This window comes from Pseudomonas huaxiensis (assembly GCF_003231275.1).
In the GTDB taxonomy this organism is placed as follows: domain Bacteria; phylum Pseudomonadota; class Gammaproteobacteria; order Pseudomonadales; family Pseudomonadaceae; genus Aquipseudomonas; species Aquipseudomonas huaxiensis.
Map to the genome: position 1 here is coordinate 1 of NZ_QKVL01000016.1, position 57671 is coordinate 57671.

A 57671-nucleotide genomic window follows, 5' to 3' on the forward strand; every position below is an offset into this window, starting at 1 on the left:
CCAAGACAAAATGGACCCGCCGTAGAGGCGGAAGGGGCCGGCAGCCTCGCCAAATCGAATGGATAAGCTCACAGCACCAAAGCCCAAGCCCAAGCCCAAAGATCATCACCCCCACCATTCCGTGAAGAACCGAAAAAAGCCCCGGCAACATTGCCGGGGCTTTCCTGAAGACCTCAAACCGGAGAAATCGTCCCCAACGCGCCGATCACGATCGCCAGCACCAGAAACCCGAACAGAAAAATCGCCATCTTGCCCATCACTGCCTCCGATTACCTGAACAACGGTTCAGACGGGAGCAACGGAACAGCCGCTGCCAACCACGCCTTTACGGGGCTTATTGTCGGCAAGCAGCTGTTTGCATAACAGATGCAGAAAGCACTGAAAAATACGGATCAGATGCGTCCGCACAACACACCTCAGAAGCGGAAATGCCCAACCATCCCATGCAGTCGGTTGCTCAGGTGTTTGAGCTCGGTGCTCGCCGCGGAAATTTCTGCGCTGGCAGTAGCAGATTCCTCGGCAGTTTCCCGCACGCGGGTCACGCTCTGGTTGATTTCCTCGGTCACCGCCGCCTGTTCTTCCGCTGCGGTGGCGATCAGTTCGCTCATCTGCTGGATATTCGACACCTGACGAGTGATGTGCTCCAGGGCCATGCCGGTATCGCGCACGCCGGTAACCGAGGCGCTGGTCTGCTGCAGGTTGGTCTTCATCATCCCGGTGCTTTCGTCGGCGATGTGTTGAAGGGTGATGATCAGTTGCTCGATCTCGCTGGACGACGCCTGAGTCCGTTGTGCCAGGTTGCGCACTTCGTCCGCGACCACGGCAAAACCACGCCCGGCCTCGCCGGCCCGCGCCGCTTCGATGGCGGCGTTGAGCGCCAGCAGGTTGGTCTGTTCGGCCACGGCCTTGATCACGTCGAGGATCGCGCCGATGCGCCCGCACTCTTGCTGCAAGCGCCCCAGGGATTCGGCCGAGGTGCCGACGCCGCTGGCCATTTCTTCGATCTGGCGGATCGCCTGTTGCGACATCGCCAGCACACTGCTGACCTCCTGATCCGCGCCCTTGGCCGCACTCGCCGCTTCTTCCGAGTTTTTCGCGACTTCCTGCACGGTCATGGCGATCTCGTTCATCGCGGTGGCGACCATATCGGTCTCGTTGCGCTGGCTGTCGATGCCTTCCTGGGTGGTGCTGGTGATCGCCGCCAGTTGCGAGGCCGACGCCGCCAGTTGCTGTGAACCGCAGCCGATCTGCGAAATCACTTCGCGCAGGCTGGCGTTCATGGTGTTCAGGGCACCCAGCAGCACGCCCAGTTCGTCACTGCGCTCGACCTTGATATCGGCGGTCAGGTCGCCGCCGGCAATACGCTGAGCGGCCTGCACCGCCTGGCGCAGCGGGTAGACGATCTGCCGGCTGATCAGCAGCGCGACGGCAATGCCGCAGAGGATCGCCACCAGCGTCACGATGGCCAGGCGCATATGCGTGCTGTTCACCTGCTCGGAGGCACGTGCCTCTTCGGCGTAATACAGTTCGTTGACGCCGGCCTGCAGCCGCGACAGCAACTGGTTGGCCGCAGTCAGTTCGGCCACCGAGCGGGCCTGGTCGCGGGCTTTGGAGTAGGTGTCCAGGTCAGCGCGCAGCTTCTGTGCGGCACCCAGGTCCTGGGCCGGCCAGCGGCCCTCGCGGGCATCCAGCACCAACTGGTCGAAGCCTTCCTTGAGCTTGGCGTGGTGTTCCTGGTGCAGGGCCTGATGCTGGGCATCGCTGCTCAGGGCGAAGTTGTAGTTGGCTTCCCGGGTGAAGACGATTTCGTCGAACAGGCTGCTGATGAAGCTGATGCGCTGCAGCGATGCACTGCTGTTTTGCAGCCCGAAGCCCCCCAGCAGCGACAACAGCAAGGCAAACGACAACAGCAGGCCGAAACCCAGGCCGAGTTTGCGGGTAACGCTGAGGTTCTTCAGCGTGAATGCCTGTGACATACCTTTCTCCAACCTGTGAATTCATCCTCGCCGGTCCGCAGGTAACGGTAATCGGCAAGCCCAAAAAACCGGGAGTAATGTCATGACGCTGAAGCCGTGGGGGATCAGGTCGTGTACGAAAAGCCCGTACAGACCCAGGTGCGCAGAGGTGTTCCGGAGGGATTCACACTGGCATCCATGCAGTTCCCCGCGAGTGGGAACCGGGTGTATCCGGGCATCCGTTGCCCTGTTTTTGCCCATACTTTAAGTAAGGGGATAGTAACATTCGCAAACGATTGATCTCAATATGACACTAATGTCTGTTTGCCGCTATTGGTCCCCCTGCCCTGAGCCGAATGCAGTTGCGCCCAGCGTCTTGAAGACCGGCCCGCACAACCTTCGGAACTGTATGCCGGCGGTGCACGAACAGCACTCACGAAAGAGGCAAAAGACCTTATTGATCATGGCTTTATCGATACACGTAAACACGCGAAACGAGCTGTTTCCAGTGCCCTTGAATGGAATGCCCCGCTGCTCGTCCATAGTGGATGGATCGCAGAAACAAGTGCTCCAAACAACGGCGTAAGTCTGGGAATTTCCAGTGAGCTCGGAAAAGAGTTGCAACAATTACCCAGCTCAGATGACCACGCAGTTGCTCAGATGCCGCAGAAACACGTCGGCCCACTGGGGATCAGCGAGCATCCGCTGCAGCAGACCACTGTGGAGCGCACCCGGGACTACCCATAGCGAGCGCCATTCGGCATTCACCGCCGCATCATGCAGCCGTTGCGGAATCTCCAGCGGCACCACCTCGTCGTCGCCTGCGGCGATCACCAACAGGCGGCCACGAAAGCGCGAAAGCGTCGACCAGGCATCGCTGTCGGCCCAACTGCGTGGCTGGCGGATCAGCTCCGAAAACGCCGGGCCGAATGGCACGTCGTAGGCTTCGGGACAATAAACGCCGGGGACTACCAGCACCAGGGCGCGCAGGTCGAAGATTTCACTGAGACGGATGGCGTTATAGGCACCCATGCTGGCGCCGATGATTGCCGTCGGGATCTGTGTCGCCTCGATCACTGCCTGCGCCTGGACGGTGCGGTCCTGTAACGAGGTGCCGAGCTTGTCGCCCGCGGTCCGGCCATGGCCGATGCAATCGAACGCGGTGGAACCCACGCCGTGCCGCGCCAGCTCCGCGCGCACACCGTCATAAATCCCCGAATGCGCGGCGCCGCCGCCGTGAATTGCCAGCAGATGGGCGGAGCCGGCGCCGGGACGATGATCGGCGAACAGCCGGGCAGGACCGTAACTGACCTGGAGCGCGACGGGGGACTGTGTGGACATGGCGATAGATTTTCTACTGGGTTGGCGATGGAAAACTGACTCTCTGGGCGGACGCGTGCCTGCTAGCCTTGGTCAGCTTAAACCTCGAACCACGGGAGCACGATCAATGACGGTAGAAAAAGTGGCGATCATCACCGCCGGTGGCAGCGGCATGGGCGCAGCGGCAGCACGACGGCTGGCGGCGGACGGCTTCAAGGTCGGCATCCTCTCCTCCTCCGGTAAGGGCCAGGCGCTGGCCGAGGAACTGGGCGGCATCGGCGTGACCGGCTCCAACCAGTCCAACGACGACCTGAAACAACTGGTGGAGCAGGTGCAGGCGCGCTGGGGCCGCATCGACGTGCTGGTCAACAGCGCCGGTCACGGCCCGCGAGCACCGATCCTGGAAATCAGCGACGAAGACTGGCACCGCGGCCTCGACACCTACCTGCTCAACGTGATCCGCCCGACCCGCCTGGTGACGCCCATCATGCAGCGCCAGCGCGACGGCGTGATCATCAATATTTCCACTGCCTGGGCGTTCGAGCCGAGCGAGATGTTCCCCACCTCCGCGGTGTTCCGCGCTGGCCTCGCTTCGTTCAGCAAGATCTTTGCCGACACCTACGCCCGCGACAACCTGCGCATGAACAACGTCCTGCCCGGCTGGATCGACAGCCTGCCGGCCACCGAAGAACGCCGCGCGAGCGTACCGTTGCAACGCTACGGCAGCAGCGAGGAAATCGCGGCTACCGTAGCCTTCCTCGCCTCGCCGGGCGCCGCCTATATCACTGGCCAGAACATTCGGGTCGACGGCGGGATTACCCGCTCGGTGTAAGCCCAGCCGGTCCCGCAGCGGGGCCGGCGCGCTTCAATACACCACGCCCACCGGGTAGACGAAGGCGTTGACGTCATAGAACGGCGTGCGCTGATAGAACCAGCTCAAGCGCGCCTGCGGATCGGCGGCGAACGCCGGGTCGGCCTTCAGCGCCTGTTCGAACTCGGCCTTCAGCGCCGGACTCTCTTCCAGCATTTTCCGCGCCATCGGTTCCATCACGTATTCCTCGGGCTCTTCCGCTACCACCAGGGTCGAGTTGAAGAAGCCCCAGGCCCAGAACGAGTCGGGGCTTTCCGGGTACAGCAGGTTGACCGCCAGCACACCGAGCGGCTGATCGAGGTTGATCACCATCGAGCCCGCCGGGAAGGTCTGCAAGCGTTCGAAGGGTTTCGCCACGCCGCTGACCAGCAGATGCCCTTCGTAGCCGGGAATTTCGTTGGACTTGGCCCGGTCCGGCTCGAAGCCGCCCGCCACTTTCACCTCGTCCATACGGAACAGGGTCACGGCCACGGCAGTGGGTTTGTCCAGCGTGCGCATGTCGATGCCATGGGCCTTGAGCCGGGCGATCACCTCGCGCCACTGGGCCGGCACGATGTACTGCTTCGGCCGCTTGGTGATCAGGTCCGGCTCGGTGTTGCCGGTGACCGGCACGTCGAGGCTCTTCGGCTGGTTGCTCCAGACGATGGTCCTGGCCCCGGTGATCGGCGAGGTGTCGTAGCGGTAGTCGCCCACGGTGAACGGCACGGTTTCAGCCTTGCCCGCCTTCCAGGTCAGGATCACGTCTTTCTGCGCCGCCAGACGCGCGCGGTCCTTGGCGATGGCGGCGCGCAGCGAGGCCGACTGCTCGCCGATCACCTGGAACATGCTCTTGAGCATCACGTAGTTGCCCAGCACCTGGGTCTTGTACGGATGCAAGGCGTGCTGTTCGATCAGGATCGACGGCACGTTGCGGATATCACCGTACTGGTTGGAGAACCGCGCCAGGTCGGTGCGGTACGGGTAGTAACCCTGGGTCGGGTCCTGGTTGTCGTTGAAGCTGATGCACTCGTGAACCACATGACCTGCGTCCTGCAACGCGCGGTACACCGGTGCCCGCATCACCTCGTCCATCCACGCGCTGCTGGCGGGCGACCAGCCGTTGCCGTTGTGGCAGTACGAACTGTCGTAGGGGTACATGGCGCCGTCGGTGGAATGGGTGTCGGCGAAGAAGCTCAGTTCATAGGTGTTGAACACCCAGGCGACGTTGCGGATCTCGGCGCTGTCGAGCTTGGTGAAGTCGCGGTTGAGGTTGTAGTTCAGGCCATTGACCCGCCAGCCGCTGACATCGGGGCCGTTCTGGTTGATGCGGCCGTAGGGGCTGCGGCGCACGTCGCCGTCGATATTGACGGTGGGAATGAACAGGATATTGACCCGTTCCAGCAGCCCGGCCAGCGCTTTGTCGCCACTGGTCATGTCGCGCAGCAGCATGAACATGGCGTCCTTGCCGTTGGACTCGCCGGGGTGGATCTCGGCTTCAACGAAGATCGTCGGCTTGCCGGATTTTTTCAGCCCGGCGGGCGACTTGTCGGCGCTGGTGGAGGCGACCGCCAGCAGCATCGGGTAACCTTCGGCGCTCTTTTCCGGCAGGTCGGTAAGTACCACCCGGCCACCGGAGGCAGCGGCCAGCTTTTTCAGCCAGGCGCGGGTTTGTTCATAGGTGCTGGTCTGGCGGAAATCGCTGGATTCGGCCACCGTGATCAGCGGATTGTCGGCCTTGGCGATGTACTGCGTGCTGGTGATCTGCTGTTCGAACATCGCCGGCAGGATGCGTTGCTTCGCCGCTTGCAGGTAACCGCTGTCATCAATGTAGGCCGGCGCGCCGGGCAAGGCGGCCTGGACCGGCAGACTGGCACCGAGCGACAGCGCGGCGAAAAGCAGGTGCGGGTGCTTCATCATGAGTTCCTTCTCTCACAGGGACTGGCAACCTTAGAACACATTGCAAGACGATACGAGGGCGCTTTTACCTTGATAGTTGCAGCGTTCTGTAGATCGAGCGCCGCCCGCGCGGCGCATCGCGAGCAAGCTCGCTCCTACATAGGTTGCAACGTACCTATGTCTGTTAGGCCATGGTTGACCGCCTTGTTTGCACGACGTGTTATCGAGTCGACCTCAACAGCCTCCCCGCGATCCATCGCCAAACGCCAAGGGCTGGCAACCCAAATCTTACAGGCCATGGCACGTTGCAACCAATGTAGGAGCGAGCTTGCTCGCGATGCGCCGCGCGGGCGGCGCTCGATCTCAAGAGCGCTAGAAAATCCCAGACGTGCGCCTAGTGGCCATTACTAGGTCCTTTGACAAGCGACCTCCGGCCATCACATGACCGAAATATGTGTAGATACCCATGCGCATCGATCTCAACTGCCACTACCCCGCCTTCGCCGCATCCAGCATGCCCCGATCGACAATGAAGTCGATCAGCGTCTGCAAGCCATGCCCGGTCTTGAGGTTGGTGAATGCCCACGGCCGCTCCGGGCGCATGCGCTGGGTGTCGCGCTCCATCACTTCCAGCGACGCACCGACATACGGCGCGAGGTCGATCTTGTTGATCACTAGGAAGTCCGACTTGGTAATCCCCGGCCCGCCCTTGCGCGGGATCTTCTCGCCTTCGGCGACGTCGATCACGTAGACCGTGAGGTCCGCCAGTTCCGGGCTGAAGGTGGCGCTGAGGTTGTCGCCGCCGCTTTCGACAAAGATCACGTCGAGGTTGCCGAAGGTGCGCGCCAGTTCTTCCACCGCCGCCAGGTTCATCGAAGCGTCTTCACGGATCGCGGTGTGCGGGCAGCCACCGGTTTCCACGCCAACGATGCGCTCCGGTGCCAATGCGCCGGCTTCGGTGAGGATGCGCTGGTCTTCCTTGGTGTAGATGTCGTTGGTCACCACGGCGATTTCATAATGGTCGCGCATGGCCTTGCACAGCGCTTCGAGCAGCGCGGTCTTGCCGGACCCGACCGGGCCACCGACGCCGACACGCAGGGGTTGCTTGTAACTTTGCATAGGGGATTCCTCAGGATCGGAACAATCGGGTGTATTGGGTTTCGTGCCGGGACGAGGCAATCGCCAGCAGCGGCAGGCCGCCGCCGAGCTGGTCGTCAGGCACGGCCAGGGCCTTTTCCAGGACGGCGGGCAGCTCTTCAGACAGATCACGCAGCAGCGTCTGCGCCGCCTGCTGGCCGAACGGCACCAGCTTGACCCCGGCCATCACCGCGCCTTCCAGCCAGATGAAGCCATGCCCCAGGGCCAGGTCGCGCAGCGGAATCTGCCAGTGCACCGCGAGCCACGCCATGCCGCCGAGCTGGCTCAGCTCCAGGCTGGCGCGCCACGCAGGGTCCTGGCCCAATTGCCAGCCATCCAGCAGGCGCATCAGGGCCTTGCCGCGCTGGCGTTCTTCGGTGCGTAGCTCGGCGGTTTCGCGGTTGCTCAGCAGAAATTGGCTCCACTGCGTGAACGCGGCGACATCGCCGGTCTCGCAGGCGCGATACAAGCGCGCCAACAACGGCCAGTCGAGGTAGCCGAGGGTGTCGTGCAACTGCTGGCGCTGCCAGTCGGCAAAGCCCGCAGCACCGTGCACCCAGCCGGCCTCCACCGCCCATTCCAGCCCCTGCGAGTAGGTGAAACCACCCACCGGCAGGTTCGGGCTGGCCAGTTGCAGCAGGCGCAGCAGCTTCAGGTCGGCGCTCATCAGCCCGCCAACATCACAGCGGCGCCGGCCAGCAGACCGCCGCCGAAGGCTTGTTGCAGGCGGGTGTGGCGACGCAACAGGCAACCCACGCCGAAGCCGGCCAGCAACAGCAGGCCGCTGACGGTGACAAAGCCCGCGCTGAACACCCAGAACGCACCCGGGCTGGATTCAACGCCGTGGGCCCAGCCGTGGAACAGCGCAAACACCGGCATGACCAGCGACAGCAGCACCTGGCGGCGCGGCAGCAACAACGCGGCGCCCGCAACCAGCAGCGAGCCGAGGATCATGGCTTCCATGCCGATCACGCCGCCGAACAGATGACCCAGCACCGCGCCGCTGAACATCGCGCACAAGGTCAGCAGCGGCAGGGTCAGGCGGCTGCGGGTCAGCGCGGCGAGCACGCCGGTACCGATCAGCATCAGCAAGTGATCAAGACCGGTCAGCGGGTGCAGCAGGCCGTCCTGCAGCGGGTTGGCGTCGTGGCCGGGGTGAGCCAGGGCGGGTACGGCGACCAGCAGCAAAGCCAGGGCGAGGTATTTCTTCATGGGGTGCTCCTTGTTGGAATCAGTGGGCCTGGGCAGGCAGGCGAATGAATGGATGGTCCTGAACCTGACCATGACTATGTGCATGGCTGTGCGGCGCACTCTGGTAGGCGCCGGCCTCGGGCTCGAACGGCGCCTGCTCCAGCGTCACTTCCAGGCCGAAACCGCGAACCATGTCGTCCAACACATAGTCATGCTGGTAGCGCACGAAACCGGCCTCGATCTGCAGCGGCACATGGCGGTTGCCCAGGTGGTAGGCGGCGCGGGCCAGCAGTAGCGCGTCGTCGCAGCGCACCGTCGAGACGTCCTCGGCGGCGGCGATGATCCGCACCACCTCCCTGCCCTCGCCATCGGCGAGCAATTCACCGCCGCGAATCAACTGACCGCGCTCCAGCAGCAAGCCGGCGTCGCGGCCGTCATCGAGGGTGATGCGCACCCGGCTCTTGATCCGCGTGTCCAGGTTCAGGGTCGCCGTGGCGGTCGTCACGGCATCGGTTTCGGTCACCCGGCGGGTCAACAGAATCATGGGTTCTCCTTGGGGTTAGAACAGGAAGTAGCGCTGGGCCATGGGCAGCACGCTGGCCGGCTCGCATACCAGCAGCTCGCCGTCGGCGCGCACTTCATAGGTCTGCGAATCCACCTCGATGTTGGGCATCAGGCCGTTATGCACCATGTCGCCCTTGCGCACCGTGCGGCAGCCGTGGGCCAGGCCGATCAGGCTGCGCAGCCCCAGTTGCTGGTGGATGCCGCCATCGAGGGCGGCCTTCGACAGGAAAGTCATCCGGGTGGCATGCCGCGCCGCGCCGAGGGCGCCGAACATCGGCCGGTAATGTACCGGCTGCGGCGTAGGGATCGAGCCGTTGATATCGCCCATCGGCGCGGTGGCGATCATCCCGCCCTTGATCACCAGCGCCGGCTTGACGCCAAAGAAGGCCGGCGCCCAGAGCACCAGGTCGGCCAGCTTGCCGGCTTCCAGCGAGCCCACTTCATGGGCGATACCGTGGGTCAGCGCTGGGTTGATGGTGTATTTGGCGATGTAGCGCTTGACCCGGGTGTTGTCGCTGTACGACGAATCCCCCGCCAGCGGCCCGCGACGCAGTTTCATCTGGTGCGCCACCTGCCAGGTGCGCAGCACCACTTCGCCGACCCGGCCCATGGCCTGGGAGTCCGACGAGGTCATGGAGAAGGCGCCGAGATCATGCAGGATGTCCTCGGCGGCGATGGTCTCGCGACGGATCCGCGATTCGGCGAACGCCACGTCCTCGGCGATGCTGGTGTCCAGGTGGTGACAGACCATCAGCATGTCGAGGTGCTCGTCCACCGTGTTGACGGTGTACGGCAGGGTCGGGTTGGTGGACGACGGCAGCACGTTGGCGAAGCTCGCCGCGCGAATGATGTCCGGCGCGTGACCACCACCAGCACCCTCGGTGTGGAAGGTGTGGATGGTGCGGTCGCCGATGGCGGCCAGGGTGTCTTCGATGCAGCCGGACTCGTTGAGGGTGTCGGTGTGGATCGCCACCTGCACGTCCATCTCCTCGGCCACACCCAGACAGCAGTCGATGGCCGCGGGGGTCGAACCCCAGTCCTCGTGCAGCTTCAGGCCCACGGCGCCCGCGGCGATCTGCTCGCGCAGGGCCTCCGGTCGCGACGCATTGCCCTTGCCCAGCAGGCCGATATTGATCGGCAGCTCATCCGCCGCCTGGAGCATCCGCGCCAGGTACCACGGCCCTGGTGTGCAGGTGGTGGCGTTGGTGCCGGTGGCCGGCCCGGTACCGCCGCCAATGAAAGTGGTGATGCCGGAGGTCAGCGCCTCTTCCACCTGCTGCGGGCAGATGAAGTGAATGTGTGAGTCGATGCCACCCGCAGTGACGATCTTGCCTTCGGCGGCGATCACCTCGGTGCCCGGCCCCACCGGCAGGGTCACGCCGGGTTGCACATCAGGGTTGCCGGCCTTGCCGATGCCGAAGATGCGGCCGTTCTTCACGCCGATATCGGCCTTGACGATACCCCAGTGGTCAATGATCAGCGCGTTGGTCAGCACCAGGTCCATGGCTTCGGCGGCGAGCATCTGACCCTGGCCCATGCCGTCGCGGATCACCTTGCCGCCGCCAAATTTGACCTCTTCGCCATAAATCGTGAAGTCCTTCTCGACCTCGACCCACAACTCGGTATCGGCCAAACGCACGCGGTCGCCCACGGTGGGGCCGAACATGTCGGCGTAGGCCCGACGGGAAATCCGACTCATGCCTGCACCTCCAGCTTGCCCATGACCTTGCCCTGGAAGCCGTAGACTTCGCGCTTGCCGGCGTAAGGCACCAGCGTGACGCTGCGCGACTGCCCCGGTTCGAAGCGCACTGCGGTGCCGGCAGGAATATCCAGGCGATAGCCGCGGGTAGCCTCGCGCTCGAACACCAGGGTGTCGTTGACTTCAAAGAAGTGATAGTGCGAGCCGACCTGCACCGGCCGGTCGCCGTGGTTGGCCACGCTGACGCTGACTGTCTCGCGTCCGGCGTTGAGCTCGATGTCGCCAGCGGCGACCTGTATTTCTCCGGGAATCATCCTGCTCTCCTGTTGCACCGCTCAGACGATCGGGTCATGGACGGTGACCAGCTTGGTCCCGTCGGGAAAGGTGGCTTCCACCTGGACGTCATGGATCATCTCGGGCACGCCCTCCATCACCTGCTCACGGGTCAGCACCTCGCGACCCATGTTCATCAGTTCGGCGACGGTGCGCCCGTCGCGGGCGCCTTCCATCACCGCCGCGCTGATCAGCGCCACCGCTTCCGGGTAATTGAGTTTCAGGCCACGGTCACGGCGGCGCTCGGCGAGCAGCGCGGCGGTGAACAGCAGCAGTTTGTCTTTCTCTCTCGGGGTCAGCTCCATGGTCGCTCTCTCAGGTGGCCCAGATACGCGGCGGGCACGGCGCCAGGCCGGTGATGGCCGGACGCAGCGCGTGCCAGAGCCGCGCCAGTGTGGATTGAAGACGCTGGTTGTCGTGGTCCAGCAGGCGGACCACCAGCAAGTGGCCGAGCAGGGTCGCCCCGGCCGGTACAGTGAGTTCGTCAAGCAACGCTCGCGCCTGCTCCAGCAGCTCGGCAGTGGCGGGCGCGGCACAGAACGTGGCTTGCAGCGGATACCCGGCGAGCTTGTGCAACTGCCCGCCGTCGATGCGCAGGCGTTCGTGCAGGCCGGGATCGTCCGGCATGTCGATGAGCAGACGGCTGTCCAATGTGCCGCGGTTGAAACGCTCGCCCATCACCGGACGGCCCAGGCACAGGGTTTCCCATGCCAGCAGGCGCGCGCCGGGCGCCAGGCTGAAGCGGCTTTCCAGGCTGAGCCGGGCGCCGTCGAAGCAGATATTGCCTTGAGGCAGCCACTCCAGGGTGCTGCCTTCGGCCAGGTGAAAATGCTGCTTGAGCACCGAAACGGGGCCGGCGCTGCGGTAAAACTTGGTGGCGCCGGGCATGGTCAACAGCGCGTGGCTGCCGGACTCCAGGTGCACGTCGAGGGTCAGGCGATCACCGCCCACCACACCGCCGGGCGGGTGCAGCACATAAACGTGGCACGGCGCGCCCTCGGGGTAGAACGGCCGCTGCACCAAAAGAGGTCCGAAATGACGTCGCGCACCAATACAGGTCTTACCGCCTCGTTCAACGAAGCGCAGCATCAACTCGGCGCTCCAGCCCGCAGTGGAATTCGCGGGCGGAAGCTGTTCGGGTAGGGACATTCCAGCGGTTCCGGCAAACACCGCGTTTATTGGGACTGACGGGCAGTCCCTGGCACACGCGGCGGTTAAAGAACGTCTGCGCGGGCACGGGTTAAGGGCCGTCGCGCAGACCTGATCGATCGATCAGTAATCGATGGAAGATGTAAGTGCACATTGCGGGCCAGAATGGCGCATGTAGGGCGATTCGTGCAGTTTTGTGCACTGATTTTGGATCTTGCTCACGGGGCACAGGAGTCGCCTTCGGCCTCATCATGTCCCGAGGCCCGGCAAGACCGGCGCCCACAGGTTTGAGGGCGATGGCTTGTCGGGGCGCCGAACCGCAGCGATGAGGCCCGCCAGAACAACGGTATTTCGCCCTCTCAGGAAGCCACCACCCCCAACACCTCCAGCAGCCGCTTCTTCTGCACCTTCCCATAATGCGAACGCGGCAGTTCCTCGATGAACCACAGCCGCCGCGGCACCTTGTAGCGGGACAGCAATTCGCGACAATGCTCGACCAACAGTTCCACCGACGCCGACACCCCGCCCTCCAGCACTACTGCGGCACACACTTGCTCGCCCCACTCCACATCCGCCAGGCCGAACACATGGGCCTCGCGCACGGCGGCATGGCTGAGCAGCGCCTGTTCGACCTCGCCAGGCTGCACCGATTTGCCGCCGCTGCGGATGATGTCCTTGCAGCGGCCCAGTACTTCAAGCTGGCCGTCTGCGCGCAAGCGGCCCAAGTCGCCGCTGCGCAGCCAACCGTCCGCCAACACGTCGCCGGTCAGGCCAGGCTGCTGCCAATAGCCCGCCATCAGTTGCGGACCCGCCAGAAGAATTTCGCCAATACCGTTGGCATCGGCGCGGTCGATGCGCAAGGCAGCGGCGAACAATGGTCGGCCCACCACGCCCTCGGCGCTTTCGCCGGAATGACGCAACGCTTTCATCTGCGCCGCCGCCAGATAGCAGCTCCACGGTGCTTCGGTCATGCCATAGAGCACGGCGATGCGCCCGTCGAACAGGCTGAAGGCGCCGTCCAGTACCTCGCCGGTCAGCGCCGCCGCACCGATGTCCAGGCTCTTGAACAGCGGCAGGTGCGCCGGCGCGCTGCCGCTCTCGCGCAGCAGGCGCAGCAATTGGGTGGGCACCAGCGAACTGAAGGCCACTCGCTGCTGCGCCAGTTGATCGATAAAGGTCTTGCTGTCGAAGCGCCCACCCAGCACCACGTGACCACCGCTGAGCAGATGGGCGAGCACCGCCACCGCGGCGATCGGCCAGAGCGGACGGACATTGAGCAGCACGTCCCCCGGCACTGCGCCGCGGGCCATGACGATGTTCTGCAACACCGCGCACAGGCTGGCATGGCGGTGCATCACCGCCTTGGGCACGCCAGTGGTGCCGCCGGTGTAGTTCAGCGAAGCCAGCGACTGCGGCGGTCGCGCCGGGCGGTCGGGCAAATCCACGTCCGCAGCCACGGTCAGCTCTTCCAGCGCGCAGCAGCGAATACCTTCGCCACGCAGACCATCGGCGACATCGGCGTACTGCGGAGAGAACAGCAACAGCGCCGCACCGGCATCACGCAACTGGGCCAGCAGTTCGACCGGGGACAAGGTCGGGTCCAGCGGCACCCGCACCCGGCCGTTGGCCATGCAGCCGTAGTCGGCGATCAGGTAGTCGAGGCCGGCATCGGCCAGCAGCGCGACCCGCTCGCCTTCGCCCACGTCGAGCCGCTCCAGCGCCTGGCCGAACGCGGTCAGCGCCTGATCCAGTTGCCGGAACGTCAGGTGGCGATCCCGCGCAGGCTCGCTGAGGGCCGCGGCTTGCGGCCATTTGCTGGCGGCCTGGGCCAGCAGGGTACTGATGTCCATGCTTACCACCCGCTCAGGACGATACGTCCGCTGACCTGGCGCGATTCCAGCAGCGCATGGGCCTCGGCCACCCGAGGGAACGGCAGCACGCGGTCGATCAATGGCCGCACCTGCCCGCCATGAATCAGCGCCAATGCGGTGCGCAGTTGCTCAAGCGTGGCACTGCCCGAGCCCTGGACCTTGAGCCGACGACCGATCAGCAGGCCCGGATTCACCGCCACGGCGCCCGGCTGCACATTGCCCAGCACCACGACGCGACCGCCGAGGGTCATGCTGCGCAAGGTGTCTTCGAGGGTGTGGCCAAGGTTTTCCATCGCCACGTCGACGCCGCGCTTGCCGGTGAGTTTCCACACCTCGGCGCTGTAGCCGGCGCTCGCCACCACCACATCGTGGGCGCCCAGTTGCTGGAGGAATTCGCGCTTGTCCGCACTGCCGGTGACCGCAATCACCCGCGCGCCCAGCGCCCGGGCCAACTGGATCTGGTGCGCGCCCAGGCCACCACTGGCGCCGTTGATCAAGACCGTCTCGCCGGGCTGCAAGCCGGCCTCGCCGTACAGCGCACGCACGCTGGTGGCAATCGGGCAGGACGCCAGCGCCGCCAGGGTGTAGTCCAGGCCGTCGGGCAGCTCCACCGCCGAGATCGCCGGGATTCGCAGGTATTCAGCGTAGGCGCCCTCGGTGTCCACCGATGGCAGGCCCAGTGCCCGGCACAGGTCCTGGCGACCGCGCAGGCAGTCGCGGCACTGACCGCAGAAACGCCGCTGATAGACCACCACCCGCGCGCCGACCTTCAGTTGCAACACGCCCGCGCCCACTTCGACCACTTCGCCAGCCACTTCATGGCCCAGCACGACCCCGGTATGCGCACCCGGCAAATGGCCGGCGCGGTGCAACAGATCGTGATGGCAAACGCCCGCGGCGTGCACGCGAACCAGTACTTCACCCGGACCGGCCGTCGGCGTAGGGACCTCTTCCACCTGCAATTGCTCCGGCCCGCCGAAGGCTTTTAGTACTATCGCTTTCATTTTTTATAACCATTTTCTAATTGCTAAGAAGATGTTCATATAACAAACATGTTGTTTGCATTGTGAACATCAATTAAGTTTTCCCCACTTTGACGCCGACCTGCAAGAGGCAAAGCGTCTTTCTTTCACTCTTAGCGAAAACGAAGTCATGACAGTCGAGTATCAACACCTGGGTGACGGGGTTCTGCAGGTCACGCTGAACCGCCCCGAGCGCCTGAATGCGCTGGATGGCCAGGCCAAGCGCGAGCTGGCCGAGGCCTGGGCCCATGCCGCAGAAGACGACGCGGTGCGCGCCATTGTCCTGCGCGGTGCTGGCGAACGCGCCTTCTGCGCCGGCTCCGACCTCAAGGAAATCGAAGCCACTGGCGAAGCCGTGCCCAGCGACCTGCTGGCCCGTGCCCTGCCCGGCGTCGGCCTTGAACTGAACAAGCCGGTGGTCGCCGCCTTGCACGGCCACACCCTCGGGTTGGGCATCAGCCTGGCGATCCACTGTGATTTCCGCATCGCCCGTCCCGACACTCGCTTCAGCTTCCCGGAAGTGCGCCACGGCATGCTCTCCGGTTTCAGCGCGATCACCCTGCCGACGCTGATTGGCGAGGCGGCCGCGCTGGACATCATGCTCAGCGCCCGCAGCTTCGATGCCGAAGAAGCGCTGCGCCTCGGCCTGATCAACCGCATCGCCGAAGACCCGCACGCAGCGGCGCTGGAGCTGGCGGCGCAACTGGCCGCACATTCGGCCAAGGCCATGGAATGGACCAAGGCCCTGCTCCTGGCGCAACGCAAGCGCCATTTGACACACCACATGGCTCTGGTCGACCAGGCCCGCCAGGACGTCATGCGTTACCGATAACCAGAAACTGCCAACACAACATCGCCTCGCCAGTACTGTCAGGAACACCCACCACCAGGAATGGAAAGCGGCACCTCACCGGAGCCTCACCATGTCTCGCCCCAACACTTTCCATCCCAGGCTCAACCTGCTGACCGCGGGCATCCTCGGACTGTGCGTCACCCCGCTGGCCTTGGCCGCCGAAACCCCGAGCAGCGACACCGCGCTGCAGACCGTCGTCGTCACCGGCGCCCGTGACAGCGGCCGCACCGTGGCCAAGAGCCTGGCGCCGATCGACGTGATCAGCGCCGATGACCTGGCGCGCTCGGGCAAACAGAACCTGCGCGACGCCCTCGCCGCCAGCGTGCCCTCCTACACCAATGCCGCCGGCTTTACCGGCGGTACCGGGCTGTCGGTGAAGTCCGCAACCCTGCGCGGGCTCGGCGGCAACCATGTGCTGGTGCTGGTCAACGGCAAGCGCCGGCACAACACCTCGCTGATCTTCGTACAGACCGCCGCCACCTCCAGCGGCCAGTCGCCAGCCGACCTCGACCTGATTCCGGTCAGCGCCGTCGACCATATCGAAGTGCTGCGCGACGGCGCCGCTGCGCAGTACGGCTCGGACGCCATCGCCGGGGTGATCAACATCATCCTCAAGAAGAACGACTCCGGCGGCAGCGCCAGCGCGCTGTACGGCCAGTACGAGAACCGCGTCGGCGGCAAAGGCAACTTCGGTGCCCGCGGCCAGGGCCAGATCAACCAGGGCTTTGCCCTGCCCAACGACGGCTTCTTCAGCCTCAGCGCCGATATCGGCATCCAGGAAAGCTCCAACGTCGCCGGCGCCGTGCCGGACCGCACGCGCATCTATTTCCCGGTCAACGGCGCCGCCGACCCGCGCGAGACCAGCGAAAGCCGCTACCGCCAGCAACTCGGCCAACCGCGCTCGCAAACCTACAACTTCGGCTACAACGCCGAGTTACCGCTGAACGACACCGTCAGCCTGTATTCCTTCTCCACCCTCAGCCACCGCAACTCCACCAGTTGGGGCACCTACCGCACCGCCAACTCGCCGCAGAACATCGTCTCGGTGTACCCAGAAGGTTTCTCGCCGCGCTTCGTGGTGGAAGAGGACGACTTCCAGACCGTTGTCGGCCTGCGCAATGACGACGTGGCGGGCTGGAAACTCGACCTCAGCACCAGCTACGGCCGCAACGACGCCAACACCCGCAACGAGAAATCGCTGAACCCGTCCCTCGGCCCGGACAGCCCGCGCGACATGGACGGCGGCCATCTGATCGCCAGCCAGTGGACCAACAACCTCGACCTGAGCCGCGCCTTCGACACCGGCCTGTTCGCCAAGCCGCTGAACGTCTCCACCGGCGTGGAATTCCGCCGCGACGGCTTCGAGATCGAAGAAGGCGAATACGCCTCCTACGCCGATGGCCGCTACGTATTCCCGGCCGGCCACCCGCTCGCCGGTCAGCGCCCGAACCCTGGCGCCCCGGGTCTGGTGGGCTTCACCCCGGCCGACGCACACAACTATTCGCGGACCAACACCGCCGGCTACATCGACCTGAGCCAGAGCCTCACCGATCAGTGGGACGTCAGCCTCGCCGGCCGCTTCGAGCACTACAGCGACTTCGGCGACACCGGCAGCGGCAAGCTCTCCACCCGCTACGCCTTCACCCCGGCGTTTGCCGTGCGCGGCACCATCAGCAACGGCTTCCGCGCGCCGTCGCTGCAGCAGCAGTACTACTCGTCGTCGCTCACCGCCTGGCGCACCAGCCCGCTGACCGGCGTGCTCGAACAGGCCACTACCCGCTACGTCACCGTCGACGATGCGGCCGGCAAGGCCCTCGGCGCCAAGCAGCTCAAACCCGAGAAATCGCTGAACTACAGCCTCGGCTTCGTCGCCACGCCGACCGACAACCTCAACGTCACCGTCGACCTCTACCAGATCGACATCAAGGACCGCATCCTGCAGACCAGTAACCTGCAAGGCACCGCAGTCTCCAACGTGCTGGCGGCCAACGGCCTGGACCCGAACCAGATCGTCTCCTACTTCGGCAACCTGGCCGACACCCGCACCCGCGGCATCGATCTGGTGGCGGACTATCGCTACGACCTGGGCGAGTACGGCAAGACCAAGTGGACCCTGCTGAGCAACCAGAGCCTGCAGACCATCGAGAAGATCAAGGAGCCCGAAGCACTGGCCGGCACCGGCGTCAGCGCCGTGGGTCGCGACCGCCAGGGCAACCTGACCACCGCCTATCCGAAGAACGTCACCTCGCTGACGGCGGCCTGGCAACTGGGCGACTTCGACGTGACCCTCAAGGGCACGCGCTATTCGAAAGTCACCGGTCGCAACCAGATTTCCGCCAGCCGCGACGAAGAAATCCGTCCGGCATTCCTCACCGACCTGAGCGTTGGCTACTGGCTGAGCGATGCAGTGAAAGTGACCGTCGGCGGCGAGAACATCTTCGACCGCCGTCCGCAACAGCTCAACGACGAGGCCAAGCGCTTCTACTTCTTCCCGACCGACAACCCGACCTATAGCTGGTACTCGCCGTACGGGCTGGAAGGCGCGTATTTCTTCGGCAAAGTCGACGTGAGCTGGTAATCCCATGAACACGCCCGGCACCCTGTCCGCAGCTCAGTCCACAACCCCGTCCGCCGCCTTCGACCAGCGCCTGTACCGCAAGCTGGCGTGGCGCATCATGCCGTTCCTGTTCCTGTGCTTCGTGCTGAACTGGCTCGACCGGGTCAACATCAGCTTCGCCCACTTGCAGTTCAAGGCCGACCTGAACATCAGCGATGCCACCTTCGGCATCATCGTCGGGGTGTTCTCCATCGGCTACCTGCTGTTCGAGATCCCCAGCAACCTGCTGCTGGAGAAGTTCGGCGCGAAGAAGACCATGACCCGCATCATGATCCTCTGGGGACTGGTGACCATTGCCACCGCGTTCGCCCAGACGCCGGGGCAGTTCTACGTGTTGCGGATACTGCTGGGAGCGGCCGAAGCCGGCTTCTTCCCCGGGGTGATCCTGTACCTGACCTACTGGTTCCCCGCCGCGTACCGGGCCCGGATCACCTCGCGCTTCATCATGGCCATCGCCGTCTGCGGCATCGTCGGCGGGCCGCTGTCCACCTGGATCATGGGCCACTTCGGCGGCGTCGGCGGGTTCAGCGGCTGGCAGTGGCTGTTCGTGGTCACCGGCATCCCGCCGGTACTGGCCGGCTTGTTCGCCTGGTACTGGCTGGACGACAAACCGGCCAACGCCAAATGGCTCAGCGAGGACGAGAAACGCGCCATCGAAGCGGCCCTGGCCCATGAAAGGGCGAGCCGCAAACCCGGTGGGCACCAGCGTTTCGTCGAGGCACTGAAAGACCGCAAGGTCTGGTTCATCACCCTCGCCTACTGCCTGACCATCATGTGCACCGGCAACGTCACCAACATCTGGGCGCCGTCGATCATCCGCGACGCCGGGGTCAGCAACCTCGGCCAGCTCGGCCTGTTCTCGGCGCTGCCTTATGTGGTCGGCGTCGGAGTGATGCTCTGGGCCTGCCGTCACTCCGACCTGCACCAGGAGCGCCGCTGGCACTTCGCGGTGGGCGGGCTGACGGCGGCGCTGGCGATGACCCTGCTGCCCAACCTGATCGCCGGCCCCTGGTCGGCCATCGCCCTGCTGACCTTGATGACCAGCGGATACCTGGTGGCCACGGCGGTGTTCTGGACCATTCCCACGTATTACCTGTCCGATCGCGCCCGCGCCGCTGGCCTGGCGCTGGTCAACTGCTGCGGGCAGATCAGCAGCCTGCTGACGCCGATCATGATCGGCACGATCAAGACCAACACAGGCGAAATCAGCCTGGCGCTGTACATCGTCGCCGCCCTTGTGGCCTGCGGCACCCTGATCCTGTTGTTCGGCGTTCCTCGCCAGGCCTTGCGCGATGCACCCTGATTCCACTTTCGAGACTGACTCATGACCGATTACCTGGCACTGGCCAATGAACTGGCCACCCACATCCAGCCTGGCGCCGCCGAACGCGATGCCCGGCGCATCCTGCCCCACGAGCAACTGGACCTGATCCGCGAATCAGGCCTGGGCGCTGCGCGGGTCCCGGTCGACCTGGGCGGCGGCGATGTCAGCCAACTGGACGTGGCGCGGATTTTCATCACCCTGGCCAAGGCCGACCCGAGCGTGGCCCAGGCGCTGTTCCCGCACTTCGCTACCGTCGAGCACCTGCGTCTGATCGCCGATGAAGACCAGCAACGGCGCTACCTCGGCGCCTTCGCCGAACGGCAACTGTCCTCCGGGGCCATCGCCGAACGCAGCGGCAAATTCCGTGGCGAAATCCATACCCGCCTGGAGCGCCAGGGCGAGCGGCTGGTGCTCAACGGCAGCAAGTTCTACAGCACCGGCTGCCTGTTTGCCGACCTGCTGAAAATCCAGGCGGTGGACGAGGACGGCCACGCGGTCTACGTCATGCTGCCGGCGAACACCCCCGGCATCACCCTGCTCGACGACTGGGACGGCATGGGCCAACGCATCACCGCCAGCGGCACCACCTTGCTGGAAAACGTGACGGTGCTGCCGGAGCAGGTGATCCCCCTGGCGCAGTGGTACGAGCGCCGCAACTACATCGGCGCCAGCGCGCAACTGATTCACTGCGCCATCGATATCGGCATCGGCCTAGCGGCGCTGGACGATGCGGTGGCGTGGTCGCGCACCGGCGCCCGTCCGGTGCGTGAAAGTGGTGTCGACCAGGCCCGCAACGACCCGTACATCCTGCACACCGTGGGCGATCTATCGGCGGCGATCCATGGCGCCGAAGCACTGGTGGAAAAGGCAGCGCTGACCGTCGACCTGGCCGCCCGCACGCAACTGCAAGGCTTGCTCGCCGGCGAAGAGCTTGACGCCCTGCTGGCCCGTTCTTCGATTGCCGTGGCCGAAGCCAAGATCGCCTCGACCCGCGCCGCGCTGCTGGTCTGCGAGCGTCTCTATGAGGTCGGCGGCGCCGCCACCACCCAGTCGCGCTACAACTTCGACCGCCACTGGCGCAACGCCCGCACCCACACCACCCACGACGCCGTGGCCTACAAGTACAAGGCCATCGGCGACTACCTGGTGAACGGCAACTACCCGCCGATCGCCTTCACTTACTGACCACGGGAACTCCCCATGCCGCCGTACCGTAAAACGCTGGTCGCCCTGTTCCTCGGTTTGTTCGCGGGGCCGATCAGCGCCGCGCCGACGGCGGACTGGGGCGACCTCGATGCCCGAATCGCCAAGGCCCTGCCCGGAGTCATCGCGCTTCGCCACGAAATCCACCAGCACCCGGAACTCGGCAACCGCGAGGTCGAGACCGCCAAGCGCATCGCCAAACGCCTGCGCGAGCTGGGCCTGGAAGTGCAGACCGGCGTCGCCCACACCGGCGTGGTCGGCATCCTGCGCGGCGGCAAGCCGGGGCCGGTGGTGGCGATCCGCGCCGAACTGGACGCCCTGCCCCTGACCGAACAGACCGGCCTGCCCTTCGCCTCGACCGTCCGCGTGCTGGACCAGAGCGGCGACTTGCGCACCCGCGGCAAGGAAATCGGAGTGATGCACGCCTGTGGTCATGACGCGCACATGGCCATGGCCCTGGGTGTGGCCGAAGTGCTGGCGGCCCGACGCGACGAGTTGCCTGGCACCCTCAAGCTGATCTTCCAGCCTGCCGAAGAAGGCCCTCCGCTTGGCGAAACGGGCGGCGCGAAGCTGATGATCGAACAAGGCGTACTGCAAAACCCGGCGCCGGCGGTGATCTTCGGTATCCACGTCACGGCGGGCACGGCCGGCACCTTCACCCTGAGCCGCACCCGCACCACTGCGGCGGCGGATACCTTCGTCGCCCGGATCAAGGGGCGCCAGACCCACGCCGCGTTCCCCTGGACCGGCATCGACCCGGTGCCAGTGGCAGCCCAGACCATCCTCGCCTGGCAGACCATTCCCAGCCGCCAGTCCAACCTCAGCGTGCTGCCGGCGCCGGTGATCTCGGTCGGCCGCATCGAAGCGGGCGACCGGCACAACATCATCCCGGCTGAAGTGCGACTGGAGGGATCGATTCGTACCGTCAGTGACGAGCAGCGCGAAGACGTGTTGCAGCGCATGCGTCGCACTGCGGAAAAGATCGCCGAAGCGTCCGGGGCCAGTGCCGAGATTGATTATTTGCCCGGCAACTACCGGGCCGGGCACAACGACACGGCCCTGGTGGACAGCTTGTTGCCGGTGCTGGAGCAGGTTTCCACCACCCCGGTGAAGCTCGACAACGGGACCTATGGCGCGGACGACTTCGCTGAGTACGCCCGGGAGATTCCTGGCATCTTCATGCGTATGGGCATCACGCCGCCGGCCTTGGCTGACAAGCCGGTGTGGCCGACCCATTCGCCGGGGTTTCAGGTGGATGACCCAAGTCTGGCGGTAGGGATTCGGGCGTTGAGTCGGATGACGTTGAGTTATATGCAACGGCAGTGAGCCTAGAGGCCGCTATCGCTGCGGTTCGGCGCCCCGACAAGCCAGCTCCCACAAGGTTTGTGCCGCACACAAGTTATATGGCTGACCACAAAATCTGTGGGAGCTGGCTTGCCAGCGATGCGCCGCGCCAAGCGGCGCTCGATTTCAAGGACGCTGATACTGCCCCAGATACCGATCCAGCACCGCCTTGTCGCCACTGCCATCCCCCGCCACCTGCCACAACCGCCTCTCGATCCCCTGGGCCAGCAAATGCCCCACCGCCGACTCGATCGCCGACAGCACGCAAAGCTGCGCCGGCTCGTTGGTGGTGTAGCCCACTTCCGCTTCCAGCAGTTTCTTGAATTCGATGAACTTGAACACCCCGGCACTGCGCCCCACCGAGTAGATGGTCTTGCTGGTCATGACATTGGCCAGCACCTGTCCGCTGCGCACATCCACCGCCCGCAGGTTGACGGTGACCTGGTCCACCCGGTACTCGCGGGAGATGTCGATGCCGAGGTAGCGAGCCCCTTCACCCCCGCTGCGCACGTTGGTGTCGTAAGCGATGATGCCGCCTTCCAGCATCAGGTTGGCCGCTTGCAACGGCGGCAACTCGGCCTGGATGTTCACCGGAGTATCCGGTTTTTTCTGCGAGGCACGGATGATCTTGCGCTCGGTCAGCAGGTTCTGCAGCCCTTCGCGCTCAAGCACCATGAACCAGCCGCTGGCCTGCAGCGCATCCATCAGCATGCTCGCCGCCCCTTGGGTGACGCTGGTGGAAAACGAGCTGGCCGGGGTCGGCTTGTATTGCCCGGTCTGGTCGCGAAAGCCGTACACCACCGCCATCAGCCGGCCCTTGGGGCGCGGCATGTTCAGCAGGTCGTAATAGGTCGAGGCCCGCGGCGTCAGGGTCGGGGTCTCGGTGTCTTCAGCCGACATCGGTTCACGCAGGCCGCAACCTTGCAACGTGGCGAGAATCAGCAGGGTGCCCAGTAGACGTTTCATGTTCATCACTCCCCTTTCGGCACGGCTCAAGGATTCAGCCCGTTGACCTGGATTTCCGACACTTCGCCCGTCGCTCGATCAGTAACCTGGATGCTCAAGGCCCCGGAGTCGTCGATCACGTTGATGATGAACGAGTCGGTGGACATGCTGCCGCTGTTGCCATTGGCGATGTTGTCCAGCAACTGCGAGAGCATCCGCGACTCCAACTGGTTGCTGAAGCGTTCCAGGGCGGTGGTGCCGGCGTAGGCCGAGCGGCCGCCGATGGACGGGTCGTCATGGTCGTTCTGCGCCTGGGCGTTGTTCAGCAACCAGGTGCCGTTGAGTGGGTTGCCGCCAAACGACGGGTTGATCGGCGTGTGCACCAGTTCGGTGGCCGACGCCTGAGCGCAGGCTGCGAGGAGTACGGCGCAGGCCAGACGGTGGGCGATGGTGGTGTTCATAGCTCGTCCCTCTCCAGATCGGTGGTGTCCTGCAGCAGCGACTCCAGCTTGCGCTGGATGACCTGCGCCTTGACCAGATCGGCAGCCTCGTAGGCCGCGTCTTTGAGTTCTACGGTGTTGGGTGGCAGGAACCGCCGGTACACCACCCGTTGCTGATACTCGACCGACACCAGGCTGCCCCAGCGCGGGTCCGGCTTTTCCCGTACCACCAGGTTGAAATCCAGGCGGCTGGTGGCACGCAGCCGCTCGGCGAAGCTGTAGTAGAAGTCGTGGCCGATATGGCTGATGGTGGCGTCGACGATAAAGCCCATCATTTCGTCCTCCTCGCCGCCCCGCGCCGGCGCGCCGATCAGGGCCAGCGACAGCACGGCGACCCGCAGCCAGCGATTCATGGCGCCGCCCCTGCTGCCACTACGGCCGCGGCACGCTGGGGCGTCTCGCCGGTAAAGGCCCGCTCGGCAACGAACTGCCAGTCGGCGTAATGCCCAAGACCCTCGAAATCCGCCCACTGCGCGGCAAATCCGGACTGTTTGCGCGGTACACCTTGGGAGCGGCTGTAGACCCCGGTGATGCGGCCGTCGATGGAACGCACCAGGCCCCAGTCGTCGCTGCCGGTGATCGGATCCGGATACAGCCTGCGGATATGCCGCTTCAGGTTGGGAAAGCGCGAATCCTCCAGCAGTTCGTCCAGCGCCTGCGGGTACTGGGCCAGCCCCGGCGAGGCGCGGTAGTAGCTACGCAGGGCCTGGGCGTACTGGCTGCCGACCCACAGCAATTCCTGCTCGCGTTCGCGCAGCACCTGACTCGACCACAGTTGCCCGGCGGCGCCCAGGGCCATGCCGCTGACGGCGATCAGCAGGAGCACACCCAGGTAGGTAAAGCCGGCCTCGGCCGCCTTACCACTCGGCATAAAGACTGCCATCACGCGCCCTCCCGGTTGCTCCGCTCTTGATATCGCCCACCGCACCGGCCACGCCTTCAGGCGGCGGCAGCAGTTGCCAGAGGTCCCGGCGCTGGGTGATCGGGTCCAGCGGCGCGGCGCGCAGGTAGCGCTGCTCCACCAGTTGTTCCAGCGACTCGGGGTAGTGCCCGGTGTCGCCGTAGTAGTGATCGAGGGATTCGCGCAACACCGCCAGGCTCTGGCGCAGGGTGGTTTCCTTCGATTGCTCCAGGCTGGTGAAGTAACGCGGCATGGCGATGGTGACCAGGGTGGCGATGATCGCCATCACCACCAGCAGTTCGATCAGGGTAAAGCCCTTGCTCTGGCGCATTGTCGTCACCACTGGCTGTAGGCGATGCCGTTGAGGCCCTTGCCGGGGGCCTGGGAATACACGTCGAACACATCCTCGCCGGGGCGTGGGTTGTCCGCGCCGCTGTCGTAGGCGCGCAGGCCCCAACCGCTGTCGTCGTCACGCCCGGCCGGGCGCAACGGGTCGCGGGGGATGCGCCGCAGGAAGTAGAACTTCGCGCCCTTGGCGCTGCGCACGTCGCGCACGCCTTCCACCAGCACCTCGAGGCTCGGCGGATAACCGCTGGCGTTGAGGTTTTTCTCGATGTAGCCGGCGTCCCAGGCGCGCTTGTAGGCATCGATACCGTCACGCAGCTGGGTCAGGGCCGTCTTCAAGGCCTGTTCCTTGCCGCGGCGGATCACGGTTTCGGTCAGCGGCGCGGCGATGGCCGCCAGCAGGCCGATCAGGGCCAGGGTGATGACCACCTCGATCAGGGTGAACCCGCCTTGCGCGCGTTTCATGGCTCAGGGTCTCCCGGCGATCGAGGTGTTGCTCACCGCCGCATCCGGTGCCGGCTCGGCCACGTCGCCGGCACGGTTGAGGTTGCGGATCTGCAGGCTGGTTTCGGTGCCGGTGGCGAACTCCATGTCCGACGGGCTCTGGTACGGCAGGTTGCGCACGATGCGCGGGGTGATGGACAGCACCAGTTCGGACTTGCCGACATTGTCCTTGTTGCTGCCAAACAGCCGGCCCAGGCCGGGGATGTCGCCAAGGCCGGGGATCTTGTTGCCGCTGGCGCCATGGTCGTTGCGCACCAGCCCCGCGAGGATCTGCGTTTCGCCATCGTGCAGGCGCAGGCTGGTCTGGGCGTTGCGGGTATCGACCTGAACCGGGATGGTGCCCTGACGGGTCGGTTCCAGCGGCGTGGCGTTGCTGACTTCAAGGGCGATCTTGATCGCCACTTCGTTGTTCAGGTGCACCACCGGGGTCACTTCGAGTTTCAGACCGACATCCAGGTAGGTGACGCTTTCGGTGATCACCGGGCCCTGGGTCGACGGCACCGAGGTGGCGCTGATGATCGGCACCCGCTGACCGATGTGGATGCGCGCCTGCTCGCGGTTGCTGACGCGGATCACCGGGCTGGCCAGGGTATTGATGTCGTTGTCCTGGGCGTTGATCTTCAGTTGCGGCGACGGCGCGATGGAAATCCGCGAAGAATTGATGCCGCGCAACTGGTTGAGCAGGCCCACGCCAGTGCCGTCGCTGTTGACCACACCGAAGGTGTTGGGCCATTGCAGGCCGAGGTCGAGGATCCGCGAGCGGGCTACTTCCATCACCTCCACTTCCAGCACCACTTCGGGGTTGGACTGATCCTGGGACTGCAACAGCTTCTCGGCCATGCGCACAGCGTCGGGGGTGTCGCGCATGGTCAGGGTGTTCAGGCGCTCATCGACGAACACATCGCGGGTCTTGAGCATGGTCTTGACCATGTTCAGCGCAGTGTTGGCATCGATGCTGGTGAGGTAGAAGGTGCGCATCACCAGCTCCTGGTAATCCTTGGTTTTCTGCGGCGAGTCCGGGTAGATCAGCAGGGTGTTTTCATTCACCACTTTCTGGTGCAACTGGTTCTGTTCCAGCAGCAGCGCCACGGCGTCTTCGATGCGCACTTCGCGGACGAAGATGGTTGCCTTCATGTCCGGACGCAGGTCCTTGTCGAAGATGAAGTTGAGCCCGGCGACCTGGGACAGCACCTCGAAGATGGTCTTCAGGTTGGCGTCGCGAAACTCCAGGGTTACCGGCCGCTCCAGCTTGCCGCGCAGTTGCGGATTGGGCTGGGCGGTACGCGCCTGCACCAGCTCGATGTCCTTGCGCAGGGCCAGGCCGCCCTGGTTCTGTGGATCGAGCAGCAGCACTTCACGCATATGCCGTTCGGCCCCGAACAGGTCGCCCTGGCGCAGCGCCGCCTGGCCGAGGGCAGTGCGTTCATTGATGTTGCGCATCTGCTCGATCTCGCGCACCGCGTCCTGCGCGCGGCGGTTGTTCGGTTCCAGGGTCAGCACCCGGCCATAGGCCATTCGCGCTCCGGCGAAATCGTGACGCGAGCGGTCGCTGTCGCCCTGGGTCAGCAGCGCTTCCACCGCCTTGGCCCGGCCCTGGGCCAGGGCGATATTCAGCTCGGTATCCCGTGGCGACTCCACCAGCGCCTGTTCGATCACGGCGATGCCGGCTTCGTACTGCCCTTCGGCGATCAGCGCCTGACCGTCCTTGCGCACGGCACTGGTGCCGCACCCAGCGATGGCGACGAACAGCGCCAGCAGCAGAAATGGCGCGGATTTGTGAACGACTGGCGAAATCATGGTGCGCTCCCTACAGACAAGGTCTGGGACAGGTGCATGGGCAGGTAGACCAGGCTCAGCTCGGTGGCAGAGATCTGTTCGATCCGGTAGGTGTCGTCGATCACATCGCCGCGACGCACGACGTAGAGTTTTTCCCCGGCTTGCAGGAACACGCGTTGGTCGTCGCGATCATCCAGGCGCCCGACGAACTGGAACGGCAGCGCCGGCGCCACCGGGAGCACCTCCAGCGGCGCCACTGCCAACGGCTGCTCGGTGACCGTCGCCAGTACCGTGGCCGATTTCCACTGCTTGCTGGCGAACAGGTCGCGCAGCGGCGTCTTCACCGTCTCGCGCACTGCGCTCTGGGCCTTTGCCGCAGTGGCGGCGCTGCGCGGGGCGGCGGTTACCGCAGCGTCAGCGTTCGGCTCCTGCGTTTCGAAGAAAAACCCCGGTGCCCAGGCCAGGGCGCCCGATACACCGAGAAAAGCGGTCCAGCCCAACAGCCGCTGAGTGTTCATCACGACCTCGACAGGTAAAGAGTCATGCGGATGCGCCCGGTCAGCTCGCTGTCGCCGATCCGTTTGCGTTGCAGGTCGATGTCTTCCAGCACCAGCGCCGGCATCTGCGCCAGCAAGGCCTGGAGAAAGCGGCGGATCTGCAGGTAGCTGCCGCGCAGCGGCAGGAGAATCTGGTAGCGCGCAAGCTTGGTGTCCGGGTCCACGCCCAGAGCGTATTCACCGCGGGACAGGCTGATCTTCTCGTCCCGGGCCAGGCGGTACAGGCGTTCGATAGCCTCGGTGGCTTGCGGTTGAGCCGGCAATTGCTGCTGCAGGCCCTGTAGCGGATCGACGCTGACGACGGCGGCCGGACGTTCGCCACGGCGGACCTGGGCAAGCTGCTCACTGACATCCTCGCTGCGCGCCTGCAGGGCTTGCAGGTCTTGCCACTGGCCGATCTGGCCGGCACCGTGCAACGCCGCACCGAGCATCAGCACGACGCCGGCCAGCGGCGCCCAGCCAAGCTGGCGCAGGTATTCATGAACTCGCAGGCTAGAGACGCGCATCGCCGCTCTCCCAGTGGGCCGACAGGTTGAACAGGACCGGACGCTCCGGCTGTTTGACGAGGATTTCGTGGTTGAGCAGCGACACGTCGTGCAGCTCGGCGCTGGCTTCCAGGCGTTTGTGGAAGGCCAGCATGGCTTCCAGGTCGCGGGCTTCGGCGCTGATCCGCACCTGCCCTTTGCGGGCATCCGGGCTCAGGCTGAGCAGCGCGATGTCTTCTTGCGGCAGCCCTTCCAGCAGGCTGAACAGGCTGTCCCAAGGGCGCTGCAACTGCTGCGACAGGTTGCGCATCTGCGCCAGTTTCTGCGCCTGTTCGCGGCTCTGGGCCGGGGTCAGCGCGGCAACATCGCGGGCCCGCAGACCCAGTTGCTGTTCGCCCTGGCGCACCTGTTGCTGCAGTTGCGCCTGTTGCGCGTCGAGCTGTGGTTGCCAGGCCAGGCTGGCCGCCAGCAAGCCGGCGCCGAGCAGCAGCGGCGCCCAGCTCAGCGGGCCACGGCGTGACGGGATGAAGTCGAGCTGCAAGCGCCCCATATCAGGCCACCACCCGCGCCATGCTGGGCAACAGCGCGGCGGGCTCATCCAGTTCCAGCAATTCCACCGCGTCCAGCAATGGCTTCGGTTCGCGGCGTGCCGGGGCATGCACGAAGAGGCGCAGATCACCCTCCCCGGCGTGCAGGTTGCACTCGCGGGCCAGCAGCGCCGCCAGTTCCGGGTCGCTGTCGCCAACGCCCTGGCTGCGAATCTGCTGCCAGCCGCCGGCGCGGGCCAGCAGGTAGACACAACGCTGCGGTTCGGCAAGGGCAAACAGGAAGTCGTTGCCCGGCACCTGCCCGGCAAAGTGGTTCCAGGCCGCCATCAGGTACGGCTGTACTGACTCCAACTTCAGGTGGGCGGCGCGGCAACGCGTGGCAAGACCTTGAAACAGCACCTCGGGCAGGGCCGCGGCAATCCGCGCGCAACCAGCCGGCTCTGGCGACAGGACGATGGCCCAGTCATCCAGCGACTGCCCGTAGCAGCGTTCGAAACAGGCCCGGGCATACACCTCGAACTCCTGCGGCCGGGTGATGCCTTCGCTCCACGGCACCAGGCAGAAGCGGCAGTACTGCGCCGCCAGCACCACGCTCAGGCACCCGCCTTTGCGGGTGTGGCTGGTGAGCAGCGTGGCCAGGGCGTCGAGGGCGACCTCGGCGAGTTGTTCGCGTCCGGCTTCCACCGCGACGCTGGCCAGCCAGTGCTGCTGACGGCCCTGGCGACGGCACAGGCCGACACCCTGGGCGCCGAGCACGGCGACAAATCGATCAGGCGATAAACGTGACACGATTGATCTCCTCCAAGGTGGTGCGGCCCTCGCGAACCAGTTCCAGCGCCGAGCCGCGCAACAGGCGCAGCCCGCGCTGACAGGCATGGGCCTTGATCCGGGAAAGGGGCTGACGCTCGACGATCATCTGGCGCAGGTCGTCGTCCAGGTGCAGCAGTTCGGCAATCGCCGTGCGTCCGCGGTAACCGCTGCCGCGGCACTGGCCGCAACCCGGACCCTGAACGAACTGCCAGCCATCGACCGGTGTCGTGCCCAGGCCCGAGGCGGCCAGTTCTTCGGCGTCGGGTTGGTGGGGTTGAGCGCAGTGCGGGCAGACCAGGCGGATCAGGCGCTGGGCGAGTACGGCGTTGAGGGCGGAAACGAAGCTGTAGGGGTCGACCTGCATCTGGCTGAAGCGGCCGATCACATCGAAGACGTTGTTGGCGTGGATGGTAGTGAACACCAGGTGCCCGGTGAGCGCCGACTGCACGGCGATCTGCGCGGTGTCCGGGTCGCGGATCTCGCCGACCATGATCTTGTCCGGGTCGTGGCGCAGGATCGAGCGCAGGCCGCGAGCGAAGGTCAGGCCCTTTTTCTCGTTGACCGGGATCTGCAACACCCCCGGCAACTGGTATTCCACCGGGTCTTCGATGGTGACGATCTTGTCGTGGCCGTGGTTGATCTCGCTGATCATCGCGTACAGCGTGGTGGTCTTGCCGCTGCCGGTGGGGCCGGTGACCAGGATCATCCCGTAGGGCTCGCTCGCCAGCCGGCGCAGGCTGCGCAGGGTCTGTTCCTCGAAGCCGAGGGCCTGGAGCTGCACGCCGCTGACGCGGTCGGCCAGGTCCTGTTTGTCCAGCACCCGCAGCACCGCGTCCTCGCCGAAGATGCTCGGCATGATCGACACCCGGAAATCGATCTGCCGGGCGCTGATGCCGATCTTGAAACGGCCGTCCTGGGGCACGCGTTTCTCGCCGATATCCAGCTCGGCCATGACCTTGATCCGCGAGATCACCTGATCGGCGAACTCGCTGCCGCTGACCTTGCTGATGGCGGTAAGCACGCCGTCGATGCGGTATTTGATCACCAGGCCGCTGCCAGTAACACCGAGGTGGATATCGCTGGCGTGCATTTTCAGCGCGTCGTAGAGCGTCGAGTTGACCAGCTTGACCACACGGCTCTGGTCTTCGCTGATGCTGGTCAGCGACAGGCTCTGCAACGCCTCGGTTTCAATGCCGCTTTCGGCCTCGCTGCCCAGCGAATCGACGGCGTGGAAGTTTTCTTCCTGACGGGCGAGAAACAGCGCCAGGTCCGCCGCTTGCGCCAGATACAGCGGCGCGCCGTGCAGGTGCTCGTCGATCCAGGCCAGGCGCTCTCCATCGAACGGGTCGGCGAAAACGCCTGCGCGCTGGCCGTCCAGCTCGATAAGGATGAATTCGCGCTTCAGGCATTGGGCCAGGCTGACGTGAGTGAACAACGGGGCGGCGGCGAGCAGGCGCTGGCTGTCCAGCACCGGGTAATGCAGGTGGCTGCCGAGCGCCGCGACGAAGTCGGCGGGGGCCAGGGCGGCCAGTGTGCGCAGGCAATCAAGCAGGCGTTCGCCGCTGCGTCCGGCCTGTTCGCGGGCCTGGCCGAGCACAGCGCGGTCGAGGATTGCCGGGGTAGCGGCGGTTGCCGGGGGTACAGCGAGCGACACGGGTTGCATGGCCTGCTCTCCAACGCACTAGGCGCGGCGAGCCGGGATCGGTGTGCTCGCGCCTACTCCCCGGTGAGCAGCTGTTCGTCGTCGGGAGGGGGCGGTCGCGAGCCATTACGCCGTCTATCCGCCAGAACCCAGGTACCGTCGTACAACTGCAAGGGGAAACTCTGGTTTGCGTTCTGGCGGCGTTCGACGAAACCCGTGTCCGTGTTGCTGCCCGCTCTGGACGTGCGCGCGATACCCATCAGGTCGAAGACTGCACGTGCCAGTTCCGCCAGCGGAAAAGGCTTGAACAGGATGTGACTGACTCCGAGCTGGGCGGCGCGCTCACGGACCTCGGCGGTCGGGTGCGCGGTGATCAACACGAAGTGGCAGTCCCTGTGCGAACGCACGGCCTCCAGAACCTGAAATCCCTCCATATCGGGCAAACGATAATCCAGCACGGTCACATCGGGCTGAATGCGCTCGGCCAGGCCGATGGCACTCGTTCCGTCGTGGGCAACATGAACGTTCAGACCCTGTGCTTCCAGGTAAGCCTGGAGATTCTGCGCAAGCGTCTGTTCGTCATCGACTACCAGAACTGTCTTCACCAAGGTCGACTCCAAGAACATGCTGGTGCGGTTTCCCGATCCGGCTGAGTGCGGCCTTGTAGAGGCTTACGCACGCTTCATGCCATACCCGGACCGCAATTTATGACGGTGTTAACCCGTTGATTCTGTTGCCCTTCCCCGTTCATCCCGATACGGCTGTCCCCAACCCCGGGGGCAGTATGGCACTTTGCCCCTGGACTTCCCCCAACAGTGGGGACGCCCTCATCGGGTATCAGCCCGCTCGATCCGGGCTTCTGCCCGCAGACGCTGCAACGCCGCCTGGCGGGCCTGCGCCTGCTGTCGTTCGAAGAGGAGGTTTTGGGTCACTGCGAGTCCCTGCTCTCGTTCGACCGGACTTTCGTCCTGTTGGTTCGAGGCAGTTGCCGCAGTTTGTCGGCGCTCCTGATGGAACGCCAATACCTCTTCATCCGTGGGCGGCGAGACCTGGCCAAGCAGTGAATACACCTGCTGCGCGGCGATCTCATGACGAGTGTAGTCGGCGAACGAAGCCTCATCGAAGCCGGCATCGGCCAGGGCGCGGGTGAAGCCGGCGCTGTCGGGGAAGGCTCGGCGCAGGTCTTCGATCCGTGCCTGCACGGCGGTTTCGTCAACTTCGATGCCACGCCGGCGCGCTTCCTGCCAGAGCAGTTCCTTGGCGATCAATTGCTCCAGCGCCTGTTCGCGCAGGCGCTGGTACAGGCTCGGACTGCGGATGCTGGTGAGGGCGCGGCCCTGGTCTTCCAGGTACTCGGCGAAATAACGCTCAACGCGCAGCGCGCTGATACCCACGCCATTGACCCGCACCGCCGCCTCGCCGCCCTCCTCGGCCTTGAGCAGAAACGCCTGGGCTGCGGCGATCAGCACCAGGATCAACAGGAAGATTTTCATCGCACACCTCTCTTGGCAGATCTCATGGCCGATCGGCCGGACGGGTATAAGGCGCCACCGGGTAGAACAGTGGACCGGGCATCGACAGCGTGACCACATGGGCGCCCGCCAGGCCCTGGCGCCGGCCGGGGCCGAAACCCAAAGGCGGGGTCAGGCCGGTGTCGATGTCGTGCAGGCTTTCCAGGGCGTTGACCAGCTTGTCGTGGCTGGCGTCGCGGCCAGCGCGCTTGAGGCCTTCTTCCAGCAACACCATCGAACACCAGGCGCCGACCTGCAGCAGCGCCTGTCGGCCGTCCAGCCCCTGGCGACGGCGCAGGTCGTTGAGCGCCGCGCGCCCGGCCGGGCTCCAGTCGCCGGGCACGAAGGGATAGGCCAGAAACACTCGCCGCGACCACTGCTCCGGCACCTGCATCAGTTCACCGGCGACCTGGCTGGACGCGGCGAACAGGTACGGCGTGCGCCCCGCCGCCTGGAGCGCGGCGGTCAATTCGCTGAAGGCCGGCGCCAGCCCGAGGAAAAACACCGCCTCGCCCTCCACCGCCCTGCCTTCGAAAGGCTGCAATTGCAGCTGCGTCCAGCCGCGTTGTTGCAGGTCGGCCAGCAGCAGCCGGGCCAACGCGGCGTGTGCCGGGTCGCTGTAGAGGATGCGCGCCGGGCGCTGACGCAGGTCGAGGGACGCTGCGCCGTAGTCGGCCAGGCTCAGCAACTGCTCGTGCAGCCCCGGCAGCGGATCGAAGATCTGCCGGCTGTCATTTTCCTGGGCCTGGGCGCCAATCAGCGGCACCCCGGCCTGTTCCAGGCGCGCGGCCAGCGTATCGTCCAGCGCCGGCGCCAGCGGCATGACCAGGGCGAACACCTGTTCTTCATCCAGCAAGCGGGTCAAGGCCGCCTCGGCGCTGGCCCGATCCGGGCCGGGATCGATCACCGACAACTGCAAGGTGCGGCCATGAATGCCGCCGCTGGCATTGATCGCCTCGATGCGCCCGGAGACGATGGCCCGTACCACCCGCGCCGCATCCGCCAGCTCGCCTTCGGCAGGCAACAGCGTGCCGAGCCGCAGGAACTGCTCTTCGACGCCGGGATCGTGGTCCTCGGCCAGGCGTTTGAGGTACGCGTTGAGGTTGCGCTGGTCGGCCATCGACAGGGAAAAACGCGGCATGGCCGGGTCCAGGCGGTTGCCTGCCGGATCAACGCCTTGCTGTATGGCCCGCGCCAGGCTGGCATCGCTGTAGGCCGGGTAGTGTCGGCCATTGACCTGACGTTCACCGCCCGCCAGCACCAGCCGCTGCCAGCTCAGCTCGGGCGGACGAACCCCGCCTTCCGGGCGCCCGCGGCCATCGCGACCGTGGCAGTTGGCGCAAGGCACCACGCTGGCCGGCACCTGCATGTTCGCCGCGCCGACCAACGCCGTGACCTGCCCATCAGCAGCCGCCACACCCTCGCGGTACAGGCGCTTGCCGGCCAACTCCTGCGGGGTCAGTTCCAGCGCGAGCGCGGTCTGGGCCAGAGTCAGCGCAGCCAGCAGCAGTGTGGCGCACAGGCGGTTCATGATTCAGCGCCCGGCCAGTGGCAGGGTCATCAATTGCAGGCGCTGGGCGATGGCCGTGGGCGGCGCGTCCGGGCGGATCTTGCTCCAGCGCTTGCCAGCGACGTCGCCGGCGATCAACTGGGTGGAATGCTGCTCCGGGCTGGGCAGGATATGCCCCAGGCGCCCCAGCACCCGGTCGATATCGGCCTGAGCGCCGGTGAGGAACAACCAGTTGGGCCCGTCCACGCCCTGTTGCTCGGCGAAGCGCTTGAGCACTGGCGGGGTGTCGTTGCTCGGGTCGCTGCTGATGGAAATGAAGGTCACCTCGCCGGCCTTCTCGCCCAGCGCCTCGCGAACCTCGCGCAGCTTGCGGGTGATCAGCGGGCAGGCGTCGTTGCAGTGGGTGAAGATGACGTTGAGCAGCACCACCTTGTCTTTCAACACGTCGCTGTAAAAGCGCAGGCGCCGGCCGTTCTGGTCCAGCAGTTCGGTGTCGGTGAAATACGCCTGGGCATCGTGGGTGCCGACGCTGGGCGGCGGCGCGGCGGGCACCGACTTAGCGGGCGCCGACTCAGCGGGAGCCGACTCAGCGGGCGCCGATTTGGCATGGCCCTCATGGGCCATGGCGACGCTGGCGAGAATCCACAGGCAGGCGCCGAGCACCAGCCAATCGAAAGGTTTCATGCCGGGGCGACGCACGCTGACTTCACTCATGGCTGTGCTCCTGGGCAATCGCGGTGTGGCGGGCATGTACCCGGCGAGCGCTGAGACGGTCCACTTCGCCGACCAACTTGTCCGGGTCGGTGAAGCCGTAGAACCGCGTCCAGTGACCGGTGCGGCCATCGCCCACCAGAATCAGCGGCGGGTGGTTGCCCAGGTCGGCGCTGAAACTGCCCAGGCCCTTGAGGGTCTCAGTCACCGCGTAAGGCGTGCCGGTCAGCCAGCGCCAGCCCGGCCCGTGCTGGAAGGCCCGGGCGTAATCATTCAGGCGTTTCGGGTCATCGTGCTGGGGATCGACGCTCAGCGACACCAACTGCACCTCCTCGCCCACCCGCCCGCCGAGGCGCTGCTGGACCTTGCCCATGATCGACGACACCACCGGGCACACCGTGGTGCAGCGGGTGTAGATGAAACCGATAACGGTGATGCGGTCGGCGACCAGGTCTTTTTCCAGGCGCACCGGCATGCCGTCCTGGTCCAGCAGGGCGACATCGGCGAAACGCACCTGGGTCTTTTCCTGATGGGCCGCGGGGGCGTCATGGGCACTGTGATCGACGCCACCATGAGCGTGAACCTGGGCAATGGCGCCGGCCAACAGGCACAGGGCCAGGAAACTGCGGGCTTTGACGGATTTCATCGCGCGTTCCTCGTGCTGGGATCATTGCGCCTTGACGGGCAGCACCCGCAGGCTGGTGTAGTTTTTCTCGGCGAAGGCATCGCCCAACGACGGCGCCTGTACATGCAGGTACCAGGCGCCGGCCTCGCCCAACTGCAGCGCGGCCTGGTAGACGCCCTCGCCGACTTCTTCCACTTCACTGCTGCGGGCCCGCGACGACGGCGCGAGGAAGTAGCGCAGCGACAGATCGCGCACGCCCTTGCGCGGCTCGCCGCTGCCTTCGAGCAGGCGGAAGCGCGCCACGAACGGGCTGCCCTGATGGACCACCGGGCGTTCCATCAGGAATTCCACCCGTGGCGTGCGCCGGTGAGCCGCGTCCGGCGCCGCCGCCACTTCGGTGCTGAAGCAATGGATGATCTGCGGCTGGTTGAGCAGGAAGGCGACGTCAAAATCCCCCGCCGCGGGCAGCTTCACCGTCGAGCTGTAGACCCCCGGTGCCACCTCGCGCAGGCTGCGGTCGATGACCAGCGCGGCGCGGGCGTTGGAACCGCGGTTGGCGTAGCCGGACATCGGTGCGTTCATGCCTTCGGCGTAGAAATAGGTGGTGTTGTCCACCGGGTTGACCACGAACACCGAGTTCTCGTCACGGGCCACCGCCAGACCCTGCGCCAGCGGCAGGTCACCGGCCTGGCGCGGCGCGGCCGGGCCGGCGTCGAAGCCCTGGGTGATCGGCGTGCGCCCCTCGCCCAGGCTCGACAGGTTGATCATGGTCACTTTCGACGAGGCCAGGCCACGCACGTAGGCGTAGGCCTGGGTGAAGGTCACCTGATACGGCTCGGCGGAGACGTCGAGGTTGTGCAGCAACCGGTCGCTGCCGGCATCAATGACCACGGCGCGGTTTTCCAGGGTGTTGAGGACTATGCCGTAGCGCCCGTCGCGACTGAAGCGCATCGGCCCCAACCCCGGTTGCGCCTGGATGCGGCTGCGCAGCGCGTGGTTGCGAGCATCGATCACGCTGATGCTGCCGTCGCGACCGTCAGCCACGTACACCGCCTGGGACAGCGCCGAATACGCCACCGACAGTGGGTGCGGGCCGACCTTGAGGGTTTTCAGCAGGCTCAGGTCGCTGCCGTCGATCACGCTCAGGGTGCCGCTGTCGCGGTTGCTGACAAAGGCGTAGCGCGAGTCGTGGCTGAAGGCGATTTCATGATGGCCCTTGCCGGTGGGGATGAATTTGAGCAGCGCGCGCTTCTGCGTGTCGATCACGCTGACACCGCTGTGAGCGTCGTCGGTGGCGTTGTTGCCGACCCACAGCAGGCGCTGGTCGGGCTGCAACGCCACCCGTACCGGTTGCTGCCCGGCGGGCAGGTCTTCGACGTGCTGGAAGGTGGTGGTGTCGATCAACGCCACTTTGCCCGCCGCCGGCATCGACACGTAAACCTGCTTGTCGTCGCCGCTGGCCACCCAGTCCATCGGCGTGTCGCTGAGGCCGATACGCGCCAGGGTGCTGGTGACCCCGCCCACCGAAACCGACGGGTCGATCACGGTGAGGCTGGCGTCCTTGTTCAGCACCAGCAGGAAGTAGCTGTTGAGGTCCATCAGCGGCCGCGCGCCGATGCTGCTCTTGAGAAACAGCGCGACCCGCGCCTTGCAGCTTTTGTCCCGGTCCCGGGCCGCGTCGCCGCTCAGCGCCGGGTCGATCCAGGCCCCCGGCGCCACCCCGGACAGCGGCTGCCCGGAGTTCTGGTCGGTGACCTTGAAGCGGATGCTGGCGTAGGCGCCTTCGGTCAGGCCGCCGCTGCCGCCCAGCGGCGTGGCGTCGAACTCCACGGTGACGCCATCGCGGCTGAGGCGACTGGCGCCCAGGTCGGGCCCGACCGCCAGTGGCGCGCGCGGGTCGCACCACAGGCTTTCGTAGGCAACGCCGATGCCCATCAGCAGCACACCGGTCATCAGCCCCAGGTACAGCGACTTGTTCTTCTTGTTCATGCGCCTGCCCCCTGATTACTGCGCCGGTGCCGTGGCGGGCGGGGTTTCGTTGGTGACCCGGAGGATCCCCCAGAGTCCCGAAGCGTTGCCGTAGGCGGCGTAGTCGCGGAACAGGTAGTCGCCCGGAATGGCGTTGCCGCCACCGGCGCTGGGGTGCATGAAGCTGAAGTGCGCCGCTGGCAACACGCTTTCCTGGGCGCCGATGTACATCGCCATCGGGTTGTAGGCGAAGCGCACCGAGCCGATCCCCGGCAGGCCCATGGGGTAGCCGCCGGTGTCGGATTTCTCCGCTTGCAGGGCGTGCAATGGCCACAGGTGCCCGTCCAACTGATAGGTGACGCCGCGGCTGCCACCGGTCGGCATCAGCACATGGGTGCGGAACGGCTGACCGGGCTTGGCCCACAGCACCGGGGTCTGCGGATCGCCGCCGACCAGCAGGTTGGCGTAGGCCATATGGGCGTTGCCGACGTCAGCCCAGCCGCTGCCATCGGCGTGGCCGAATGGCGCGTCCGGGGCCAGGCCGAAGCGGAACCACAGCGGTTCGCTCTTGTAATTGATGGCCATGCCGGAGTTGTCCTTCGGATCGCCCGGCACGCCATTGCCCTCGGTGTTGATGCCCTCCACCGGCCGACCATCGGCCCAACGCATGTTCAGGGCGCGCTGCCAGACCGTGGCGAAATCACGGTAGGCGGCCTGCCCGCTGACCTGCACAGTGGCCGAGGCACGGCTGGCGCTGTCTTCGGTCCAGGTGGCGTTGAGCGGCAGGATGCTCATGGCGCCGACCAGGCCTTTCTGGCCCTGCTTGATCACGTCTGCGGGGGTGATGTTCAGCCCGCCGAACTCGATCGGCGTGGTGTTGATGTTGTCCACCGCGCGGCCCAGTTGCGACACCGGCTTGCCTTCACGTTCCAGGTGACCGGCGTAGTACTGATAGACCTTGTTCGGCCAGGCACCGCTGTTGCCGGCCCGCGGCGGTACGGTCTGCACCGGGTTCTGGCCGACGTTGACGCCGTCCGACTTGGTGATGTCGTAGGCCAGCAACTGGGCGTGGAAACCGACATGGCTGGACGGCCGCATCAGGTTGTTGTTGAAGGCAGTGGAGCCTTCGCTGCCGTTACGGTCGCGCTTGACCACGTTCTGCATCGAGGCGGTGCTGGCCAGGTCCGGCATCACCAGCGGCAGGCGGTTTTCCAGGGTGACCTTGATGCATTCGCCGGCAGTGGCGCGCAGCACCAGCGGCTCGATCGGCACGCCGGGTTTGAGTTTGCCGGTGCTGACGTCAAGGTCGGCCTTGCGCACATAGAGCACGGCGGTCGGGTCATGCAGCGGCCCGGCGTGGCCACCGATGGTGAAGACCTCGCCGTCTTCCGGGTCCATCACGCTGACCTGCGGGATCGCCGTGGTGCGGGTGTTGTAGGTCAGCGTGCCACCGTTGGCCTTGAGCGGCCCGCCGACATGCTGGGCAGCTCCGGCCGGGTCGGTGATGCTGACCGCTTGCGGGTTGCCGAGGATGTCGTTGGCCAGCGCGGCGACGATTTCGTAGCTGCGGGTGACCGTTGGCCGGGTGCCGATGCCGTTGGTATTGGCGGTGTAGCGCGGGCAGATACCGTCGAACGCCACGGTGTTGCGCGCGGCCATCGGCTGCGGGTTGTTCGGCAAGGCGAACAGGTCGCTGCGGCTGTTGGTGTAGTTGCGCATCACGCCCCAGATGCCGTTCCAGTACCCCTCAAGCGAAGCATCCAGGGAATACAGGTAGTCGCCGTTGGGCGCGGCCGAACTGGAGACCATCGACACGGGTGCCATAAAGCCCAGTTGCTCGGAGATGCCGACCATCTGCGAGGCTTTCCACCCCGAGTTGGAACTGCTGCCGAAACCCGAACCGCTTTGTAGCCACTTGACGCCGTGCAGGGTCACGTTGTGTTCCTCCTCATGACCGCCGGCGTGCATGCGCAGGCGCACATTGTCACCGGAATAGGTGCGCAGCATCGGCGTGAACGGGTCACCCGGCTCGGCGCCGGCCTTGTTGATATGCGGCGGGAATTGCGTGGTGCCGCCGGTTGGGCCGACCGCCTGGGTGATCGCTGCGGGCGACAGGTTCATCGCGGCAATCGCGCGGTCGGTACGGGTTTGCATGGCGAAGGCGAGATCACCAGCCAGGCCGTCTGCCTGCATGCCGCGCTTGCCGTCCGGGGCGACCTTGTTCGGGTCGAACACCCGCAGGGCCAGTGGCTCGTTGCGGTAGTTGACGACGAACATGCCGGGGTCATCCACGGAGATTGCCTGCGGGCATGGCCGGCTTGGGCAGCCTGGGGTCAGACCGCCACGGGATTCCACCACCGACTCCAGCAGGTTCGAGGCTTTCTGCCGCACCGGCGGGTTGATCGCGTAGCGGAAGCTGTCGGCACTGGCCGGATAGGCCTGGGCGTTGGGGATGCCGTTGGGTCCGGCGCCGACATAGACGCCCGCCTCGTAGGCATGCTGGAAGTCGCTGTATTCCAGGAAGAACTCGCGGTAGCTGTCGTTGCGCCCGTCGTTGTCCAGGTCACCGGTGGCGATCACCGCCTGCCACGAGGTCGGCCCGCCGTCTTCGCGTTGCGCGGTGTTGTACAGCGCCTCGCCCGTCTCGGCATGGAACCAGGTGGAGCCGGCCGGCTCGGCCAGCACGGTGGCGTACAGGCCCAGTTGCTGGTGGGTCGATGGGCCGAGGTGGTCGTGGGTGAAGATGGTGCCCAGGCCCCGGTCGACGTTGTTGACGTTGACCACAGGGTCGGTGAACCAGCGCTGCATCTGCGTACGCGCGCCCAGCCAGTCGGCGCGGCCATAGCGGCCGAAGAACGGATGCGCCTTGGCTTTCGGGCATTCGGCGCTGCCGTCGCGCGGGTCACTGCTCAGGCACTGGTTGAACGCGCGGATGGCGTGGATGCGCTCGACCACGGTGCCGGGCGAGAGAATGCCGTCCTCGTAGTTCCAGCCGTTGGCCGAGCCGTCTGCGGCGGTGAGGTCCCACTTGGGCAGGTGGATGTGCTGACCGATCACATCGGTCGGCGTGCGCACCTGATAGTCATCCATCTCGTAGAACGCCGGGATGAGGTTGGTGTGCTGGTACATCACGCAGTCGAAGGTGTTCATCCGCATGACCAGCGGTTCTGGCGGACGCTGCTTGGTGATCACCGGCCAGGCGTCTTCCCACAGGGCGATGATGCGCGCCTGCGGGAAGTGGTAGCCGACCTTGTTGTAGACGGCGTCGAACTGGATATTGGCGCCCTTGTAGATGCGCGGACGGTCAGCGGTGAACGGCGACGAGCCGGTGAAGCTCATGCCGTCCAGACGCTCGCCGCTGTGGTATTCGCCCAGTGGCGAGGCCTGGGTCAGGCGCTTGGCGCGGTCATCCATGCATGGTTCGTAGTACGGCGCGCCGGCTACCGGCAAAGCACCGTTGGTGCGGAACGCCTTGGCCACCACCTGGCGACCCGGCAACAGCGCGTAGCTGGGGTGCTCGGGTTTGGAGTGGAAACGCATGGCCGCCTGTTCGACCTCGGTGCCCTCTTCCGGCATGAATACCGCCTTGGCGCGGGTGATTTCCTTGGAGAAATCCAGCGCTGTGGTGGTGGCATGGGCGACACCGCCCGCCGCCACGCCGTCCAGCGCATGCCGCGGCAGGCCGCCATCCCAGCCGGCGGACTGGGCCGGGTCGAGGTTGGCCCACAGGCTGTTGCCACTGTCGCGCAGGCTGCGCGCCTTGTCGGTGTCGAGCATGTCCAGCGGTGGGGTCGGTGGCCGTTGACCGACGGTGCTTTCCATCCCGCCGATCCAGAACGGATAGCCGGGGTTTTTCAGGCTGCCATCGGCGTTGCGGTTGGTTTCGCCGCGATCGACCAGGACCACCGAACCAATGGCGCGCAGTTCGCCGTCATGGGCCGAATCGTCGTCATCGTCATCGTCTTCAGGCTCATCGTCGTCATGACGGGCGACCAGCTCGGCGGCCATTTTCGGAATCACCGCGACCTTGCCCGGCATCGGCGCCATGGCCTTGCCTGGCAGCGGCACCACGGCGGGAATCGGTGTGCCGGCGACAATCTCGCCATCGGGCAAGGCCCGGGCGCCAGTGGCCGGTTTGCCGCTGCGCAGGGCCCACGGCGTGGTGTGATAGCTGTCGGCGCCCTGCCCCGAGACTTCCAGGCGGGTGCCTTCTTCGAACACATCGTGAACCCGCCACATGCTCCACATGCCCTGGGCGAAGTGCGGATAGAAATGGCAGTGATAGATGGCGTCGCCGGCTACCCGGTTGCGGTTGCCCGAGCCGCCGTTGGCGATTTCGTAGGTGTAGCCGATGCCCGGACCGATGCCCTGGGCATCGACGTAGTCGGAGTTATCGTCATTCGGGTTGAACAGCCACTGATGCCCATGCAGGTGGAAAATGTGCTGCTCGTGACCGTTGTGGCTATTGCGGAACTTGATGAAGTCGCCGATGTAGCTGTGGTTGACGTTGGCCGGTTCCGACGGGTACAGCGCCATCGTCGCCTTGACCCCGGTGTCGCGCGGATCCGGGGTTTCGCCGGGACGGATGTTCTCCAGGCCGACGTTGGCCGGCACATCCACCAGCATCGCCACGTCGCCGACGGTGTGCGAACTGAGGAAGAATTCCTCGTAGGCGCACGACAGGCAATCATGCATCGGCCCCACGCCCAAGCGGTTGGCCACCACCTCGGCGCCCATGCCACCGGAACCGTAGTTGATCATGAACGAATCCCGCGCCGGCTCCAGCACGTGGCCCATCACCGGATCCGACCAATAGCCGGGGAAGGCCTGGGTCGCGGCGGCTTCATCAGTGAAGATCGAGGAGAAATCGCGGAACGCTTCCAGCCGGTTGGGCAGCGCCGGGTTGCGTTTGCCGAGGCTTTCCAGCGGGTAGGTCGAGGCCGGGAAACTGCCGTCGGTGTTGGGGCCCATGACTACGGCGTCGGCTTCGCTGGAAACAATCTCGCTGCCATCGACCATCGCGACAATTGGCGCGCCGGCCTTGCCTTCGCGGATCCACGGTTCGCGCTGCGGGTAGCGCGCTTCGTAATCCACCACTGGCTGACCGGTCGGTGCGCGGCCGGTGGTGGCCATGCGCATTTCTTCCTCGGTCAGGGTGTTGCGGTAGCTGCGCCCGCCCTTGGGCAGCACGATCACCTGGCCGAACAGGCCATTGGCGACGTTGCCCGCAGCGCCTTCGCCACCGAAGGTCGCGCCCTTGCTGGTCGCCGCGAAAGCGCCTTCGCGCTCGGCATACAGGGTGTAGGAGCGGGTATTGCCCGGCGCCACCAGAAAGTTGCCGTTGCGTCCGGTGAAGGCGGCGATGTCCTGGATACCGTTGACCGGCTGCAGGCCATTGACCTGGAAACCGACATGGCGATCGCTGACCTGATCATCGACGATCGGGTCGTGCTCGGCGTCGGTCAGGTCCTTGTTCGGATTGGCCTGGTAGGCCAGCAGGTTCTGCAGATTGATCGTCAGGCAGTCCCCCGCCGCGACCCGCAGCACGATAGGCCGCGGACGCTTGTCCGGGCGCAGCGACACCTTGCCCGGCACCGCCGCCCCGCCCTTGCTCAGTAGCACATCGTGCTCGTCCACCACATCACGGCGCAGGGCGAACATCATGCCATTGGCGTTCTGCGCGCCGAGGCGGTTGAACATCAGCGGCTGGTCCAGCGCGACGACATTCGCCACCAGCGTTCGCTCGCAGCGGATCGCCGCCTGGGCGGACAACGGGATAGCCAATACAGCCAGGGCCAGGGACAACAGGGAGGGCAACAGAGTGCCTTTGACAGTGATCATCGTGGCGCGCCTCGGTCGGGACGTTTACGACGGGATTGCAAGGGCCGCGCCAGAGTTTTTACGTGTTGTTTTTCAAGGGGATAGCGGCGGGTTGTGAAGGGGATTGGGGAAAGGGGCCCGGGGATTACCCGGTTTTTGGGGAATTGGGGGGCTGGAGGGTTTTTGGCAAAAGACCGAGTAATGGCTACCAAGTGCTAGCCGACAGTTTTTCAGCGCTCTTTAGATCGAGCGCCGCCCGCGCGGCGCATCGCGACGGTTCGGCGCCCCGACAAGCTCGCTCCTACAGTTGGTTGCAACGTACCTATGCCTGTCAGGCCATGGTTGACCGCTTTGTTTGTACGGCGCGATATCGAGTCAGCCCTTGTAGGAGCGAGCTTGCTCGCGATGCGCCGCGCGGGCGGCGCTCGATCTTGAGAGCGCTGAAAAACTGGTGGCTAGCGCCTTTGGGCGCCCCGACTTCCCGAATAAACCCCTCACTCCCCCCGCAACAGCCGGTAATGCCGCAACACCTCCGGCACATACCGCTGCGTCTCGGCAAACGGCGGGATCACCCGGCCCCGACTCAGCACCGCATCCGGCCCGGCGTTATACGCGGCGACGGCCAGGGCGATGTCGTTGTTGAACAGTTTCATCATGCGCTTGAGATACCGCGCGCCGCCGTCAAGGTTGGCCGCAGGATCCAGGGCATTGCTCACCCCCAGTTCCTTCGCCGTATCCGGCATCAACTGCATCAAACCCATGGCTCCGGCACCTGAGCGGGCATTGGCGTCGTAGCGCGATTCGGCCTGGACCACCGCATGCAACAAGGCCTCCGGCAGGTCGTTGGCCCTGGCCGCCGCAGCGATCAGTTCAGCGTAAGGCTTGCCGGTCACCAGTTCCGGGCGGGTCGCGGCAAGCCCGGGCTCGGCGACCACGCGCTGGTACTGCCGGCCCGGCCGGTGAACGTTGGACAGGACGTAGGCGCCACTGGCGCTGACGGAGATGTACACGTCGGCCTGGGCCGGCTGGAGGGTGGCCAGCCAGGCCAGCAGTGCGGTGGTCACGATGCGCATGATCGTCTCCTCCCGGTTTTCCCCAGAAAGTGGGGGTTATGCCCCGTTCGGGGCGGGCGTGGAGAGGTCAACGCAAGCACTGTGCCGCCCGCCGGGCCGCAGCGCCACGGGCCCCGGCGCAGACGCGCACGGCCTTTGCATAAGCCCTCGCACACGCTCTGGAGGAGGCCCCGGCCATGAACCGACAACGTCGCACGCAACACGGTTTCACCCTGCTCGAACTGCTGGTGGTGCTGGTGGTCCTGGGCCTGCTGGCCGGGATCGTCGCGCCCCGCTACTTCAGCCAGTTGGGCCGCTCGGAAGCCAAGGTGGCGCGAGCGCAAATCGAAGGGCTGGCCAAGGCGCTGGACCTGTATCGGCTGGAGGTCGGGCGCTATCCGTCGTCTGAACAAGGCTTGCAGGCACTGGTCACCGCGCCGAGCGACGAAGCCCGCTGGACGGGCCCGTATTTGCAGAAGAAGGTACCGGACGATCCTTGGGGCCACCCGTACATCTACCGCTACCCCGGCGAAAACAACGAGTACGACCTGCTCTCCCTGGGCAAGGACGGCCAGCCCGGCGGGGACGGCGAGAACGCCGAAATCGTCAATTGATCACGGGGGATACGCCAATGCGCTACAAGCTCAAGGCCCTGGGCAAGGCCGGGGTGGTCGCCCTGGAGATCGACGCCGTGGACCTCGCCCAGGCCCGCGAACAGGTCGAACGGCAAGGTTTTCGAGTGCTCAGCGCCAACAACGCCGAGCGCTTCGCCCGCCTGCGCCGGCCCCGCCGCGAACATTTCGACCTGCTGCTGTTCAGCCAGGAGCTGGGTACCCTGCTCGACGCCGGCCTGCCGCTGATCGACGCCCTGCAAAGCCTGGCAGAAAAGGAAACCGCGCCTCAGGCCCGCAAGACCCTCGATACCCTGGTGCGCCTGCTCTACGAGGGCAAGTCCTGTTCCCAGGCGCTGACGCAGTTGCCGGCGGTTTTCCCGCCGCTGTTCGTGGCGCTGGTGCAGTCCAGCGAAAAGACCGGTGCCCTGGCCGAAGCCTTGCGCCGCTATGTCGGCTATCGCCAGCGTCTGGATGAGGTGCGGCAGAAGATCGTCAGCGCCTCGATCTACCCGCTGTTGCTGTTGCTGGTGGGCGGCGGCGTGGTGCTGTTTCTGCTGGGCTACGTGGTGCCGCGCTTCAGCGCGGTATTCGAAGGACTGGGCAGCAACCTGCCGTGGCTGTCGCAGTGGTTGATGTACGGCGGGTTGTTTCTGCAACGGCATCAGGTCGAACTGCTGGCCGGTTGCGCCGGGCTGTCGCTGGCCGTCGCCGTGCTGCAACGCCAGCCACCGGTACGGCGCTGGTTGGGTCGCCAGTTACAGCGCTTGCCGGCCTTGCATCGGCGGCTGGTGATGTACGAACTGGCGCGCTTCTACCGCTCGCTGGGGATCCTGTTGCAAGGCGGCATCCCGATTCTCACCGCCATGGGCATGGCCCGCGGCCTGCTCGGCAGCAGCGCCGCCGCCCGTCTCGACCAGGCCGGCGAACGGGTGCGCGAAGGTGTATCGCTGTCGGCGGCGCTGGAAGCGGGCGACCTGGTGACGCCGGTATCGCTGCGCCTGCTGCGGGCGGGCGAACAGTCGGGCAACGTCGGCCAGATGATGGAGCGCAGCGCGGACTTCTACGACGCCGAGATCGGGCGCTGGATCGAGTGGTTCGTGCGCCTGTTCGAGCCGCTGCTGATGACGTTTATCGGGCTGCTGATCGGGCTGATCGTGATCCTGATGTACATGCCGATCTTCGAACTGGCCTCCAGCATTCACTAATGGCCTACTGACATTTCTGTCAGTTTCGCTTCAACGAAGGTTCTGCTGGAATAACCTTGTCCCTTGGGGCCTGCGGAGCACGATCATGGACATCACAAGCGATCCCGAAACACTCATCTATTCCATTGTTGCCGACAAGAAACACCTTCCCCACAGCCAGATGACGCGGGACAAGCGCTTTCGCGATGACCTCGCCGTCAATTCGATGGATGCGCTGGAGATTCTGATCATGGTCGAGGACCAGTTCAGTATTGAAATCCCCGATGAGGTCAGCATCGATTTCGCAACGGTCGGTCAACTGATCGAACATGTGGAAGTCAGCCGTTACCGGCCAATCAAATGATGCAGCGAACATACCGATACCCGATAAGTCAGCCATCGAATGTCGGTCACTGACTTATCGGGTTTTACTTGATCCAAGAACGGTCAGACGCGCGTTAGGCTTTGACGATTTCAATATGGGTCACACCCATCTCGATCTTGGGTTGATCCTCTCCGACGGGAACCAGGATAGTTGCGATACCCGATTTGAAACCCACGGGCGCGGTAAACAGGAACCCGGCCATTCCCCAGGAGGGATAGGCAATACAAGGCTTGGAGATGATGTGTTCGATGCTCCCGTCATTCAACGACAACACCATCAATGCCCTGAGCCAGACTTCCGAAGGCAGTGTCAGCCACTTGGCCGGATCTGTGCCGATGGACGGCAGGCTGGCAGCAGACTCCAGCGGCAGCCTGCTGGTTTCCATCCGGAAGATATAGTTTGTACCGCCTTCAAGGCCGCTGAATTCCTGACGAATCTGGATCCCTTGGCCAAAGAAGGCATAGTGCAGGTCACCGTCCTTGGCGGTATCCACTTCACGATTGGCTTTCCAATGGTTCAGCCCCTCGCGAAAATCACCATTGCGTATAAAGTTTTCCATGTCGCCGGTCCTTGATTGAGTAATTAAGGTCACCAGATAACTCTCAGCGCTGCTGATACTGGCGACACTCAGGCTAGGGCAATGCGAATGTTCCTGATACTGACAGAAATAACAGGTAACCCGGGCAGGAGGCGTTTGAGTAACGACGATTAAACTGCACGTTCAATAGTCATATCGATCCACCGCGCGCCGCCGCTCGTTATCGTCGCGCATGTCGTAGTTCGCGGTGGTCTGGATGTTGCTGTGGTGCGCCAGTTTCTGCGCGATCGACAGGTCGTGTTCTTCAATCACCCGGGTGATGAACGAGCGGCGGAAATCATGGGGCATGATCTTCACCCCGACCTGCTGGCCGCGCTGGCGGGCGATGTAATAGATGGCGTGCTTGGTGATGCGCTCGCGGGTGATGTGACTGCCGCGTCGAATGCGGTTGAACAGGAAGCTGTCGTCTTCCTGGCCTGCGGGCAGTTGCTCACGGCGGAAGGCCAGCCAGGCATTGAGCTTCTCGAAAGCCCAGGCCGGCGCGTACTTGATCAATTGCTTGTTGCCCTTGCCGAGCACCCGCAGGCTGCGTTCGGCGAAATCCACCTGGGCCAGATCAAGGTTGACCGACTCGGATTTGCGCATGCCAGTGCCGTAGAGCAAGCCGATCACCGCCGCGTCGCGCAGCCCCTGAGGCCGTGGATCGGCGGCGCAGACGTCCATCAGTTCGCGGATCAGCGTGCGCTTGAGGTTGCGCCCCACCGGCAGGCGCGTGCCCTGCACGGCCTTGACCTCACGGATGCGCAGCAGGCGCTCCTGGTCGATCAGGCCCAGGCGCCAGGCTTCGTTCATCACCCCGCGAATGGCGTTGACGTACAGCGACGAGCTGTTGGGCGCGTAGCCATCGCTGCGCAACACCGCCACCAGGTCGGTAACGTGCGCGGGGTCGAGTTGGTGCCAAGGGACGTCAACAATATCGATGCCGTCGAAACCGAGGCGGTCGGCGGCGTCCTGAAGGATGTACTTCATGGTCAACTGGCTGGAAGGCGCCAGTCGGGCAAGGTATTGCAGCAGCGGGTTGGGCAGTGACTCAGGCAAACCGTGGGGTTCCTCGACGACAGGGGCGGTAACCGAAGGCGCGCAGGATGACCGAGCACATCGGCTCGGGCAAGCCCTTTTGCCTGACGACAATGCCAGCGAAGGGCTACAGTTGGCGCACCCTTCCCCGCAGCGAGTTCATATGGCACTTCACAAGCTGGTCCATACCCATCCGCGGCTGAGCGCCGCCGCCCTGACCGGAATTCTGGGCGGTTTCTTCATCCCCGCCGGCGACACCGTGCAGCATGTGCTGGCGGGCTGGAACCTCGCGGTCTGGCTGTACCTGACGCTGGTGCTGGTGCTGACCCTCGGTGCAACGCCTGAAAAGGTGCGTCGCACTGCCGATGTCGAAGACGAAAACGCGGCGCTGGTGCTGTTCGTCGTCAGTATCGCCGCCGTGGCCAGCCTTGCCGCAGTGACCCTGCAGCTGGCCGGCAGCCGTGATCTGCACGGGCAGGAAATGGTCCTTCATTACGCCTATACCGGGCTGACGGTCGCTGGCTCCTGGCTGCTGATCGGCACCATCTTCAGCCTGCATTACGCGCGCTTGTTCTACACCAGCGACAGCAGTGAACCGCTGTTGCGCTTCGCCGATGGCGAACGCCATCCCGATTACTGGGACTTTCACTATTTCTCCTTCACCCTCAGCGTCGCGGTGCAGACGTCGGACATCGGTGTCGGCGGGCGCGGGATGCGCCGGGTGGTGCTGGCTCATTCGGTGATCGGCTTTGTCTTCAACACCGCCATCCTTGGCTTTACCTTGAACATTGCAGCGGGATTGCTGAGCTGAAACCGCCCAGTACCGCAGGGTTTCAGCACCCGAAGGCGTCGTCATCACTCAATGGCGAAAAACATGCTGCTGGTGGTATCTCAGGTAATCCAGCATCTCCTTCGGCAGAAATCGCAGCGGACGCGGTAGCCCAAGCGCTTGCCGGTGCGCGGCATCGAGGCGCGCGGAGATCTGCATCTGGCCGTACTCATCGAACGTAATCAGGCCACGATCAAAAAGCGCATCAAGGTTGGCCGACAGCAACAAACCGTTATGCCCGTCGATTCGCTGCCGCGGCGTGGATTCCGACCAGGGTTTCACATGGGACGCCCTCAATACCTCCCGGCAGGCGACGCCGGTCACGGCACAGGCATTGCCCCAGATGCGCATCAGGTTCTCACGGAATTTGTTCTGTCCACGGCGTGCGCGCAGGCTCACCGTGCCTGGCAAAAACACCGCGTTGCCTTGCGCAAGTTCCTCCGCCAGCGCCGCTTCGGTCAAAGAGCGCTGGATAGCGTGGTTGAGGCGCGCCCACTGTTCCTGGCGCTGCGCGACGGGAATGGCATCGAGCATACGCTCCAGCATCGCGCTATCCAGTTCGGTGTAGCTGCTGAACATGCCCAGCAATCGACGCTTGCCGGTGATTGCCCAAGGATCGAGGGTCACCGGCTCGTCGAACCACCAGAACAACTCCTCAGGGCATATCCAGCTTGGCATGCGATTGAGGTCGTTTCGCCAGCGCTTGAGAAACCGTCGTGGATCATTGCGGTAATTCCGCCGGACCCGGGGGACATTCCAGGCCTCTTTCCAGAGTTCATGCAACGACAGCTCCTTGACGATCGCATCACGTTGCGCTCGCTGCGGCTCATGCAGCAGCGACGTTGCATTACCGGCCACGCCGACCAGTTGCTGGATGCCGTTGTGCGACGCGGTCATGAAGATGAAGATACGGCCCGCATGCCGCTCCAGCGGTGCGGCGCCCAGAGCACCGGTATGAAACACCCGATAACGCAGCCCGTCGCGGGTCACGATCATCCGTGCAGCGTTGTTCCATTCTTCCTGTCCATAACCATGCTCCTTGGGATAACCGCCGGTGCCGGGCGCACCGGAAGGCGCGGTGTACTGGCGGGTATTCCAGAAAATGGGCTTTTGAACGAATAGCGCCATTGGGTTGCTCATCCTTGCGAAAACCATGTGCCGAAATAAAGCAATGCCGCAGTCTGTTTCGGGCAGGCGACAACCGTCCCGCCAGTTGAAATCAGCGATATGCAGACCAGGGCATTGACTCGAATGGCTGCCTGTTGACCAGGTCAGCCGACAACGAAAACCCTCGACTCAGTCAGCGAGGCGGGTTCGTTTGAAGCAGGGCGCGTGAATCAGAACCGGGGACAACGGCTCGAAACAGAGGCAAGGCAAGCGGCGGGGGCACAGCGGAATACGTCCTTGAACTTCATGAAAATCCTCGCAATGAAAAGGTTAGCGGACAGGCACACAGCAATGCCGCGGTTGCCTGACAAAACAAGATGAATCGCTACTGAATCGAAACCCGGTTTGGATGCCTCCTTGAATGATTGCCATTAATACGCCACTACAGACTGAGCGAAATCGATCTAGTTCCGCCGAGGCATCATTATTTCCCTACAAAACAGCGGTGTTTTGTCCGAGCCCGTTGCGGATAACAGACCAAAAACGCACCCCGCGGACCAATCGCGCATGCATTTCAGCGCACCCCTTTTCTGTCACATTGACGCCCCGTTCGCCGCTGATAGTAGGCCTCCCCAAGGTTTTCCAGAGGCTACACCGTGTTCCATCGCACCCTGTGTTCGCTGTCCCTGCTCAGCCTGTCCATCGCCGTCGCCCAGGTCCAGGCTGGCGAAGCTCTCGATACACCACGACTGAAGGGCATCGACAACTTCCGTGACGTCGCCGGCACCACCCGTGCCTACACCACCAGTAACGACGGAGTGATGCGCGCCGGGCAGTTCTATCGCTCCAACGCACTGACGCCCACCGCGTCGGACTTGACCATTCTCAACGGCCTGGGCATCAGCAACGTCTACGACCTGCGCACCCCGAGCGAGATCGCCGCCACGCCGGATACCCTGCCCAGCGGGGCGCAGTACCAGAACATCGACATCATCGGCAGCACCACTTCCGGCTCCAATATCACCACCGTTTCCATCAGCAGCGCCGCCCAGGCGGTGGCGATGATGGAGGAAACCAACCGCGCCTTCGTCAGCGATTCCGGCATGCGCGGGCAGTTCTCCGTGCTGTTCAACGAGCTGGCCAGCGCCGACGGCGCCGCGCTGTTTCACTGCACCGCCGGCAAGGACCGCACCGGCTGGACTGCCGCCGTGCTGCTGAGCATCGCCGGGGTCGACAGCGGCACGATCATGTCCGACTACCTGGCCACCAACGACTACACCGCAGCCCGCGTCGCCGCGACCCTCGCCGCCATGCCGTCGAGCATGGCGGCCATCTACGGGCCAATGCTGGGCGTGCAGGCCAGCTACCTGCAAGCGGGCCTGGATGAAGTCACCGCGCAATACGGCAGCATGGACAACTACCTCAAGGAAGGCCTGGGCCTGTCGCAAGAAACGCTCTACGTGCTGCGCGGCAAGATGGTCTATTACAACAGCCTGCCCGGCATGACTGCCCTCGCCGGCAACGCCGCCGCCGGTGCCCTGCTGTTGCAGCAACTGCAGAACAGCGAACTGTCCGGCACCTACAGCGCCTACAACTACTACCTGCAATCGGCCATTGATGCCGGCAGCCTCGGCGGTGTCGAGTCCACCGTCGGCGGCCAGGTGCATGCCGACGCCGCCAGCTACCTGCTGCGCCAGGGCGCGTTGATCGACCGGGCTGCGGCCAGCTACACCAGCGGCCTGGACCTCAAGGTCGGCCAGACGCGCCTGTGGACCACCGCCCTCGCCGGCTACCTCGGCACCGACGGCTCGGCCCAGGCGGCCAGCAGCAACGAACACACCCAGGGCGCGCTGTTTGGCCTGACCCAACGCTTCTCCGAACAGCTCAGTGGCCATGCCGGTTTCGGCTACAGCCGTGGCAGCATCGGGAGTAGCAGTGGGGATGTCGACACCGACCTGACCTTCCTCAAAGCCGGCGCCCGCTATGCGCCGGGCAGCCTGGAACGGGGCCTGTTCATCGATGCCGGCATCAACGCCGGCTGGCTCGACTACAACGGCAAACGGGAACTGGGCGCCGGCCTCGGCAGCGCCAAGGGCGATACCCACGGGACATTGAGCGGCGCCAGCCTTGCGCTGGGCTATCGCATTCCGTTGAACGGCATGACCCTGGAGCCGAGCCTGGGCCTGCGCGTCAGCCACCTCGACCTCTCCGGTTTCCAGGAAAAAGGCAGCGAACTGGCGCTGGACGTCGATGGCCTCCAGTCCACCCGGCGCAGCGCCACGGCAGGCGTGAAAGCCACCTTCGCCGCGGTCGGTCTGAGTGGCGGCTGGCAACTGGTGCCGGGCATCGAGCTGGGTTACGACCATGCCCTCGGCGATCATCAGGTGCAAAGCGACGGCCGCCTGCTCGGGCTGGATATCCAGCAACGCGCGGCCTTTGATAACCGCGACCAGTTCAACGGCGCCTTCAGTCTGACGGCAAGCCTGGATGCCCTGAGCATCGGAGCCGAGGTCGGTGCTATCGCCGGCGGTGAAAGCCACGGCGTCAGTGGCGGCCTCAAGGCGAGCTATCAGTTCTGACCGAAAGCTAGCCCGGCCTCACAGCCGGGCTAGCGTCCCTTCCTGAGTTCAGCCGGACTAACACCATAGGCATTCTGGAAGTACTGACAGAAGCGTCCGACGTTGCTGAATCCAAGGCTCAGCGACAGCTCGCTGATGGACTGGGCGCAATCCCCGCGCAGCACCGCATGCGCCCGCTCCAGACGTACCTGGCGCTGATAGCCGACGATCGAATTGCCCACGAAACGCCGGAACCCGTCCTGCAACGCCCGCAGGCTGACGTTGCTCAGTGCCGCCAGCTCGGTGCCGCTCACCAGCGCATCCGGATGCTCACGGATGTACTCGACGGCCAGCTTCACATGACGCGGCGCAATTTGCGGGGCCGGGGCGCGCAACGCTTCACTGTGGTTGTGCGGCCAGGCCTCCAGCACCGCATCCACCAGCATCTCCTGCAGACGCAGCGGCATCAGCGCGCTGGAGTTGATCAGCCCGTCGAACGCACTGCCGGTGGCCATCGAGATAATCGCGCGGATGCCCTGGAAGCTGTCGGCAGTCAGGTCCACCACCGGCTGGAAGCGCACCTTGTCCATCACCGGCCTGCCGAGCAGTGTCGCCAGCCGCCGGGCGAACAGCTCGCGCCGCACGGAAATGCCGTACTGCTGATGGCCATCGACAAAACTCACCGAACGCACCTCGGCTTTCTCCACCGCCAGGCCATAGCGCGGCGTCCCGACCTGATCGTCGCCCAACTCGAAAACGATTCGCCCCGCCGTAGGAAAGACAAAGGTGATCTCGTCATCCATATCGGGCAATTGCGTCGTGAAATCACCCAGGTAGCTCATCTGCCGAAAGCTGACGCCCTCGTAGCGGCCATAGACCCCGGCGATGACCACCTTGCGGTCCAGGCGTGGCAGATGGGCATAAAGACTGCCGAACATCCGGGTGAAGAGCGCGCCGAACTCGTCGGCACTGAGGTCCGCCGAGCGGATCAGGAACTGCTTGCGGGGTGGGGCGGAAATCACCGGTGTCATCAACCTTTTTGGCGGCGGGCGCCGGGATGCTCGCAGGTGGGGATGACCGTTATGTTTCAGGGCGTTTCCAGTGGCAGCCAATGCGTGCCGAAACGGGCTGGATGTGCACCCAGCCCACGCAACCAATATCAGTGCTGGAACACCTGCTCTCGATGATAATCCAGGTATTCCCCGACCCCGTCCGGCACAAACCGCAACCTGCGCGGCAACCCCAACGCCGCGCAACTCGCCTCGCACAACCGCTTCGACACAAACATCTCCCCGCGTGAATCGAAGCTGATCAAGCCGCGATAAAACAGCGCATCCAGATTCGCCGCCAACAGCAGGCCATTGCTGCTATCCAGCCGCTCCTTCGCCGTCGATTCGGCCCAGGGTTTGATATGTGAAGCGCGCAACACTTCGGTACAGGCCAACCCCGTCACCGCACACGCGCCGCCCCAGACCTCAAGCAAGTCCTGGCGGAATTTACCGCGCCCGCGTCGGGCCTGGATCTGGGCCATGACCTCGGTAACGTGCTCGGCGCCCTCCAGCAACTCATCCCGCTCCGAAGCCGCCACGGGTTCAGTTGGCGCACATTGAATGGCGTCCATCAGCCGGACCCATTTATCGCCGCGTTGCTCCTGCGGGATCGCATCCATGATTCGGCCAACCAAGGCCAGATCAAGTTCTGTGTAGCTCTTCTGCTTGCCGGCGACGATATTCGGGTCGAGGGTCACGGGCTCATCGAACCACCAGAAGTAGTCGTCCGGGCACACCCAGTTGGGGATCCAGTGCAGGTGCTGTTTCCAGTTCTTGAGGAAGTGGTGGCGGTCATCCTCGTGGATCCTGCGGACTTTGGTGACGGACCAGGCTTCTTCCCAGAGGTCGTTCAGGGCCAGCTTCTGGACGATCTCTTCACGCTGGGCCTGGAGGCGTTCATCGAACAGGCCGACGGCGTTACCGGCGATGCCGACCAGTTGCAGGATGCCGTTGTGCGCGGCGGTCATGAAGACGAAGGTCTGGCCGGCGTTGTCGATCAGCGGCGCAGTGCCAAAACCTTCGGTGTGGAAGACGCGGAAGCGCTCAGCGCCACGCCGCAGCAACAGGCGCGGCGAGTTGTTCCACTCTTCGTGGCCGTAGCCGTTTTCCTTGGGATAGCCGCTGGTGGCAAAGGCGCCAGACGGGGCCACGTAGTTGTTGGTGTTCCAGAAAACCGGCTTTTGTACGAATAACGCCATTACCTTCAATCCTTGTGTCAGCAGCCTTCGCGTGCGCAGGCTCTAGTGATGGCAGGATGATAGCAAAAAGACGGCGAGCAATTCATGGGGCGATGGAAACGATGGCGCTTCGTTCTCCCGGAGCTAGCCATACCGATGGATAAAGCGAACCCTGTCAGGAGTCCTTCGAATGGCATCATTCAATTGAGAAACATCGACGTGCACCTCTTCGAGTTCAATATCAATTCCAAAGTTACTCAGGATGCCATATGCGCTTTCCCGGGTAACGGGATGATCCTGACTGTCATCAAAGAACTTGATAATCCCCCCTGGATTATTGATGACGTTGTCAGTGACTGAAACACCGGAGATACCGGTCGCATCAATTTCATACAGGTTACCCTTGGCCTGGCCAACCCGAACGTAATAATCAACACCTGTAATTTCAGTAGACGCAATAAGGGTTTCCTGTTGTCTTCTTATTTCCGCATCAGACCGAGCAAGAGAATCATCTGAATGATTTGAATCCTCAGAGCCGTTTTCATACTGATCAACAATACCCCCATGAAGCATATTCTCTACTGCACTGAAATCAGAACTTGCCCTGAATCCACTACTGAGAATTTCGCTTGGCGAACTCCAGTCCAATCGATAAATGCGACCGATACTGGCCCGCTCAATCAAAGACTGTTCATTGATGTAGTGAGTACCCGGCTGAAAGCGAGCATTGTAATGCTCTGGCGGCTGGTTCAGCATTACGTCTCTTACTTGGCTGACCACAACATCCCTTGCATTTACCTGATTGCCCTGGACTTCAAAAGCATGCCGTTGAGCAAAATCAGCCCACCCCTGCAGGACCTCCATTCCTGCTATTCCCCAATGGCTCTCGGCATTATTCAAACGTTGAGTAATGGGGACACCCACCAGGCCGGACTTATCGATATAGCTGACGGGGTTGCCACCGCAGAAACAGAACGGGTTCAGGCCGTCGACTGCACCCAGGGGATCAGCGGATAACCAGCGGCCCACCCACGGCTGATAGTACCGATAACCGTAGTAGTACAACCCCGTGGCATCACGTTCCTTGCCCGAGTAACGTACTGTTTTATAAGCCACCTCCACGTCACTGGAGGCTGTCAGCACGGAAGTTCCGCCATAAGGGTAATATTCTTCCTGGCTGATGATTCTGCCGTTGCCATCAACTTCCAGGCTACTGCTCCCCTGCAGATTCTCGTAGCAATAACGCACCTGATCATTGCTGATGCCTTCAGGCTTGCCGGTTTCCCAATGCATAACCCGAACCCGTGCACGCCCGGACTCTCCGACCGTAATCACTTGCAGGGCTTCTGTCTGAGCACTTGCGCGGGTTGTGTTACGCAACTCCAGCGTTGGCAAATACACGACTCGCTGCGTCTGCATGATTGAACTGATTTTCTGCGTGCTGAACTTCAATAGCCGTTGGCTGGCGCTGTCGTACCGGTAGCTTTCCACGTCATCCGGCGCCCCGATGCGCGCCACCGGCACCACTCGCTGCAACTCGCCGCGAGGCGTCCAGTCCAGGGACTGTCCCGCCTGCAGCAGCAACTGTCGCCCACCTGCCGTAAACAGAGCGTGTACCTGGGCCGGGCTCTCTGTCAGGGCACTCAATACTCCCCGATTGCTGCGATCACTTACGGTGATGTCCGTTGTGTAACTATTGTTCGTGCCCGGCGCGCTATGGCGTATTCGGGTCAGGTTGCCGCTGCGATCATAGGTATAGGTACGCGTGTAGTTCGCATAGGTCGTGTTACTGAACTCCGTAATGGTCACCAGCCTGCTGTTGCGCTGACCTGCGTTCGCCATCTCTCGTCCAGTGGCGCCGACCAGTTGATAAAGGCTGTCGTAGCGATACACGTTGACCGGCATTACTTTCTGGTTGCGCCAGAAGCGAACGTCCTCGGCCTCATTGTTCATCTTGAGTACGTTGCCTACAGGATCGTATTCATAGCGCAGGTCCTGCAGCACTTTTACTCCAGACGAGGGCTCACCGGCACGCGCCGTTCGAATACCCGACAAGCGCTGTGTCCCTGGCTCATAGGTATACGTGGTCAGTACGCCATTGCCGTGGACCTCGCACAGCTTCTGCCCGGCAGCCGAGTAAGTCAGCGAGCCAACGATGATTTGCTGCGCGCCGCCCGCCACTGTCAGCCAACTGCTCGACAACTGGCCCGTCACGTCGTACGCCACGCGCTGCACGTTACCTTTCGCATCGGTGGTACTCAGGATGGTACCCGTCGCATCCGTGGTGGTTACGGTGCTGAATTTTTCTTCAGCCAGGAGACTTTCCCTGGCCGCCATCCCTTCTGGCAGCCAATTCGCCACCACCGTCGGATTCTCCACCTCGCTCAGCAGGTGGCGGGTTACACAGAGCGAGGTACCGGTGAGCCCCACGCTGTCGGTCTGCAGCAGACCTGCGGTGTCGTAGTGACGAACGCATCGCCCAGCCAGGTTCAGTGCCTGCTCCGCCGGACTGTTTGCCCCATACACAAACCGCTCGGTGACATGAACGCTTCCGTCTGCCGTCACCTCGGTAACGGCAAGCGGACGGCCCGGCATGTCTTCCTCTTCGTATTGC

General features: G+C 64.4%; 50 protein-coding genes (1 of these 50 running past the window's edge). 11 read left to right on the top strand and 39 right to left on the bottom strand.

Annotated elements, in window-relative coordinates; genetic code table 11:
- Window positions 1-416: 416 nt before the first annotated feature.
- Complete coding sequence (locus tag DM374_RS17640; RefSeq protein WP_110971025.1) at window positions 417-1976, bottom strand: methyl-accepting chemotaxis protein; 1560 nt, start codon at window positions 1974-1976, stop codon at window positions 417-419.
- 615 nt (window positions 1977-2591) lie between these two features.
- Entirely contained in the window at window positions 2592-3296 is a 705-nt protein-coding gene (locus tag DM374_RS17650) for an alpha/beta fold hydrolase (protein WP_110971027.1), read from the bottom strand.
- A 106-nt stretch (window positions 3297-3402) separates the two neighbouring features.
- Here DM374_RS17650 and DM374_RS17655 point away from each other — a divergent pair, with 106 nt between their 5' ends.
- Window positions 3403-4107, top strand: a complete 705-nt coding sequence (locus tag DM374_RS17655) for an SDR family oxidoreductase (protein WP_110971028.1) — start codon at window positions 3403-3405, stop codon at window positions 4105-4107.
- A 33-nt stretch (window positions 4108-4140) separates the two neighbouring features.
- Here the strand turns inward: DM374_RS17655 and DM374_RS17660 are convergent, their stop codons facing one another.
- The 11 genes from DM374_RS17660 to DM374_RS17710 form a co-directional block, all read right to left on the bottom strand.
- Window positions 4141-6039 (bottom strand): M14 family metallopeptidase, encoded by a 1899-nt coding sequence (locus tag DM374_RS17660; protein WP_110971029.1) that lies wholly within the window; start codon window positions 6037-6039, stop codon window positions 4141-4143.
- A 471-nt stretch (window positions 6040-6510) separates the two neighbouring features.
- Entirely contained in the window at window positions 6511-7140 is a 630-nt protein-coding gene (gene ureG / locus DM374_RS17665; protein ID WP_110971030.1) for an urease accessory protein UreG, read from the bottom strand.
- 10 nt (window positions 7141-7150) lie between these two features.
- On the bottom strand, window positions 7151-7825 hold the full coding sequence (locus DM374_RS17670; RefSeq protein WP_110971031.1) for an urease accessory protein UreF: 675 nt from the start codon (window positions 7823-7825) through the stop codon (window positions 7151-7153).
- Complete coding sequence (locus DM374_RS17675; RefSeq protein ID WP_110971032.1) at window positions 7825-8370, bottom strand: HupE/UreJ family protein; 546 nt, start codon at window positions 8368-8370, stop codon at window positions 7825-7827. Before DM374_RS17675 ends, DM374_RS17670 begins: the two co-directional genes overlap by 1 nt.
- 19 nt (window positions 8371-8389) lie before the next feature.
- Complete coding sequence (ureE, locus tag DM374_RS17680) at window positions 8390-8893, bottom strand: urease accessory protein UreE (protein ID WP_110971033.1); 504 nt, start codon at window positions 8891-8893, stop codon at window positions 8390-8392.
- Between the two features lie 15 nt (window positions 8894-8908).
- A complete protein-coding gene (ureC, locus tag DM374_RS17685) occupies window positions 8909-10612 on the bottom strand; it encodes an urease subunit alpha (protein ID WP_110971034.1) in 1704 nt (567 codons plus the stop codon).
- Window positions 10609-10926, bottom strand: coding sequence for an urease subunit beta (locus tag DM374_RS17690; protein WP_110971035.1), 318 nt, complete (start codon window positions 10924-10926; stop codon window positions 10609-10611). Before DM374_RS17690 ends, ureC begins: the two co-directional genes overlap by 4 nt.
- A 21-nt stretch (window positions 10927-10947) precedes the next feature.
- On the bottom strand, window positions 10948-11250 hold the full coding sequence (locus tag DM374_RS17695) for an urease subunit gamma (RefSeq protein WP_110971036.1): 303 nt from the start codon (window positions 11248-11250) through the stop codon (window positions 10948-10950).
- Window positions 11251-11260: 10 nt separating this feature from the next.
- Window positions 11261-12094, bottom strand: a complete 834-nt coding sequence (locus DM374_RS17700; protein ID WP_110971037.1) for an urease accessory protein UreD — start codon at window positions 12092-12094, stop codon at window positions 11261-11263.
- 359 nt (window positions 12095-12453) lie between these two features.
- Window positions 12454-13944: a class I adenylate-forming enzyme family protein gene (locus tag DM374_RS17705; RefSeq protein ID WP_110971038.1), complete on the bottom strand. Its 1491-nt coding sequence runs from the start codon at window positions 13942-13944 to the stop codon at window positions 12454-12456.
- Window positions 13945-13946: 2 nt separating this feature from the next.
- Window positions 13947-14969, bottom strand: a complete 1023-nt coding sequence (locus DM374_RS17710; protein ID WP_110971039.1) for an alcohol dehydrogenase catalytic domain-containing protein — start codon at window positions 14967-14969, stop codon at window positions 13947-13949.
- 148 nt (window positions 14970-15117) lie between these two features.
- Between DM374_RS17710 and DM374_RS17715 the strand changes: the two genes are divergently transcribed.
- The 5 genes from DM374_RS17715 to DM374_RS17735 all read left to right on the top strand — a co-directional run bounded on the left by DM374_RS17715 (window position 15118) and on the right by DM374_RS17735 (window position 22310).
- Complete coding sequence (locus tag DM374_RS17715) at window positions 15118-15819, top strand: enoyl-CoA hydratase/isomerase family protein (RefSeq protein WP_110971040.1); 702 nt, start codon at window positions 15118-15120, stop codon at window positions 15817-15819.
- Window positions 15820-15910: 91 nt separating this feature from the next.
- Window positions 15911-18418 carry a TonB-dependent receptor plug domain-containing protein gene (locus tag DM374_RS17720; RefSeq protein WP_110971041.1) on the top strand — a complete coding sequence of 836 codons (2508 nt, stop codon included), beginning with the start codon at window positions 15911-15913 and terminating at the stop codon, window positions 18416-18418.
- Window positions 18419-18422: 4 nt separating this feature from the next.
- A complete protein-coding gene (locus tag DM374_RS17725; RefSeq protein ID WP_110971042.1) occupies window positions 18423-19760 on the top strand; it encodes an MFS transporter in 1338 nt (445 codons plus the stop codon).
- Between the two features lie 21 nt (window positions 19761-19781).
- The gene (locus DM374_RS17730; RefSeq protein ID WP_110971043.1) at window positions 19782-20966 is read left to right on the top strand and encodes an acyl-CoA dehydrogenase family protein; all 1185 of its coding nucleotides are present in this window, start codon (window positions 19782-19784) and stop codon (window positions 20964-20966) included.
- Between the two features lie 15 nt (window positions 20967-20981).
- Window positions 20982-22310: a M20 metallopeptidase family protein gene (locus DM374_RS17735; RefSeq protein WP_110971044.1), complete on the top strand. Its 1329-nt coding sequence runs from the start codon at window positions 20982-20984 to the stop codon at window positions 22308-22310.
- 144 nt (window positions 22311-22454) lie between these two features.
- Here the strand turns inward: DM374_RS17735 and DM374_RS17740 are convergent, their stop codons facing one another.
- The 20 genes from DM374_RS17740 to DM374_RS17835 all read right to left on the bottom strand — a co-directional run bounded on the left by DM374_RS17740 (window position 22455) and on the right by DM374_RS17835 (window position 44559).
- A complete protein-coding gene (locus tag DM374_RS17740) occupies window positions 22455-23294 on the bottom strand; it encodes a CsgG/HfaB family protein (protein ID WP_110971134.1) in 840 nt (279 codons plus the stop codon).
- Between the two features lie 26 nt (window positions 23295-23320).
- A complete protein-coding gene (locus DM374_RS17745) occupies window positions 23321-23734 on the bottom strand; it encodes a curli assembly protein CsgF (protein WP_110971045.1) in 414 nt (137 codons plus the stop codon).
- On the bottom strand, window positions 23731-24126 hold the full coding sequence (gene csgE, locus DM374_RS17750) for a curli production assembly/transport protein CsgE (protein WP_110971046.1): 396 nt from the start codon (window positions 24124-24126) through the stop codon (window positions 23731-23733). The genes DM374_RS17745 and csgE overlap by 4 nt, the downstream gene beginning before the upstream one ends.
- The gene (locus tag DM374_RS17755; protein WP_110971047.1) at window positions 24123-24656 is read right to left on the bottom strand and encodes a type II secretion system protein; all 534 of its coding nucleotides are present in this window, start codon (window positions 24654-24656) and stop codon (window positions 24123-24125) included. Before DM374_RS17755 ends, csgE begins: the two co-directional genes overlap by 4 nt.
- Window positions 24631-25005 carry a type II secretion system protein gene (locus DM374_RS17760; RefSeq protein ID WP_110971048.1) on the bottom strand — a complete coding sequence of 125 codons (375 nt, stop codon included), beginning with the start codon at window positions 25003-25005 and terminating at the stop codon, window positions 24631-24633. Before DM374_RS17760 ends, DM374_RS17755 begins: the two co-directional genes overlap by 26 nt.
- A gap of 5 nt (window positions 25006-25010) precedes the next feature.
- Window positions 25011-25484 (bottom strand): type II secretion system protein, encoded by a 474-nt coding sequence (locus tag DM374_RS17765; protein ID WP_110971049.1) that lies wholly within the window; start codon window positions 25482-25484, stop codon window positions 25011-25013.
- Window positions 25485-25487: 3 nt separating this feature from the next.
- Window positions 25488-27320, bottom strand: coding sequence for a secretin N-terminal domain-containing protein (locus tag DM374_RS17770; RefSeq protein WP_110971050.1), 1833 nt, complete (start codon window positions 27318-27320; stop codon window positions 25488-25490).
- Window positions 27317-27817, bottom strand: coding sequence for a hypothetical protein (locus DM374_RS17775; protein ID WP_110971051.1), 501 nt, complete (start codon window positions 27815-27817; stop codon window positions 27317-27319). The genes DM374_RS17770 and DM374_RS17775 overlap by 4 nt, the downstream gene beginning before the upstream one ends.
- Window positions 27817-28362, bottom strand: a complete 546-nt coding sequence (locus DM374_RS17780) for a GspMb/PilO family protein (RefSeq protein ID WP_110971052.1) — start codon at window positions 28360-28362, stop codon at window positions 27817-27819. Before DM374_RS17780 ends, DM374_RS17775 begins: the two co-directional genes overlap by 1 nt.
- Complete coding sequence (locus DM374_RS17785; RefSeq protein WP_110971053.1) at window positions 28349-28891, bottom strand: pilus assembly protein; 543 nt, start codon at window positions 28889-28891, stop codon at window positions 28349-28351. The genes DM374_RS17780 and DM374_RS17785 overlap by 14 nt, the downstream gene beginning before the upstream one ends.
- A 1-nt stretch (window position 28892) precedes the next feature.
- Window positions 28893-29678 carry a hypothetical protein gene (locus DM374_RS17790; protein WP_110971054.1) on the bottom strand — a complete coding sequence of 262 codons (786 nt, stop codon included), beginning with the start codon at window positions 29676-29678 and terminating at the stop codon, window positions 28893-28895.
- Window positions 29659-31362, bottom strand: coding sequence for a GspE/PulE family protein (locus DM374_RS17795; protein WP_110971055.1), 1704 nt, complete (start codon window positions 31360-31362; stop codon window positions 29659-29661). Before DM374_RS17795 ends, DM374_RS17790 begins: the two co-directional genes overlap by 20 nt.
- Window positions 31363-31415: 53 nt before the next feature.
- Window positions 31416-31949: a response regulator gene (locus DM374_RS17800; RefSeq protein ID WP_110971135.1), complete on the bottom strand. Its 534-nt coding sequence runs from the start codon at window positions 31947-31949 to the stop codon at window positions 31416-31418.
- Window positions 31950-32168: 219 nt separating this feature from the next.
- Entirely contained in the window at window positions 32169-32834 is a 666-nt protein-coding gene (locus DM374_RS17805) for a SurA N-terminal domain-containing protein (RefSeq protein WP_110971056.1), read from the bottom strand.
- A gap of 22 nt (window positions 32835-32856) precedes the next feature.
- Window positions 32857-34383: a cytochrome c/ABC transporter substrate-binding protein gene (locus DM374_RS17810; RefSeq protein WP_110971057.1), complete on the bottom strand. Its 1527-nt coding sequence runs from the start codon at window positions 34381-34383 to the stop codon at window positions 32857-32859.
- 3 nt (window positions 34384-34386) lie between these two features.
- On the bottom strand, window positions 34387-35076 hold the full coding sequence (locus tag DM374_RS17815; protein WP_110971058.1) for an SCO family protein: 690 nt from the start codon (window positions 35074-35076) through the stop codon (window positions 34387-34389).
- The gene (locus DM374_RS17820; RefSeq protein WP_110971059.1) at window positions 35069-35719 is read right to left on the bottom strand and encodes an SCO family protein; all 651 of its coding nucleotides are present in this window, start codon (window positions 35717-35719) and stop codon (window positions 35069-35071) included. The genes DM374_RS17815 and DM374_RS17820 overlap by 8 nt, the downstream gene beginning before the upstream one ends.
- A 21-nt stretch (window positions 35720-35740) precedes the next feature.
- A complete protein-coding gene (locus DM374_RS17825; RefSeq protein ID WP_110971060.1) occupies window positions 35741-37687 on the bottom strand; it encodes a YncE family protein in 1947 nt (648 codons plus the stop codon).
- 15 nt (window positions 37688-37702) lie between these two features.
- On the bottom strand, window positions 37703-43507 hold the full coding sequence (gene mnxG, locus DM374_RS17830) for a manganese-oxidizing multicopper oxidase MnxG (RefSeq protein WP_110971061.1): 5805 nt from the start codon (window positions 43505-43507) through the stop codon (window positions 37703-37705).
- 473 nt (window positions 43508-43980) lie between these two features.
- The gene (locus DM374_RS17835) at window positions 43981-44559 is read right to left on the bottom strand and encodes a lytic transglycosylase domain-containing protein (RefSeq protein ID WP_110971062.1); all 579 of its coding nucleotides are present in this window, start codon (window positions 44557-44559) and stop codon (window positions 43981-43983) included.
- A gap of 176 nt (window positions 44560-44735) precedes the next feature.
- On the opposite strand from DM374_RS17835, the gene gspG reads away from it, so the two are divergent.
- The 3 genes from gspG to DM374_RS17850 all read left to right on the top strand — a co-directional run bounded on the left by gspG (window position 44736) and on the right by DM374_RS17850 (window position 46700).
- Window positions 44736-45152: a type II secretion system major pseudopilin GspG gene (gspG, locus tag DM374_RS17840; RefSeq protein ID WP_110971063.1), complete on the top strand. Its 417-nt coding sequence runs from the start codon at window positions 44736-44738 to the stop codon at window positions 45150-45152.
- Between the two features lie 17 nt (window positions 45153-45169).
- Entirely contained in the window at window positions 45170-46357 is a 1188-nt protein-coding gene (locus tag DM374_RS17845; protein WP_110971064.1) for a type II secretion system F family protein, read from the top strand.
- Window positions 46358-46442: 85 nt separating this feature from the next.
- Window positions 46443-46700, top strand: a complete 258-nt coding sequence (locus tag DM374_RS17850; RefSeq protein ID WP_110971065.1) for an acyl carrier protein — start codon at window positions 46443-46445, stop codon at window positions 46698-46700.
- A 94-nt stretch (window positions 46701-46794) separates the two neighbouring features.
- Here the strand turns inward: DM374_RS17850 and DM374_RS17855 are convergent, their stop codons facing one another.
- Window positions 46795-47280, bottom strand: coding sequence for a hypothetical protein (locus DM374_RS17855; RefSeq protein WP_110971066.1), 486 nt, complete (start codon window positions 47278-47280; stop codon window positions 46795-46797).
- A gap of 162 nt (window positions 47281-47442) precedes the next feature.
- On the bottom strand, window positions 47443-48357 hold the full coding sequence (locus DM374_RS17860) for a site-specific integrase (protein WP_110971067.1): 915 nt from the start codon (window positions 48355-48357) through the stop codon (window positions 47443-47445).
- Between the two features lie 142 nt (window positions 48358-48499).
- On the opposite strand from DM374_RS17860, the gene DM374_RS17865 reads away from it, so the two are divergent.
- Complete coding sequence (locus DM374_RS17865) at window positions 48500-49147, top strand: DUF1345 domain-containing protein (protein ID WP_110971068.1); 648 nt, start codon at window positions 48500-48502, stop codon at window positions 49145-49147.
- A gap of 48 nt (window positions 49148-49195) precedes the next feature.
- Here DM374_RS17865 and DM374_RS17870 read toward each other — a convergent pair whose 3' ends face one another.
- Window positions 49196-50161, bottom strand: coding sequence for an HNH endonuclease (locus DM374_RS17870; protein WP_225422528.1), 966 nt, complete (start codon window positions 50159-50161; stop codon window positions 49196-49198).
- 767 nt (window positions 50162-50928) lie between these two features.
- On the opposite strand from DM374_RS17870, the gene DM374_RS17875 reads away from it, so the two are divergent.
- Window positions 50929-52851, top strand: a complete 1923-nt coding sequence (locus DM374_RS17875; RefSeq protein WP_110971070.1) for a tyrosine-protein phosphatase — start codon at window positions 50929-50931, stop codon at window positions 52849-52851.
- 29 nt (window positions 52852-52880) lie between these two features.
- Here DM374_RS17875 and DM374_RS17880 read toward each other — a convergent pair whose 3' ends face one another.
- The 3 genes from DM374_RS17880 to DM374_RS17890 all read right to left on the bottom strand — a co-directional run.
- Window positions 52881-53852, bottom strand: a complete 972-nt coding sequence (locus DM374_RS17880) for a helix-turn-helix transcriptional regulator (RefSeq protein WP_450088430.1) — start codon at window positions 53850-53852, stop codon at window positions 52881-52883.
- A 137-nt stretch (window positions 53853-53989) separates the two neighbouring features.
- Window positions 53990-55078: an HNH endonuclease gene (locus DM374_RS17885; RefSeq protein WP_110971072.1), complete on the bottom strand. Its 1089-nt coding sequence runs from the start codon at window positions 55076-55078 to the stop codon at window positions 53990-53992.
- Between the two features lie 123 nt (window positions 55079-55201).
- A protein-coding gene (locus DM374_RS17890; protein WP_110971073.1) for an RHS repeat domain-containing protein crosses the window boundary here: on the bottom strand, window positions 55202-57671 show its 3' portion. It continues 371 nt past the right edge of the window; only the last 2470 of its 2841 coding nucleotides appear in the window; its start codon lies beyond the right edge, outside the window; the stop codon is at window positions 55202-55204.

Coding starts and splice junctions, on each gene's coding strand:
- DM374_RS17640 (WP_110971025.1), bottom strand. CDS start 1,976: ATGTCACAGGCATTCACGCTGAAGAACCTCAGCGTTACCCGCAAACTC.
- DM374_RS17650 (WP_110971027.1), bottom strand. CDS start 3,296: ATGTCCACACAGTCCCCCGTCGCGCTCCAGGTCAGTTACGGTCCTGCC.
- DM374_RS17655 (WP_110971028.1), top strand. CDS start 3,403: ATGACGGTAGAAAAAGTGGCGATCATCACCGCCGGTGGCAGCGGCATG.
- DM374_RS17660 (WP_110971029.1), bottom strand. CDS start 6,039: ATGAAGCACCCGCACCTGCTTTTCGCCGCGCTGTCGCTCGGTGCCAGT.
- ureG (WP_110971030.1), bottom strand. CDS start 7,140: ATGCAAAGTTACAAGCAACCCCTGCGTGTCGGCGTCGGTGGCCCGGTC.
- DM374_RS17670 (WP_110971031.1), bottom strand. CDS start 7,825: ATGAGCGCCGACCTGAAGCTGCTGCGCCTGCTGCAACTGGCCAGCCCG.
- DM374_RS17675 (WP_110971032.1), bottom strand. CDS start 8,370: ATGAAGAAATACCTCGCCCTGGCTTTGCTGCTGGTCGCCGTACCCGCC.
- ureE (WP_110971033.1), bottom strand. CDS start 8,893: ATGATTCTGTTGACCCGCCGGGTGACCGAAACCGATGCCGTGACGACC.
- ureC (WP_110971034.1), bottom strand. CDS start 10,612: ATGAGTCGGATTTCCCGTCGGGCCTACGCCGACATGTTCGGCCCCACC.
- DM374_RS17690 (WP_110971035.1), bottom strand. CDS start 10,926: ATGATTCCCGGAGAAATACAGGTCGCCGCTGGCGACATCGAGCTCAAC.
- DM374_RS17695 (WP_110971036.1), bottom strand. CDS start 11,250: ATGGAGCTGACCCCGAGAGAGAAAGACAAACTGCTGCTGTTCACCGCC.
- DM374_RS17700 (WP_110971037.1), bottom strand. CDS start 12,094: ATGTCCCTACCCGAACAGCTTCCGCCCGCGAATTCCACTGCGGGCTGG.
- DM374_RS17705 (WP_110971038.1), bottom strand. CDS start 13,944: ATGGACATCAGTACCCTGCTGGCCCAGGCCGCCAGCAAATGGCCGCAA.
- DM374_RS17710 (WP_110971039.1), bottom strand. CDS start 14,969: ATGAAAGCGATAGTACTAAAAGCCTTCGGCGGGCCGGAGCAATTGCAG.
- DM374_RS17715 (WP_110971040.1), top strand. CDS start 15,118: ATGACAGTCGAGTATCAACACCTGGGTGACGGGGTTCTGCAGGTCACG.
- DM374_RS17720 (WP_110971041.1), top strand. CDS start 15,911: ATGTCTCGCCCCAACACTTTCCATCCCAGGCTCAACCTGCTGACCGCG.
- DM374_RS17725 (WP_110971042.1), top strand. CDS start 18,423: ATGAACACGCCCGGCACCCTGTCCGCAGCTCAGTCCACAACCCCGTCC.
- DM374_RS17730 (WP_110971043.1), top strand. CDS start 19,782: ATGACCGATTACCTGGCACTGGCCAATGAACTGGCCACCCACATCCAG.
- DM374_RS17735 (WP_110971044.1), top strand. CDS start 20,982: ATGCCGCCGTACCGTAAAACGCTGGTCGCCCTGTTCCTCGGTTTGTTC.
- DM374_RS17740 (WP_110971134.1), bottom strand. CDS start 23,294: ATGAAACGTCTACTGGGCACCCTGCTGATTCTCGCCACGTTGCAAGGT.
- DM374_RS17745 (WP_110971045.1), bottom strand. CDS start 23,734: ATGAACACCACCATCGCCCACCGTCTGGCCTGCGCCGTACTCCTCGCA.
- csgE (WP_110971046.1), bottom strand. CDS start 24,126: ATGAATCGCTGGCTGCGGGTCGCCGTGCTGTCGCTGGCCCTGATCGGC.
- DM374_RS17755 (WP_110971047.1), bottom strand. CDS start 24,656: ATGGCAGTCTTTATGCCGAGTGGTAAGGCGGCCGAGGCCGGCTTTACC.
- DM374_RS17760 (WP_110971048.1), bottom strand. CDS start 25,005: ATGCGCCAGAGCAAGGGCTTTACCCTGATCGAACTGCTGGTGGTGATG.
- DM374_RS17765 (WP_110971049.1), bottom strand. CDS start 25,484: ATGAAACGCGCGCAAGGCGGGTTCACCCTGATCGAGGTGGTCATCACC.
- DM374_RS17770 (WP_110971050.1), bottom strand. CDS start 27,320: ATGATTTCGCCAGTCGTTCACAAATCCGCGCCATTTCTGCTGCTGGCG.
- DM374_RS17775 (WP_110971051.1), bottom strand. CDS start 27,817: ATGAACACTCAGCGGCTGTTGGGCTGGACCGCTTTTCTCGGTGTATCG.
- DM374_RS17780 (WP_110971052.1), bottom strand. CDS start 28,362: ATGCGCGTCTCTAGCCTGCGAGTTCATGAATACCTGCGCCAGCTTGGC.
- DM374_RS17785 (WP_110971053.1), bottom strand. CDS start 28,891: ATGGGGCGCTTGCAGCTCGACTTCATCCCGTCACGCCGTGGCCCGCTG.
- DM374_RS17795 (WP_110971055.1), bottom strand. CDS start 31,362: ATGCAACCCGTGTCGCTCGCTGTACCCCCGGCAACCGCCGCTACCCCG.
- DM374_RS17805 (WP_110971056.1), bottom strand. CDS start 32,834: ATGAAAATCTTCCTGTTGATCCTGGTGCTGATCGCCGCAGCCCAGGCG.
- DM374_RS17810 (WP_110971057.1), bottom strand. CDS start 34,383: ATGAACCGCCTGTGCGCCACACTGCTGCTGGCTGCGCTGACTCTGGCC.
- DM374_RS17815 (WP_110971058.1), bottom strand. CDS start 35,076: ATGAGTGAAGTCAGCGTGCGTCGCCCCGGCATGAAACCTTTCGATTGG.
- DM374_RS17820 (WP_110971059.1), bottom strand. CDS start 35,719: ATGAAATCCGTCAAAGCCCGCAGTTTCCTGGCCCTGTGCCTGTTGGCC.
- DM374_RS17825 (WP_110971060.1), bottom strand. CDS start 37,687: ATGAACAAGAAGAACAAGTCGCTGTACCTGGGGCTGATGACCGGTGTG.
- mnxG (WP_110971061.1), bottom strand. CDS start 43,507: ATGATCACTGTCAAAGGCACTCTGTTGCCCTCCCTGTTGTCCCTGGCC.
- DM374_RS17835 (WP_110971062.1), bottom strand. CDS start 44,559: ATGCGCATCGTGACCACCGCACTGCTGGCCTGGCTGGCCACCCTCCAG.
- gspG (WP_110971063.1), top strand. CDS start 44,736: ATGAACCGACAACGTCGCACGCAACACGGTTTCACCCTGCTCGAACTG.
- DM374_RS17845 (WP_110971064.1), top strand. CDS start 45,170: ATGCGCTACAAGCTCAAGGCCCTGGGCAAGGCCGGGGTGGTCGCCCTG.
- DM374_RS17850 (WP_110971065.1), top strand. CDS start 46,443: ATGGACATCACAAGCGATCCCGAAACACTCATCTATTCCATTGTTGCC.
- DM374_RS17855 (WP_110971066.1), bottom strand. CDS start 47,280: ATGGAAAACTTTATACGCAATGGTGATTTTCGCGAGGGGCTGAACCAT.
- DM374_RS17865 (WP_110971068.1), top strand. CDS start 48,500: ATGGCACTTCACAAGCTGGTCCATACCCATCCGCGGCTGAGCGCCGCC.
- DM374_RS17870 (WP_225422528.1), bottom strand. CDS start 50,161: ATGATCGTGACCCGCGACGGGCTGCGTTATCGGGTGTTTCATACCGGT.
- DM374_RS17885 (WP_110971072.1), bottom strand. CDS start 55,078: ATGGCGTTATTCGTACAAAAGCCGGTTTTCTGGAACACCAACAACTAC.